Below are 46869 nucleotides of genomic sequence, written 5' to 3' on the forward strand. Positions count from 1 at the left end.
CGGCTACGTCACCCCGCTCGAGACCCGGGCCCTGACAGCACAAGTTCTCGCCCCCGCAGCGTAACCACCCGCTGTCCACGCTCAAGGGGGAACTTCAGCGCCGCCCAGGTTGGCGGTGGTGCGGTTCTCGGGCGCGCAGTTTGCGTCGGCCGGTGTCCAGGCTTCGGTCAGGCGCTGGTGACCGTCATAGGTGAAGCACTGGGTGTCGGCTTTGCCGGTGCCTGCGAGGGTGGTGGTGTCGGAGATCTGGGTGACGTTGCCGGCGTCGTCGTAGGTGTAGTGCAGGTTCAGTGCGTCGTAGGCGTGGGACTGGGCGTGGACCTGGGTTTGCAGGAGCCGGTGGGTGCCGTCCTCGTAGCCGTTCTGTACGTCGATCTTCTTTGTGCCGGTTGCTTCGGAGACGCCGAGTTGGAAGGTGGAGACCTGGGCGAGGTCGGTGTAGGTGGTGTTCAGGACGATGCCCTTGCTGCCGCCCGTGAGGGTGGTGGGCAGGCCCTGGCTGGAGTAGCCGTAGGACACTTTCTCCGCAGCGAGCCCGCCGGCCGCGGGTTCCTCGGTGTACTGCAGGGTGCCGTCGATGTTGTAGTAGCTGGAGAATTTCAGTGTGCTCGAGGCGAGGGCCTTGGAGGTCACCAGCGGGTCGTCGGACGGGAGTGTGAGGCTGGTCCCTGTGACGTTGTAGCGGCTGTCGTAGGCCGTGACGCTCTGGGTGTACGCCTTGCCCGTGGCTCCCCCCAGGTACCGGGTGGAGGAGGCAGGTTGGCCCTTGCCCGCGGAGACGGTGTCGTAGGTGAGGTGGGTGAGTTTGTTGGCGTCCGTCTTCTGTGCGGCGAGTACCGTGGCGTTGGTCAGGTCCGCGTTGGTGGTCGTCGTCCAGGTGTCGGTGAGGCGACCGAGCACGTCGTAGGCGGAGACCACTGCCTGCCCGGTGGACGCTTTGGTCCAGGCCACTTGGTCGAGTGCGGTGTAGCCGGTGGTCGTGGTGCCTGTGTCGGGGTCGCTCGACATGGTCTGTCGGCCGTAGAGGTCGTAGTTGTAGGACCAGGCGGCGCCGTCGGGGCCGGTGATGGTTTTCTGCTGGCCGCCGGGGGTGTAGGTGAAGCGGGTGCTGGTGTAGTTCGCGCCCACGCCGCTGCCGTATTGGGTGTCGGCGGGCGAGGTGCTCGCGTACTGGCGGGTCTCGACGGTGCGACCGAGGGCGTCGGTGATGGTGCGGGCCGCCGAGCCGCCGGACACGCTCGTGGTGGCGGTGGAGTCACCGGTGTAGGTGGTCGTGGTCTGCCACTTCTGTATCCCGCCGACCAGGAACGTCGTCGTTGTCGGTCGTCCGGCCGGGTCGTATCCGGTCTTGGTCAGGCTGGGTGTTTCGCCGTACTCGGCCTGGGTGTACGTGCCGGAAGGGTTGGCGGTGTCGAAGATGTCCGCGTAGGTCTCGTAGGCCAGACCGCGGCTGTCGTAGCGGGTGTCGGTGAGGATCCGGCCGCTTGTGGCGCCCGGCGTCTGGGTCTGGATGGCGCGCAGGAGGGAGTCGTAGAGGGTGTAGGAGGTGGAGTAGGTGTCGCCGTCCGCCTTCAGGGTGCCTGTGGAGGTCCAGGACGGTGCCGTGTTGGAGAGGGAGTAGCCGAAGATGTAGCTGGCACTCTGCTGGCCGGCGTGGCTTCGGTTGGGCAGCCATACGGCCGTGGCGCGACCCAGCGCGTCGTACTGCGTCTCTGTGATGCGGTTGTTCGGGTCTAGGGTTTTGGTGGGCTGGCCGCGCGCCGGGTCGATGTAGGTGTAGGTGCTGTAGTTCTTGGCGTTCTTCGTCTGGGTTCGGGTGACCGGGCCGGTGTCCTCGGGGGTGTAGGTCACCGTGGTGGGATTGTTGTCTGCGTCGGTGGTGGTGCTGGGCCGGCCCAGCGTGTCGTAGGTGGATTTGCCGACGGTCCGCCAGGTGGAGGGATTGCGTTCACCGCCGGAAGCGGTGGCCGGGTAGGCGGAGGCGCGGCCGGTCCAGGTCGCTTCGCCCTTGGTCGGGGTCTGTGCCGTGGTCCATGCGGTGGCGCTCGCGTTGTCGTAGACGGTCGCGGTGTCGGAGATGACGTCGCCGGCGGAGGCTGCGTTGGACGGCAGGGACAGGTCGGCTTCGCCGACCGAGCAGGCCTTGCCCACGGTGCGTTGGCGGGATGCCAGGGAGTTGATGCCGAGGCTGTCGTTGCGAGCGTACCAGGTGCGGGCGCAGGTCTCGTCACCGGTCTTGGCGGTGTCGCCGGTGTTGTCGGCTTTCACTGCCATGCCGTAGTCGTCATAGGTGGTGGTGTTGGCCGCTGAGCGCCAGGACTGTTTCGCGGTCAGGTAGGCGTGGGTGGTCGTCTTGCCGGTGCGGACGTAGTAGGCCTCGGTGTCGGCGTACGACTTGTGCTGTGTGGCGGTCTTCTTCGACCAGGGGTCGTTGACGGTGACCGCGATGGGGGTGCTTCCGTTGTAGGTGATCTGCTGGCGCAGGAAGCCGGTGTAGGGCTCGCTGTCCTTCTGGTCCGGCACGTTCAGGCCGTCGAAGCCGATGCCCGCCACCGTGGCGCTGCGGCGGGCGTCGGGGTCGAGGGTGCCGTCGGCTTTCAGGAGGCGATCGCCGTCCATGCCCTGGAGGTACACGGAGGTCACCTTGGAGAGGTTGGAGCCGGTTCCCTGGGTGGCGGTGACGGTGCGGTAGCCCTGCCAGATCGACCAGGTGCGCTCGTCGGCCGGGGTGAAGGGCGAGTCGTTGTAGTGCCAGGCCGGGGCGGAGTAGGTGTAGTGGCTCTCCATGGTCGCGCCGTGGCCGGTGGGATCGCTGGTGACCACGTCCGTGACCCGGTACTTGTGGAACCAATCGATCGAGGCTTCCTTGGCCCCGTTGATGTGCCAGTACTGCGGGTAGCAGGACTTGGTGTTGTCGTCCTCGGCCGTCGGCATGTTGCTGCCGCGCACACATTCCTGGTCCGTGAGCGTCACGTCGGTGATCGCGCCGGTCTCCGAGGTGACGGTGCGGATGCGCGGCTTGGTCAGCGGCAGGATGTCGTCCCGGTCACCGTCCACGCGGTTGGGCCGCATGTCGTAGGTGAAGGTCACCGGGTCCAGGCTGATCGCGGTGCCGTTCTTGCCGGTGTGCTTCAGGCTCTTCAGCGTCAGGGTCTGGTCGGTGCTGTCACCGATGTCGCCGCCGTCCAGGTACTGCTGGGTGAGTTCCCAGGTGTCCACTGCGGCGAACGCGCTCGTGGCGGCCGACCACACATAGGTGTCGATCTTGGCCAGACGTTTGCGGCTGAAGAACGCGGGGCTGGTCGCATCGCAGTCGGCGTTCGAGGCGCAGATCGCATCGAAGGGGACGTCCGGCCAGTTGGGGGCTGTGGAATCCTTCAGTTCGGAGCAGTCCGAGGCCGTGCAGCGTTCCGCGTAGGAGAACTCGACCTTGCCCGACGTCACACCGGAGAACAGCTTGTCGGCGCGCTGCCCGTAGAGGATTTTGGTGAGGTAGCCGCCCCGGGTGTAGGAAGCGGTGGCGGTGTCCGCGTCGTTCTTGGCGTAGGAGTTGGTCTCCTTGGTGTACCAGTAGGACATGGCGTTGTCGTGCAGGTCCTCGACGTAGTCGAGGTTCCACCGCCATGCCTGGGTCACTGCGCGGTCGGCGAACGTGCTGCCCTGGTCGTAGCCCGGCTCACCGGAGTCGTCACCGAATACCGGAACCGTCCATACCGAGTTGGTGCGCTCGGTGCCGGCTCCGGGTAGTTTGTTCAGCCCGAAGACGTAGCGGCTGCCGTCACCCGTCGTGACGATCCAGTGCTCGCCGTTGTTGTCACCGTTGTCGGCGCCGGTCGACAGCGTCACCGTGGAGGCGTCGTCGTTCTTCAGCCGCCACTTTCCGCTGGTGTCGTCCTTGACGAGTTCGGATGCCTTGCCGTTCAGGACCAGGCTGGCGTTGTCGAACTTCCAGCACAGGTCGAACTTGTCCTCCTGTCCGTCCTTGTTGCACGCTCCGTAAGTGCGCTCGACATACGAGCTCGAGGAGAGGTCGAAACCTTCACCGACCTGCGTGGACTGGTTGTTCGTCGACGCTGTCTTGCCGTCCACCGAGCCCGAGTCATAGCCGAGCGACAGGGACGGGGAGGGGCCGGCGGCCGGGGGGACCGTCATCGGGTAGGACCAGGTGAAGGTGCCCGACGATCCCCCAGCCGCCCATGTGGCCGACGGAGAGAGCTGGGTGGCCGCGTAGGTGCCCGAGCCGGAAGCGGATTCGCCCGAACTGGTCGCGGTCAGCGCCAACACGGTGGGGGCGGTGGCCGACAGGGTGACGGTGCCGGTGACGGCCTGGGCGGAGATGTCGTTGGTCGACGCCACCTCGGTGGTGGTGCGGCACTCGGTCTTCTGCGGTGTGGTCAGGGCGCACTCCGGCAGCCTGACCAGGCCCAGGCGGCCCGACCAGCCACCGCCGTACGCCGAGGCGAAGTCACCGTAGTCCACGCTCACGTCCGCCGCGCCGGCTTGTGACGCCTCGGCCGACAGCACGACACCCTTGATCCCGAGGTCTGTCGCGGCTTGGTGGCCCCATACCCGTATGCGTGCCTCTTTTCCGGGCAAGGACTTCGCAGTTTTCGAAGCCTTGGCGGTGTTCGGGGCGGTGACGGCGACCGGCAGCCCGCCTACCGGCGTGGCCGACGCCTTGCCGGCGGCCATCACGGTCACATGGCCTTCGCCGCCTCGGGGCCACGTCACCTTCTGGTCTCGCTTCGCGTCATCCGCCTGGGACGCGTTCTTCTTCCGCGCGGCGGCAACGTTTTCGCGTTGTGCCTTGGCGGCGAGCCCGGTCACCGCCTCCGTCCTGTTGACCTTCCGTTCCCACAGCGGCTTCAGCCGGGACGCCCCTTCCGCGGCCTGAGCCACAGGGGTCAGCCCGCCTCCGGTCACTGCGATCGCTACGATCAGAACCAGCGCCGCTTTGGTCCGATCATGCCAACGTCGTCGACGCGGCATCCGCCTTCCGAACACCAACAACCCCCATCAGGGTTCCGGAACAACTCAGATTGATCAGCGGCTTCCACATATGGGTGCCGCGCCGTGCAAAATGTGGGTGCAGCCGGTGCCCGATGCTGTATTGAGCGTCCGGCACCGGCTGCCGCGCCGGGTCAGCCGGACACGTCGTCGCCCTCGTCGTCCTGTGCTGCGCCGACCAGTGGTCCGACCTGGTTCTCCTCGGCTGCGCCGACCCAGATCCTGATGTCGGTGATCTTGCCCGGCAGGTAGTGGCTCCACGCCTTGTTCACGAAGCCCTTGCCGCCGGCGAACTCACCGGACCCGATCGCCGCGGTGTAGGCCGTGTCCACGCCATTGCGTGTGGAGGCGAGGTAGAGCCGGATCGTTCCTTCCTGGGCGTCGTACACCCCGGTCAGTCGGACCGCGCCGCTGGCTGCCGCCTCGTCGGATTCGACTGCGGTGAAGGATCCGTCGCTGTTGAGGCGGCCGAAGCGCCAGTACCCGACGGGCCTGTTCGACAACTCGCCGCTTTCTTCGTCGATGTACTCCTCGATGCCGGTGCGCTGGTACCACAGCCCCCAGGCCGAGCCGTCCGCGGTCCGCTGGCCCAGGACCTGGGCCGTGTATCCGTCCGGTTTGGTGCCCAGGGCCTTCGTGTCCAGTTCGACCTCGGTGGTCACGGTGAAGGACTCCCGGTCGTCGACGACCGGGCCCGGCGTGGTGACGGAGCTTCCGGCATCGTCCAGCACGATCGCGTCGTCGGTCACCGACGCTCCGCCGCTCAGCTGCAGACTTCTGCCGTAGCCGCTGACGGTGTCGGTGAGGGCGGCGGTTCCGGTGCTGCCCTGGGGCTGCCAGGCCGCCACGAGTTCGACGGCCCGCGCGGTCTCGTCCGCGTTCAACAGCTTGGCCACCTTGGCCACCTCGGCGTCCGGCAGGACCGTCTGGTAGGCGGCGACCTCGTCGACGCGGCCCTTCCAGTAGTTGTTGAAGGCACCGGAGGTGGTGCCGGCACGGCCGATCTGGAACTTGCCGTCGACCGCTGTCGCCCGGCCCGCCTCGGGAACCAGAACCGGATCACCCTGGCGCTTCCCGTTCACGAAGAGGCTCAGGGTGTGCGCCTCACCGTCGTAGACGCCGGCCAGATGGGTCCAGGCCTTCAGGGTGATGCCGGGCGTCGCATCGGCGTTCGCACCGATGTATTTGCGCGTGCCGTTCTCGTACCAGTGCATCAGGAACACCCAGCGGCCGATGCCCGGCGAGTAGTAGAGGGAGATTCCCTTGCTGTCGCTGCCGGTCTGGGAGAGCACCGTGCGAAAGGACCCGTCGTCGGTCGGGTACGCCCAGGCCGAGACGGTGAACGAGGACTGTGTGTTGACCACGGGCCCCGACGCCTCCGCATAGCCGGTCTGCGAGGAGGTGCTGGCGGTGTCGTTCAGCCACAGCGACCGTCCTCCCTCACCGGTTCGGGAGAACGTCGACCAGCCGGCCCCGCTCTCGTGCAGGGTGAGGTTGTGCCGGCTTCCCGGCGCCGTCCCCTTGTCGGCCGCGGTGGTGGACCCGGAATCGGGGGCGGCGTCGTCGAAGTGCCACAGGCCTGAGGGGCCTTCGCCCTCGGCGACGTTGAACCGGATCGCGGTGGTCTCGCCCGACTGGCCGCTTCCCACACTGTCCACCGCGCGCACGTACAGGACCTGCACGCCCGAGAGCGCCGGTTTGATGGACCGGGTGACCGAACTGGTCGCCGACACCTTCGTCCAGGATTTGTCGGTGGCGAGCTTGTACTCGAACGCGACGATGTTGGCGTCGGCGGAGTTCTTGGTGAAGGTGAACTGGCCCGCCGTCCCGGGACCGCCGGTCGCCGCGCCGCAGCCGTCACTGTCAGCGGGACACACCGTGTACACCGCCCCCGCTGGAGCGGTGACCGTCGGCATCTTGGGACGGGTGGAGTCGATCGTGAAGTAGCACCAGCCCTTCGTCGTCACCGTGCTGTTGCTCTCGATCGAGTTCGCACCGCTGTTGTAGTAGGAGCGGGTGAACACCGCCATCCGGTAGGGGGTGTTCTGTGCCAGGGTGATCGGCGAGTCCAGGCTCACCGTGGCGTTGTCCCCGACATAGCCGCTCGACGGGCGGACCGGCTCGGTGGCCACTACCGTCCACCCGCTGGAGGTCTTCTGCTGCACGTAGAAGTGAGCTCGCAGGCTCGCCCCGCTCTCACCACCGGAGGCCGCCTGGACCTTGGCGCTGAACCTGGGCGTCGGATCGGAGACCCAGGCCGGGTCCGACGCATTGGTCTCGCAGGAGGACGCGATGCTCGGGCTGGTCGGCACGGCCGGCAGCCCGACGTAGGTGACGGCGAGGACTGCGTCGTTGCGGAACCGCTTCCATGCCGAGGCGTCGGTCTCGTCCTTGGCCTTGAGCATCAGCGTCAGGCGCGAGAACTTGCCGTCCGCGAAGTTCTTCACGGTCGGGGTGAGGTTCTCGTAGCTTTCGCTCGGGTCGTCGTTGAACTCGATCGGCGCCGCCGGAGTGTCCGGGTCGCAGGACGAACCGCGTCCCGCGGACACGTTCCGGTCACCCACCAGGTCCAGATGCGTCGGGCGCGACGCCCACGTCGTGGACGAGGAGATGTTGTTGGTCCGGTACAGCTGGATCCAGCGCGGACTGCACTGGAACGCCCACGGCTCGGTCACCCGGAACGTGGCGTCCAGGACCCGCTTGCCCTTCAGCTTGTCCGGTGCGAACTCGAAGTAGAGCCGCTGCGTGTACCCCGGACCGCAGTGGTAGCCGCCCCATGTGCCGCACTTGCCGATACCCTTGCCCAGGTCATCGTCGCCGTTGCCCCACCCGTAGGACTCGTACCCGTCCGACCGCAGCAGGGTGCGCTCCGCCTCGCCCCAGGATACGGAAGGGTCGATGTACAACGGGAAGTGCTCGGCTTCGGTGCCGGTGAGCATGTCAGCGTCAGGTTTGACCGTGAGCGAGTCCTGGTCCGCCGACACCTGCATCGCCTTGACCGTGGCCCCGGGCGCCGGCTCACTGCCTGACCCGCCGTCCCCTGCCTCCTGCGCAGATGCGGCTACGGAGGCCGCGGCCCGCGCGGTTTTACCCGACGCCTGAGTGGTGCCACCCGTACCTGTCGAGTCCCACATATGGGCCCTCGGCGCACGGAACACCCAGTTGCCGTCCTCGTCGACAGCGTTGTAACCACCGCTGTTGTTCTCAACGACGCTCAGCCCGGATGCCTTGAGGGAGTACTCGACCTGCTGCAGTTCTGGCTGGGCGGCCGCCTGCGGCGTCTTGACGATCAGCACGTGCTGAAAACCCTCGGTGGAGGCAGTGACCTTCAGGTCCACGTCGTCCAGCACGCCGCGATACAGGGCACTCGTCCCGTCCAGCTCCGGCTCCGGCAACCGACCGGGCCAGCCAAGCGCGAGAGACCTGCCGTCCTTGTCAATCCGCACCAGCGGATCGTCAGAGCCGCCACCGGAGAACTCCATCGCCACAGCGGCCGCCTTGGGCGCCACCCTCCCGTCCGCCTGGCGTACCAGTGTCGCGTCCGGAGTCTGCCAGCCCCCGTCAGCCGTCGCCGCCCGGACCGGAACCGCCGACTGCTCCAGCGTGAACGTGGACCCGTCCGGGTTGGCGTACACGGTCGTGTCCTTCGACTGCTGCCCCACCACCTCGACCCGCTCGCCGGTCTCGCCGGCCTTCTCCAACGCCTGCTCGGCCTCACTGCGATCGGACGATGTTTCTGGCACCTGGGATGTTCCGGCCCATGGAGCTGCCTGCACTGTCACGGGCAGTGGCCCCAGCAGCAACGCGGCAGCCGTCACCACTACCAAACCGCCCGACCCACCACGTCTTCGTGCACGCACGCGCACCAGCCCCACCCCTCTTTACATATCGAGCGCTCATGCCCACCCCGCAAAAGCCGTCACATAAAACACCAAGATTCTGCACACCACAAGAATCACAATGCGCGAAATGGGAAATTTTCCCGGCGGTGCACCAATTACATCCCCACAGCAAATGGCCCTCGCGGCGCAAAAACCATCCACTTAACCAATTGAGAATGAAATAAAGGTGAACTAGTGAATGCCGAACGGCGAACGCGGCTCCCTTTGCCGCAGGGAAGTCCGGCCGCCGACCAGCCCTTATGTCTGCAACTCGTCCTGGGTGAAGGCGTACGGGTGCGCCGCTGGGACCCGTAGACTTCCCCACAGAAGCGCTTCGAGCACCGGCAGACATGCGAGACACACAGCCAAAGAGACGCTCGTAAGCGAGTTTCTGCCAGCCGACAGGAAGTCAGGGTTTCATCCGGTAGGGCCAGGAGGTCACCCATCGGCGCAACCGTGGCACACTCCTTCTTCGATCGCGGGGGATGAGGCCCCTGCGGCCGGGGAGGGGACAATGATGAGCAGGATAAAGTGGGCAGCTGCGGCTACAGCGGTCATCGCGCTCGGGGCCACGGGCTGCGGCACGAGCGGCACCGAGACAGCCCCCGCTGCGGCGCCGGTGTCGCCGCGCCCCCAGGGCACCGGACCGCTCACGAAAGAGGTCGTGCGCACCGACCTCGACGCCTCGACTGCGGACGCGGGCATTCCGGCGAACAGACCGGAATACGCCCGCGGGTACGAGGACGCGCCGGCCGACTCCCAGCGATCGTGCGCCGTCGCCTTCATGGGCATGCACACTGAGACCGACCCGGTCGACGAGACCCACTTCAAGGCGCTGATAGGTGAGCTGCGCGAACGTGACTGGCAGCAGCCCCGGCAGCAGGAAAACAGCTACGCAAACGACGGAGCGCTCGCCTCGGCCCAGGTGGTCCTCAAGCAGCGTGGATGGACCGTGGTCGCGAGGTACCAGCTCGCCTCGGCAGGCGGAGGGATCACCCTGACGGCCCTCGACGAGGCATGCATGAAAAAGCACGACGCCGACGCGGATCCGCTCGCCTGACAGGCCACCCTCGCGCGGCCGACGCCCAGGTCGCGATCGCCTTCGGACGCTCGATGGGTGGAAAGACGTTCATGATGAGCGTCAGCGTGACGGTCGGCACGACGCCGACCCCACTCCCCCCCTCAACATCACATTCCTGCTGCACGCAGCTGAGCTGTTCGACAGTGAGCCGCAGGTCGGTGTCGACGGCTTCGGCCCCTCTGTATGGCTGTGGTCCGGGGCCGTACTTGGGCGCAGGAGTGTGACCCGCCACGGATTGCCGTGTCCCAAGGTCGCCGCCCTGTTGCACATCCTGGCGAAGTTCTCCCGCCTGAAACTCTCAGGCGAGACCTTCGACTGGCGCGCGACCAGGGCATACCTGCTCTCGCTGCGCGTGCCCTGAACTACCGGTACCGCCGCCAAACCGCCCTCCACCCATGAAAATCACGATCTACGGCTGGAGTATTAACCCTTCAGTTGGAGATCGACTGCGCCGCTGCAGTTCGGGGTGGTGGCCGGACGGTGGCGTGGTTGTGGTGTCTGCGGTGGCAGGCGCGGGCTATGGCCTGGTGGCAGCGGCGCCAGTAGGACCGGCCCCGGCCGGAGTGCCGGTGCAGCAGCGGTAGACGGGTTTTGGGTGGGCAGCTGGAACGCCGATGCCGTCCGCGACGATCTGCCACCTGCACCGCAGGACATCGCGTCACCGGCGGCGTCCTCGCCATTGGCGAGACCGGCTTCGTATGGCAGGGCACCGCCTCGACGAACGTGCAATGGCAGTACACCCGCACCGAGGAGCCTGTCCACGAATGGCTGTCAGAGTTGATCTGCGGAGTTGCTCTGCACAGATGTGAGACGAGCTTGCAGTTGCCGGAGTGTGCGTGCAGGTGTGCCGGGTATCGGTGCCGTGACGTCATCCTGTCCGAGGGCGACATCAAGATCTACAAGCCTGCTGTCACCGATTCGGCAGTGACCGTACCGGTAGCCAGCACCAACCAGGGCAGGAAGAAGGCGTTCTACGACGTCAAGCTGAGAGTCACTGGCTCCGGAGGCTTCGATGCTGAACTACGGGTCACTATCAAGGGGGCCGGACTCACCCCATAGGCGTCCTGGCCTACCGAACTTACCGCCACTGATCCGGGTAAGCAGGTCCCCGCAAAGCCAGTCATCACCATTGAGGACATGGATAAGCAGGTTTACGGCGTCAGTTGAGGGGCCGTCAGCTGGCACAGACTTCCCATCCCTGGCAGAACGAGCGAGGCGTCCGGGGCCTCGACGATCGTCACTATGACGGGGCGCGACGGTCAGCGCGCGTCAGCGTTGAACCTGGCGATCTTTCCCGACAGCTCCGCGAGCGACTCGACGCGCATCGTCGTGATCGCGTCCGCTTCCGGATCATGCTGCTGGATCGTGCCCCAGGGACCGCGCCGGATCAGGGCGGTCAAAAGTCCCGCCTGCACGGCCGGGCGGATGTCGTTGTCAAGCCGGTCGCCGACATAGAGAGTCTCGCCCGGCTCGGCAGGCGCCGCCTCGACGACGCGCTCGAAGAACCTCACATCCGGCTTCGACACACCCCAGTCATCACTGGTGGCGATCATGTCGGCAGGAAGATCCAGCCCCCGCAGCAGGCCGCCAGCCCGCACGGTCTGGTTCCCGGCGATGCCCACCCACAGCCCCGCCCCGCGCAGGGCGGCCAGCGTGGGCCGCACGTCCGGGTAGAGGTCGTCCTCGCCGAACCACTCCGGCTGCCCGGCGGCCGCGCGCTTCTCCCGCTCCTCGATCAGGTCGAATCCGGGCCGGAACTCCTGGAACGTCTCGCGGTAGTCACGACCCTGCGCGATGACCGCCCCGAACACCGCCGCGAAGGTGTGCCGTGGTACTCCCAGCCAGTCGGCCCACGTCCCGTACTCCCGGGTCTCGTCAACAAGACACTCGCCCACGTCGAACACCACCGCACGGATCATGCTCCGCAGATTACCGAGGACGTCAGCCAGTCGTCGCCCGATTCGGCACCCGATTATCACAGCTCGCATGGCTTCCATTACAGAACGTCACGCCGCGAAATGCAGGCTGCATTTATCAAAAGCGGTACTCGAAGCGGCGTCTCATGGCGCGGGGCGGTTGCTTGCAGCGGCCCCATACCCACGGGTGAGCACAGGCGCTGAGTTGCGCGATGACGGCACGGGCGGCCCGGTCGACCTCGTCGGAGTCGACGAAGAACTGACCCGCCAGAACGGCCTTTGCCAGGTGACGGAGTAAAACACAGGCTGAAGTCACCAGTCACAAGCGCCACTGCAGCACCCGCCAGCAGAATCCCACATTTCGCCCGACCGTACAGGGTGCGAGCTCAGGGTTTTCGAGTGACAGATGTCAGACGTCGCATGCTGGAGAAACGCGCACCCGGTGAGCAACAAGTCGACATTCGAATTCCGGAAACGACTACTTATGCCCCGAATTGCATAGGCGACCGAGTTCACCGCCCTGGGACGTCGACGGGCTTCTCCGTAATCTTGCGGCCACACGTACGCATGACCGCAGCCGGGAGACAGCGGCCATGTCACACCGTGTCGTAGGGGAGACAACGTGACGCACACACAACGCCGCTCCAATGGGCTGCGCCCGATGACCGCCTCCACCCGGCGTCTGGCCGCCGCGCTGGCCGCCGCGGGCAGCCTGACAGCGCTGGCCAGCTGCAGCGGCGACATGGACACGGATGCCGTGCCGTCCAAGACCAGCTCCAACACAGCAGCCAGCTCCCCCGCTCCCAGCGCCACGGCCGACCCCGAGCATGAGGCCGTCCTAGCCGCCTACACCCGCTCGTGGGAGGAGCAGACGAAGGCCTATGCGCAGGCATCCTCCGACGGCACCGACCTGAAGCAGTACACCAGCCTCAAGGCCCTGGCCCTGGTCGAGAGCGACCTGTCGGCCATGCGCCGGGCCGGGCAGATCGCCACCGGGAAGCCGATGATCCACCCGAAGGTCGCCAAGGTGAGTGACGCCAAAATCCCCAAGGCCACCGTGTCCGACTGCGTCGACAGCACCAAGTGGACGCTGATCGACAAGGACTCCAGGAAGAAAGTGCCGCTGCCCACCGAGCGGCTCACCAAGTACGTCAGCACCGCCACGCTCGAACAATGGGGGTCGAAGTGGATGGTCACGCAACTGACCGCACAAGACCGCACCTGCTGACCCGACGTCTGGCCACGCTCACCGGCGCGCTGATCCTGGCCGCCGCCGGCACTGCCCTTGCCGACGCCGCCCCGGACATCGACGCAGGCCACTGCCAGGCCATCCGGTTCTGCGTCGGTGTCGGGGTCGGAGGCGGCACCGGTCCGCACGGCGGGCAGACCGCCGCTTCCGGCACGGGCGGCGGGGACAGCACGGTGAAGTGCACGCTGACCAAGGTGGATCCGAAGCCGCCAGCCGACCATCCGGCCTGGAACGGCGCCGACCCGGACAAGAGCGATCTGTACTTCCGGGCCTGCACCGACGGCGGCACCGCGAATCCCGACGGGTTCGTCGTGGTGGGCGAGGGCGAGGACGTGCCGCAGGTGAACCCCCGCGAGCTGGCGCAGCGTGCGGTGGACTCCATGACGCTGCTGGGTCCGGACATCGCCAGCCCGCGCCCGGCCGGCCGCTACACGGTCGGGGTGCCGATGTGGCTGTGGGTGAACCAGAGTGCGACGACGTACGGGCCCAACACCGCCTCCGCGTCGGCGGGCGGGGTGACCGTGACGGCGACGGCGAAGGTGTCCAAGATCGTGTGGGAGATGGGCGACGGCGCCACCGTGACCTGCACCGGCCCGGGCACCCCCTACTCGGCTGCTGCCGGGATGAAGGAGTCGCCGACCTGCGGGCGCCGCTACACCGCCTCCTCCGCCGGCGCGACGGGCGGTAAGTACGCGGTGCGTGCGACGTCGACGTGGACGATCGACTGGCAGGGCGGCGGAGCGGCCGGCCAGCTCACCGAGGTCCGCCAGTCCGAAGTGCAAGTGGCCGTCGGTGAGCTGCAGGTCGTCAGGTAAGAGCCGCCGGAAGGACAGAACGTGAGCACAACCAAGGAACAGATCACCATGCCCGGCGCGCACGACGTGGCCGCACAGGCCCGCACGGCGGGCCCGGTGGCGCCGCCGCGGGTGTCCGCGCGCAGGCGCCGGCCCGGGGTGATCGCGCTGTCGCTGGCGCTGATCGCCGCCGGTGGCGCCGGGGTTGCCGTTCTGCTGCTGCAGGTCAGCGACCGCACCCAGGTGGTCACCGTCGTCCGCAACGTGCAGGTGGGCCAGGTCCTCACCGAACAGGATCTGGGCCAGGCCTCCCTGGCGCTGGACCCGGCCGTCAAAGCGGTGCCCGCCGGGGAGCTGGAGACGGTGGTGGGCAAGCGCGCCGCCGTGCAGCTCACGCCGGGCTCCCTGCTGGCGCCCTCCCAGGTGACGAGCAGCTCCCTGGTCAAGGCGGGTGAGCAGCTGGTGCCGATCGGGCTGAAGCCGGAGCAGATCCCCGCCACCGCCCTGGTGCCGGGCCAGAAGGTGCAGCTGGTCCACGTACCCGCACAAGGCCAGAGCGACGCCGGCGCCGGCGCGGAGGCGGGCAGCGGCGAGGCGTCCGGCGACCAGGCGCAGACGATCGCCGGGCGGGTGGTGAAGGCCTCCCCCACCGCTCCGGGCACGGGCGTGGTGGTGGTCGACGTCGCCACCGCGGCCGATGACGGGCCCACGGTGGCGGCGTGGGTGGCGGCCGACACGCTGCGTCTGGTCCTCGATGCTCCGGACGGTTCCTGATGGCGGTGATCGCGCTGGCCGGGTGCAGCGGTGCGCCCGGGGTGACCACGAGCGCGCTGGCGCTGCTGTTGTCGTGGCCGCTGGAGCCGGGGCGGCGGATGATCCTGGCCGAGTGCGACCCGGACGGCGGTGCGGTGCTGCACGGACTGCTGCAGGGCACACTCGGCGACCGCTACGGGCTGCGGAATCTGTCGGTGGCGGCGCGCACGGGCGAGTTCGGCCCGGCGTTCTGGCGGCAGCTGATCGACCTGACCGGCCAGGACGGCACCCCGCAGCCCGCCCGGGACCGGCTGCTGCTACCCGGGATCACCGACTTTGCGCAGGCGGCAAGCCTGGGATCGGTGTGGAAGGGGCTGGCGGTGACGTTCCGCGGCATCGAGGCCGAGCACGGGCACGACGTGCTGGTCGACCTGGGGCGCCGCGGGGCGTTCGGCCCGTCCGGCATCCTGGCCGACCAGGCCAACAGTGTGCTGGTGGTGGTGCGCAACACGCTGCGCAGTCTGCAGGCCGCCCAGAGCCGGGTGAGTGCGCTGGCCGAGCGGGTCGGCGACGTCGGCCTGGTAGTCGTCGACGCCGGCCCGTATCCGGCCGGCGAGGTGCAGCGAGTGCTGCAGGCGCCGGTCGTGGCCACCCTGCCGTATGCCCCGAAGGACGCCGCGGTGCTGTCCGAAGGAGCCGAGCAGCCCAAGCACTTCACCAAGACCCCGCTGATGAAGGCCGCCCGGACCGCCGCGGCCCTGCTGGTACAGCGCACTGCAGTGCGTAAGGCCCGGCTCGATCCGCGCAGCGCACCGGCCACAGGGGCGGGGGTGATCAGCCGTGCGCGGTAGGCCCCTGCACACCGACCCCACCGTGGCTCCGGCCCCGCCGTCGACGCAGCAGGTCCGGCGCGCGGCCGCGCACGCCACACCGGCGGGTGCCGCCTCAAGCGCGCAGGCGCTCGGCGCCACGACGCCACAGGTCACCGTGGACTACAAGGTGGCCCGGCACATCGCTTCCCAGGTCGCCAAGCAGCGCGAGGAACTGCTGAAGACGCACCCGGACATGGACCGGGCCAGTGAGGAGCAGCGCTGCCTGGACTGGATCAACGAGGCCGTCGCGGTGTGGTCCGATGCGCAGGCGATGGCGCCGCAGCAGGACGCGGCACTGCGGCGGGCGGTGTATGACCTGCTCTACCGGGCGGGGCGGCTGCAGCCGTACCTGGACGATGAGCGGGTCGAGGACATCATCATCCAGGGCCCCAACGAGGTATGGCTGGACTACGGCGACGGCCAGCGGCGCCGGGTGGGGCCGATCGCGGACTCCGAGGAAGAGCTGCTGGAACTGCTGCGGGAGCTGGCCCGCTCCTCCGGACACAGCGAGCGCACCATCTCCACCGCCCACCCGACGCTGGCGCTGTCGCTGCCGGACGGCTCCCGGCTGCAGGCCATCACCGGCCTGGGCCCGACAACATATGCGGTCATCCGCCGGCACCGCGTCGTGCACGCCACCCTCGACGACCTGGTACGCCTGGGCACCATCGATCCGGTCCTGCGCGAGTTCCTCGGCGCGTGCGTGCGCGCGGGCAAAAACCTCATGATCGCGGGCAAGCAGAAGGCCGGGAAGACCACCCTTCTGCGGGCGATGCTCAGGGAGTTCGACCCGGCGGAGCGGTTTGCCACCATCCAGAGCGAGGACGAACTTTTCGCCCACGCCAACGGCTACCACCAGCAGGTGGTGTCCCTGATCGGGCGGGAGTCCAACGGCGAGAAGGATGCCACCGGGCGCGGGGCCGGCGAGGTGTCGCTGCTGGACCTGCTGCACCCGGCGCTGCGGATGTCGCTGGAGCGCATCGTGGTCGGCGAGGTGCGCGGGCCGGAGGTGGTGGCGATGCTGCAGGCCCTGACCAACGGCTCGGGCGGCAACCTGTGCACCATCCACGCCCGCCGCCCCGACATCGTCTTCGACCGGATCGCGGAACTGTATGCGCTGGCGCAGGGCAACCTGTCCGAGCATCTGGCCTACCGGCAGATCGCCAACGGCCTGGACTTCATCGTGTACGTCGACATGACCGATGAGACGCAGATCGGCGGCCGCCGCCACCGCTACGTCTCCCACGTACTGGAGCTGACCGGCATCGGCGAGTCCGGCCGCCCCGCCACCAATGAGGTCTTCTCCCCCGGCACCGAGGTCGGCGAACTGCGCGCGGTGCCGCGCATGGACCCGGCCTGCATCGACGACCTGCGCCGCGTCGGCTTCGACTCCAGCCTGCTGCAGTACCCCCACGGCGCCTGGCCGGCCCCGCTGCCGCTGAAGGTGGGGGCGGGCCGGTGACTCTTCTGTGGGCCTTGCTGAGCGGCATGGCCGTGGTCGGCGGCGGAATCGGCATGGTCGTCGGTGTCCGCGGCACCACCGCGCCGCGCCGGGCACCGTTCTGGCAGCGGTGGCAGGTTCCGCACGCGGGCGGAGAGAGGAGTGCGGATGCACGGCTGCGGCGGCGCACCCGGGCCGTCACGGCGCTGCTGGTGTTCACGCTGGTGTGGCTGATCTCGGGGAACTTCGTCGGCGGCGTACTGCTGGGGGCGGCGGTGGTCGGGGGGCCGTGGCTGATCGCTCCGGCGCAGATCGCCCAGGCACGCATCGGACAGCTGGAGGCGCTGAGCGAGTGGACGCAGCGCCTGGCCGGGCTGCTGCGTCTGGGCATGGGTCTGGAGCAGGCCATCATCACCAGCCGCCAAGGCGCACCGGAGGAACTTGGCGTGCAGGTCGGCACTCTGGCGGACCGGTTGCGGCTGGGCTGGCGGCCGCAGGAGGCCCTGCGCGCGTTCGCCGGCGAGCTCGACGACATCACCGCGGACAAGGTGGTGGCCGCGCTGATCCTGTCCGTCAACGACCGCGGCCCCGGACTGGCCCAGGCCCTGGAGGACCTGGCCGGCACGGTGCGCGAGGAGGTTGCCAAGAAGCGCACCATCGAGGCCGACCGGGCCAAGCCGCGCACCACGGTGCGGTGGATGACGATCATCACCATCGCTGTGGTCGTCGCGGGATTCTTCGTGCCCTCCTACACCCGGCCCTACGCCACCCTGCTCGGCCAGCTCGTGCTGGCCTTCTTGACCGCCGGGTTCATCGGCGTGCTGGCCCTGATGCGGCAGCTGGGCAACTTCCGCCGCATCCCCCGCTTCCTGATCACCGATGCGACCAGCACCGTACTCCTGCCCGGCGCGCCCGCCGCCGCTGAGGAGCCGGACCGGAGGCTGGAAGGAGCCGAGTCGTGAACGTGTTCCCCGTGGTGCTGATCGGCGGCACTATCGGCGCCGGTCTCGCGTTGCTCGTGCGCGAACTGCTGCGCCCGCAGCCGGCGCTGGCCGTGGCGCTGCAGCGCACCCGCCCGGGCGCGCTGGCCCTGTCGGAGCAAGAGCCGGAGCTAAACCGTGAGGAGCGGTGGGGTAGATGGCTGCTGGCCCGCCTGGAACGTGTGCCCGGGGTGCGGGTGCCGGCCACGAATTTGACCCTGCTCGGGCAGCAGCCTGGGCAGTTCATGCTGAAGAAGACCGCGCTCGCCGCGCTCGGGCTGCTGTGTCCGGTGCTGGCGACCGTGCCGTGGATCGTCGCCGGCGTTTCCTTGCCGTTCTATGTGCCGGCGGTGGTCGGGCTGGTGGTGGCGGTGCTGCTGTTTGTCACGCCCGATCTCGCCGTGCGCGACCAGGCCACGCGGGCGCGCGAGGAGTTCGCACACGCCTTGTCGGCCTATCTGGACCTGGTCGCGCTCAAGCGCGCCGCCGATGCCGGCCCCGCCGAGGCGCTGGAGAAGGCCGCTGCCGTCGGGCGGGGTTGGCAGTTCGTGTATCTGCAGGGCGCGCTGCGCCGGGCCCGGCTGGAGAAAATCCCGCCCTATCAGGCGCTATCAGAACTGGCTGCGGAGTACGACCTGCCGGTGCTGGACGACGTCGCCGACATCATGCGCGGCTCGGCCACCGACGGCACCGCCGTCTACCAGGCCCTGCGCGCCCGCACCGCCGCCCTCAACACCGAACTGCTCACCGCCCAGGCCGCGGAAGCCAACACCGCCAGCGAGAAGATGACCACCCCCGGCGCCCTCCTCGCCGTGCTGGTCATGCTGCTGATGGCGTTCCCCGCGGTCATCCGCATGCTCACTGTCTGACCACCCGGCGCGGTCTTTCCGCGTTCTCGTATCCCTGCTCCGGAGGCACGACCATGACCTACCTCGCCGCCCGTACCCGCCGCGCCGTGCTCGCGCTGACTATGCGGCTGCACGCTGGCGTCACCGAGGCTACCCGCCGGCCCGACCGCGGCGACATCAGCGTCACCACCGTCATCATCTGGGTCGCCGCCATCACCGGCGCCGTACTGATCGCTGGCACCATCGGCGTGGTGATCGCCAAGTACAACGGCCAGCTCAACGGCCTGTGACAGAGGGCTCATGTCGATGACTGCTCAAGTTCGGTTCGCCCGTTGGAGGCGGTGGCGCCGCTGGCGTGAGGACCGCGGAGAGAGCGCGGTACAGATGGCGATCATCTTCCCGTTTGTGCTGCTCGCCACGATCGCCGTGGTGCAGGGGGCCATGTGGTACTACGCGCGGCAGATCGCGGTGACCGCGGCCCGCGAGGGCGTCAGCGCCGCCCGCTCCTACCAGGCCACCCCCGGTGACGGTGCGGGCCGGGCGCGTGAGGTGCTGGCCCGCACAGCCGGGGACAGCCTGCGCGGCTACCGCGTGTCCACCGCCGGCAGCGACGGCCAGCGGGTGCGGATCCAGGTGAGCGGAACGGCCCAGTCGATGATTCCGGGCCTGCCGGGTCTGAGTGTCAGCCAGTCCGCCTCCGGGCCGGTGGAGCGATGGACCGTTCCAGGAGAGTGAGCCAGGTGCCAGACACAGCTCGGCGGGCGCGCCGGTTGCACGACGATGAAGGCAGTACGGCCGTTGAGGCCGCCGTCATCCTGCCGGTGCTGGTCATGTTCCTGTGTCTGGCCCTGGCCGGGGGCCGCATCGTCACCGCCGGGGCGAAGGCTGACGCGGCCGCCGAGGACGCAGCCCGCGAGGCCTCCATCCACCGCACCGCGGCCGCCGCTCAGGATGCCGCTCATGCGGCCGCCGCCGAGTCCCTCTCCGACCAGGGCATCCAGTGCGCTTCCAGCACCGTGGTCGTGGACACGGATGGGCTGGCGGTGCCGGTGGGCCAGGTCAGCACCGTCACCGTCACCGTGCACTGCACGGTCTCGCTCGCCGATCTTCTGCTGCCGAGCATACCGGGCGCCCGCACCCTGGAATCGAGTGCGACGTCGGTTGTGGATCAGTACCGGCAACGGGAGAGCTGATGCTTTGTCACTGCTGGCGGCAGCGTCGAAGGCGGCTCGGTGACCGGGGCGGTGTCACCGTCTTTGTTGCCGTGTGTGTGGTGGCGCTGCTCGGCATCATCGGCGTGGCCGTGGACGGCGGCGGAAAGCTGCGGGCCACCGAGCGCGCCGACTACCTGGCCGGCGAGGCCGCCCGCGCGGGCGGACAGGCCATCGATCCCGCCCGGGCGGTCACCGGCCAGGCCGTGGTGGCCGACCCGCACGATGCCCAGGCAGCCGCCTATGCCTATCTCGCCTCCGCCAAGGTCTCCGGCACGGTCGTCGTCGCCGGGGACGGCACCACCCTCACGGTCAGCGTCACCGACTCCTACGCCACCCGGTTCCTGTCCGTAGTCGGGATCAGCCGACTCGCGGTGACCGGCCATGGCACGGCAACCCTCCTGCACGGCGTCACCGCTCCCGAAGGAACCTGATGCGCACCTCTTCTGCCACCTCTTCCCCCGCCGCCGCATCTACGGCCATCCGGCTACTGAAAGCGGTGGGCAGTCTGCTGGTGCTGGCCGGCACGGTGGTCGGATTGCCGCTGCTGCTGGCCTGGGCCACCCCCGTCATCTGGGCAAGCAGCCACCAGGACCTGGTGCACCTGCTGGACCGGCAGGACACAGGCAGCGTGTTTCTGCTGCTGCTTGTCGCCGTCGGCTGGCTGGGCTGGGCGCAGTTCACGCTGTGCGCCGTGCGCGAGCTCCTCGCGCAGCTGCGTGGACGTGCCTGGCGGGCCCCGCGCGAGCTGGGAGCCTCCCAGCGCGTCGCGGCCGCGCTCATCGGCAGCATCCTGGTACTGCTGCCCGCCCACCCCGCACTGGCCTCCCCTGCCCACGCAACCCCATCCTTGAGCGCCACAGCAGTACCCGGACAGCAGCCAACCCAGACTAAGCAGCCGCAGCAGGAGACGGCCGCAGCCCCAGCCGCCGACACGGCGCAGGACCGCGGAATTTACACCGTGCGAGAGGTTCGGCCGGCGGAGAGCCTGTGGAGCATCGCCGCCCAGCGGCTGGGCGACGGCGAACGGTGGCGCGAGATCGCCGAGCTGAACGAGAGCCGCACCATGAGCGACGGCGCCAGGTTCCATGCCAGCAGCTTCCTGCAGCCGGGCTGGACGCTACAGATGCCCCAGACGACCGCTGACCCTACGGCGGGAACGGCCCCAGGAGCGCGGCCGCAGCTGGAGAAAGCCACGGCCGCATCCGAAGGCGGCACGCACATGGTCACGGTGAAGACCGGCGACAACCTATCAAAAATCGCCAAAGAGGAACTCGGAGACAGCGGGCAGTGGCCGCAGCTCTTTGCAGCCAGCCGCGACACCCAGCAGCCCGACGGTCTTCCCCGTATCAGCGACCCCGATGTCATCTACGCCGGCCAGCAGGTCACCGTGCCCGGCCCGGCATCCGACAAGGACGATTTTTCGCAAGAGGACAGCCGGGTCCGCAACTCCAAGGGGCAGCCGACTGCGCCCCCGGCTGACGAAGACCCACAGGACGCGCAAGAGCGGCAAGATGGGCAGGGGGACGGCCACGCAGGCGAGCGCGCCCCTGCGCCCGCGCCGAGCCAGTCGACGACGCTTGCTTCGCCGTCGGTCCCGACCAGCGAGCCCAGCAGTATGCCGAGCCAGACATCCCGCAGCGCTACCCCGGACCAGGAGCAGCACGAGGCCCCGCCCGCAGCGCCTGGCGCGGGCACCCGTACGCCGGGGCCGACCGCACCGTCCGCATCCGATACCGCCTCTCCGAACGCTGCGACGTCACAGGCCCCCGGCGAGCAGCCGGCCAGCGACCTGCCGGTGCGTACCGTTCTGGGTGCCGGGGCGCTGCTGGCAGCCGCGATCACCGGGGCGCTCGCGCTGCGCCGCCTGCTGCAGCGCCGCCGCCGCAAGCCCGGCCAGATGATCGCCATCGCGCCGGCGACCGCACCGGCGGAGGCGCAGCTTGCGGCGGCCGCCGACTCTGAAGGAGCGGTTCGTTTGGACTGCGCTTTGCGCACCCTGGCCTACCTGGCCGCGCATGACGGCTGGGACACGGTGCCCGGTTTGCGGGCTGCCCGCATCAGCGCCCGCACACTGCAGGTGCTGCCGGAGGAGGCCGCACAGGAGCCCTGGCCGCCGTTCACGGCGGGCGAGGACGGATGGTGGCTGCTGCCCGCCGACGCCGACCTGCTGCCCGAGGATCAGGCGCGCGAGGTGCCGACGCCATATCCGGGGCTCGTCACCCTGGGCAGCACCACGACCGGCGACCTGCTGCTGGCCGACCTCGCACAGGTGCCCGCGCTGCTGTTGGACGGCGACCCGGCGCACATCAGCGAGGTGTGCACCTCGCTGGCCCTGGAACTGGGGATGAGCCCGTGGGCCCAGGACATGGAAGTGATCACCATGGGGTTCGGTGAGGATCTGCCGCATCTGCTGCCGACCTGCCGCATTGCTCACATGCGGCAGGCCGAGCATGCGCTGCGCGATCTGAGCGAGCGGCTGCTGGAGGCGCAGCAGCTGTCCGACAGCGCCCGTCAGCCGTATCTGCTGCTGTGCGCGGCCAGCCTGGAGGCGGACATCGCCTGGCAGCTCGCCGACGTCATCGACGCAGCCCGCCGGGCCGGCCGCGTGCCCGTCACCCTCATCGCACCCGCCCAGGCGGCTGCGGCCCATTTTCCGGAGGCGGAGGTCCTCGATGCCTCCAGCACCGCACCGCAGCAGGTCGATCTCCTCGGTGCCGAGATCGTCCTGCAGCGGCTGGAGCGGAGCGCGTACCAGCAGATCGCCACGGCCCTGGCGATGTCCGGGCAGCCCGCCGAGGACGCCGAAGGACCCTGGCGCGAGGTACCCGCCGAACTCGCCCATACCGGCCCTGCCGAACCATCTCCGACGCCGGAGAACACGGGCGACACTGACAGCCAGGCTGCGCCGCCAGGAGCCGTGTCCGATAATTCAGTTATCACCGGTCCGACGACGGGCGCAGACCACGAGGGTGATCACGTGTTCCCGGCGCTGCTGGCGGCCTCCGCCGATCCGTCCGCGCTGCGGCTGCTGCCCGCCGAGCCGGACCCCGGCTCGGTCGATGACGCTCCCCGTGCCACCGGCCGGGCCGCGTCTCCAGCCCGCACGGCACCCTGTGCTGTGACCTCGAAGGCTGTGGAAACGAAGCTGGAGCCAGAGCCGGATGCGGACACGGGCGGAGAGGACCAGGCGCACGATTTGCATGCGCCGGAGATTCGGGTGCTGGGGCCCATCGAGGTGGACCGGATCGGTACCGCCGGCCACGGTCCGCGCCTGGCGCAGCTGGCTGCGCTGCTGTATTTCCGTCCCGGGCGCCTGGCCGACCAGGTGTGCGCCGACATGGACCCGCTCAGCCCGTGGTCGGTGGCCACCCTCAACAGCCGTCTGCGCGGCCTGCGCCGCGTCCTGGGCAACGACCCCTCCGGCACCCCCTACGTGCCGCGCCGCCGCAGCCTCGACGACCCCTATCTCCTCTCCCCCGCCGTGCGCTGCGACTGGGACCGCTTCCTGCAGTTGGTCGAGCGTGGTCTGGCACAGGGGCCGGACGGCCTGCCCGATTTGGAGAAGGCCCTGGGACTCGTGCGGGGGCGGCCGTTCGGCACCCAGCCGCTGCCGTGGGCCGAGCCCTACCAGCAGGAGATGATCACCCGCATCGTCGATGTCACCCACACCGTCGCCACCTACCGCCTGCCGCTCGGGCCCCACCACGACCTCAGCCGTGCCCGGCGGGCCGTCGCCACCGGGCTCGAGGTGGACGAGACAGCCGAGGTGCTGTATCGGGCATGGATGCGCATCGAGTGGGTGGCCGGAAACCGGGCCGGGCTGCATGTGGTGATCTCCCACGTACAGCAGGTCAACCAAGCACTCGACTGTGATTTGGAGACCGAAACCGAGCGCCTCATCAACACGCTCCTCAACAGCAACCGCAGGACACAGGTACCTGCGGATTCCACGGGCCATAAGCAACCCCGCAGGCGCGGGGACGACGGAGGGGTGCAGGAGCACACGGCCTTGACGTAGGGACTACCCCCGCAGGCGCGGGGACGACCTCAAGCTCGGCCTGTCCGGGGTTGGGGACACCGGGCTGCCCCCGCAGGCGCGGGGGCGACGAGGCCGCCGTCCTCCTGCCAGCGTTGATCATGGGACTACCCCCGCAAGCGCGGGGACGACCCCGTACGGGCCATCAGACTGGCGAAGTCCTCGGGACTACCCCCGCAGGCGCGGGGACGACGTCTCGTCGGCGGTCACGCGGTTGGCCACCTCGGGACTACCCCCGCAGGCGCGGGGACGACCACCTGCTGGACCGGCAGGACACCGGGGCGGTGGGACTACCCCCGCAGGCGCGGGGACGACTGGGCGACGGACGTGGAAGTGATCACCGTCGGCGGACTACCCCCGCAGGCGCGGGGACGACGCGCAGGCTGCTCTCGACGCCAGGCGCCGCCGGGGACTACCCCCGCAGGCGCGGGGACGACCGCGGCACCTCGTACATCCCGGACAAGAACGGGGGACTACCCCCGCAGGCGCGGGGACGACCTGGTGCAGCTCGCGGACACGTTCATCCCGGCGGGACTACCCCCGCAGGCGCGGGGACGACGCGCCGTGACTGCCGTCGTGACGGCTGGTCCAGGGACTACCCCCGCAGGCGCGGGGACGACCGCTTTTGTGGGGTGTGCGGTAACGGGTCTGCAGGACTACCCCCGCAGGCGCGGGGACGACTCCCCCGGCGTCCCCGACTGATCCCGCACACGCGGACTACCCCCGCAGGCGCGGGGACGACATCGTCGCGCATCTGGCGCTGTCGCGGGCGCGGGGACTACCCCCGCAGGCGCGGGGACGACAAGAGGAACCAGAAGCGGTGACTCACGAGCAACGGACTACCCCCGCAGGCGCGGGGACGACCCGGCCCGGCCCCGGCATCCGTGGGTCCCGCGCGGACTACCCCCGCAGGCGCGGGGACGACTGCGGCCGACCGCGCGCTCAGCACTACCCCCGCAGGCGCGGGGACGACGCCCAGGCCCAGGCCGCCGCCTCGGTGTAGCACGGACTACCCCCGCAGGCGCGGGGACGACCTGATGGCCGCCGACACCCGAATCCTGGAGACCGGACTACCCCCGCAGGCGCGGGGACGACTCGCCTCGGCGGCTGAACAGCTTCTCCAGCTGGGGACTACCCCCGCAGGCGCGGGGACGACCACACCGTGGCCTCTCCGGACAGCCGGGGGGAGGGACTACCCCCGCAGGCGCGGGGACGACCCGCGGCACCGGTGACGCGTGATCAGTACGGAAGGACTACCCCCGCAGGCGCGGGGACGACCGTCCTGATCGACGCCGAACGCGTGCTGAACAGGGACTACCCCCGCAGGCGCGGGGACGACGAACGGGCAGCGGGTCCGGGGTCGGCCATGGCGGGACTACCCCCGCAGGCGCGGGGACGACGCGGCCTGGAGTTGCGGGTTCTTCTTCCGCGCCGGACTACCCCCGCAGGCGCGGGGACGACTCCAGGCCGCGCCGAACAACTCCGCTGACGGGGGGACTACCCCCGCAGGCGCGGGGACGACCACGGGCTCGTCCCGGCGCACGCGCTCGGCCTCGGACTACCCCCGCAGGCGCGGGGACGACAGCACCACGGCGTCCGGGCACTCCGACCAGACCGGACTACCCCCGCAGGCGCGGGGACGACCTCCAGCAGCTCCGGGCGGACGTGCTCACCGAGGGACTACCCCCGCAGGCGCGGGGACGACGTCGGACGACGACACCGAGGGCCGCCTTTTCTAGGACTACCCCCGCAGGCGCGGGGACGACTGACGGCGGGCCCGTCCCGCCGTCGAGGCCCTCGGACTACCCCCGCAGGCGCGGGGACGACCCGGGCGGGGGAAGTCGCATGACCGTCGACAGGGGACTACCCCCGCAGGCGCGGGGACGACTCCCACGGCCAGGGGCAGCGCTCCCCGTTCTCGGGACTACCCCCGCAGGCGCGGGGACGACATGCCGGAGGTGGACCGATGAGCGCGGAGATGCGGACTACCCCCGCAGGCGCGGGGACGACACTTCCTGAGCTGCGGTGATGGAGGCAGGAATGCCTATTTTCCTTCGCCTCGCTTGATCCTCGCAGGGCATTGTCAGTGGTACCGCTTACAGTGCCGCACAACTGACTGCAGGTAGCGGAGTCTATCGGGGGTAAGTGTGGGGGATGAGCGGTCGATCGTCGAGTTGATGCGGTCGATGGGCCTGCCCGACGAGGCCATCACGCGGGTGTCGCAGCTCTGGGGGAAGTCGGCTGCGCGTAACGATGGGCGGACCCACCTTCTGCTGGGGCATCTGCTGGATACGGCCGCTGTGGCTGGGCTGATGTGGGACAGGTACGTGTCGGCCGCGTTCCGGCGGCGGCTGGACGAGATCAGCGGTGGCCGGGGGCGGTTGTGGTTCATGTGGTTATGCGGCATCCACGACTGCGGGAAGGCGTGCCCGGCGTTCCAGGCCATGGATGCGACCGAGGCCGAACCGGTGCTGGCGGCGGGGCTGACGTGGGGGCGGCTGCCGACGGATCGGCGGAATCGGTGGCGTCATGATGTGGCCGGTGCCGTACTGCTGATGCCTCGGTTGATCGCCGAGTGGGGTGACGAGGAGGCTGCCGGGTGGGTGTGGCCGTTGGTCGCCGGGCACCATGGGACATTCCCGTCGGCCGCTGCTCTCAGGCCGCCGCGGGGGGCTCAGGGGCGGGGTGCCGCTTGGGAGGAGGCTCAGCGGGCGGTCGTGGATGTCTTCACACGTTCCGTCGGCTTCGAGGGCCTGGCGGAGGCGCGGCCGGTGGGCTCCCTGCGCAAGGCAGAGCAGCTGGCATTGTCGGGCTTGATCGTGATGGCCGACTGGATCGCCAGCGACAGCAGCCAGTTTCCCGGGCTGGCGGACGCCGACCTGATCTCCTTCGCCGGGGCGCGGCGCCGTGCGGAGGCGGCCTGGGAGCGGCTGGGCCTGCGCGGCGGCTGGCGGGACCTTCCGCTGCCGGAGAATCCGCTGGATCCGCTGACCGATCGGCTGGACGTGCAGCCGCGGGCGTCGCAGCGGGAGCTGGTGGAGCGGGCGTGGTCGATGCCGGCGCCGGGGTTACTGGTGTCCGAGGCCCCGATGGGTGAGGGGAAGACGAAGGCGGCGCTTGCGGCCGCCGAGGTTTTGGCGGCGAGGTTCGGTCTCGACGGGGTGTTCGTGGCGATGCCGACCCAAGCGACGAGCGACCCGATGTACGAGCAGGTGCTGCAGTGGGTGCGCACCTTCGACCCGGAGCTCGAGTCGCAGGTCGCGCTCCTGCACGGCCGGCGACGGTTCAACGCCTGGTGGCGGGCCATCTGGGACGGGAAGCAGCGCCCGGACGGTGACGGGTGCGGATGTGAGGAAGAGGGTCGCCATAGCGCCGGGGACATGGCCGGTGACGACTTCGGCGCGATCGATGAGGACGCTGATTACGGCATGGCGTCCGCCCAGCCTTCGACAGACCGGGCCGCCGGCCCCGGACCGGACGGTCCGGCGTATTGGTTTCTGGGTGACAAGCGCGGCCTGCTCACTGCGTTCGCGGTTGGCACGGTCGACCACCTGCTGCATGCGGCGACCCGCACCCGGCACGTCATGCTCCGGTTCGCCGGGCTGGCCGGGAAGGTCGTTGTCGTGGACGAGGTGCACGCTGCGGACGTCTACATGCGGCAGTTCCTCGTCGAGGCGTTGCGCTGGCTGGGGCAGGCGGGGGTTCCTGTAGTGCTGCTGTCGGCGACTTTGCCGCCTGCTCAGCGGCAGCAGTGCGTCGACGCCTACCTGTCCGGCGTACTCGGCAGGGCGGATGTGCACCAGCCCGTTCCGGAGCCGGCTGGATATCCGTGCGTCACGGTGGCCTACGGTGTCGGCGGCCGGGCGGTCGCCGAGACGTCCCGGGAGGCGGTAGCGCCCTGGCGGGAGTCGGCGCCCGTGCGGCTGGCGTGGCTGGCCGATACGGATCCTGCGGGGGCGCGGGTCGCCGCGGCTGTGCGGGATGCCGTCGCCGGTGGAGGTGTCGCCTTGGTGGTGGTCAATCAGGTCGACCGGGCTCAGGCGATCTACCGCGATCTGCGGGACAAAGGGTTCGACGGTGTCTTGCGCCTCCTGCATGCACGGCTGTGCGCCGCTCACCGTGCGGATCGGACGGCGGAGTGTCTGCGTCTGATGGGGCCGCGGGCCGCCGAGAACCGGCCGGAGCGCATGGTGGTGATCGCTACTCAGCTCGCCGAGCAGTCCTTCGATGTGGACGCCGACGTGCTGATCACCGACCTGGCGCCCACCGATCTTCTCCTGCAGCGCATCGGCCGGCTGCACCGCCACGATGGCACCCGCCGCGTGGCTGCGCATCGAGTGCCCCGGGTGCTGGTCACTGGTGTGGCGCCCGGCAGGGACGAGACGCCTCGATTTTTGCGTGCCTCGGAGCGGATCTACGGCACGTGGTCGCTGCTGCGGGCGGCGGCTCTGGTCACGGAGGCCGCGGGAGCGCTGACAGCCGTGGACGCGAGCGAGCCGGCAGCATCGGGATGGAGGATCCCCTCCGACGTGCCGGCTCTGGTGGCGCGGGCCTACGGCAGTTCCGAGATCTGCCCGGCAGGCTGGAACGAGGCCGGTGCATGGGAGCAGTGGCAGGCGAAGGAGCAGCAGCGGGAGAAGAACGCCGAGGAGTATCTGCTGTGTCGTCGGCGGGAGTGGTCCTTTCCGACCCTGGAAGGACTTCATTACGCCGGCAGCCGGGCTGCCTCGGAGGAGCAACTCGATGCCGTGGTCCGCGACGGCGATCCTTCCGTCGAAGTGGTCGTCGTCCGGCGGGCTGCTGATGGCTACCGGGCGCTGGACGGGACCTGGCTTGGAGTGCACGGCGAGGTGGACGACGACGAGGTGACCGACCGGCTGGTGGGCGGCACCGTCCGCCTTCCCCCGCGTCTGACGGATGCCGCCCAAGCTGGGCTGAGTCCGCTTCCGGGATGGGCGGGTCGGCCCTGGCTTCGGTACCGCTTGGCGCTCGTGCTGGAGGAGGACGGCACGAGGCTGCTGGGTGCGGACCGGGTGTCGTACCACGACGTACTCGGCCTGGTCATTAAGCGGGAGACGAGATGAATCGGCTGCGGAGCCGGGCCGAGACCGCCTCACCCCGCGATTGCGGGGACAGCTTCTCGTGCTGACCGAAACACCAAGCGGGAACACCCCCGTCCTCGGGGAGGGCTCCGGCTCCACGAGCCGTGCGCAGAGTACCCGCTCCCCGCTGGGAACGCTGTGGCTGGTCGGTCGCGCGTCTCCGAGTTCGCCCATTCCGCTTGAAACAACAAGCGTTTCCGTGCCACGCTTCCAGCAGCCGCCTGGAACCAACTCCCTGCGAAACAGGCGAAGTTGGCGCCTTCGGCCGACGCGTCCGGGGGAACGCGGGAAGTTCAGTCCATAGAGGGGGGAACCGCCATGACCGACGAGGGAGACCTCGTTCACGGCGTATGGCTCAGTGCCGTCGCCGGTGACGGCATCCAGCAGTCCGTCGGCCTGTTGGAGGCACTGTTAGAGGCGCATACCATCCGGCGTCTGGAACTGCCGGTGCACACGATGCTGCCAGCCGTGCTCCGGCAGCTGCTGCTGCCCGTAGTAATCGACGCCCTCGGGGTGCCCCGCACCCGGCAGGAGTGGGGTGAACGGTTCCACCGCGGCCGTTTCTCGCAGGACGAACAGGACCGCCTCGCCCACTACCTGGGCCCCCGTTACGGAGATCGGTTCCGCCTGTTCGACGCGGAGCGTCCGTTCGCCCAGGTGCCGGGCCTGGAATCGTTGAACGGGGAGACGAAGACGGCTGCCCAGCTGGTGCCGTCCGTGGCCTCCGGCAACAACGTGCCCCTGTTCAGCGCGCTCAGCGAGGCCGACGAGCTGCTGCTGTCGCCGGGGGAGGCGGCACTGTGGCTGCTGCACGTGCACTGCTGGGACACTGCGTCGATCAAGACCGGTGCTGTGGGAGATCCGCAGGCGAAGAGCGGGAAGACGACCGGCAACCCGACCGGGCCGCTCGGTCAGCTCGGAGTGGTCGTCCCCACCGGGGAGACGCTGTATGAGACGCTGCTGCTGAACATGCCGATCCTGCCCGACGGGCTGGAGTCGGCAGACCGTCCGCAGTGGGCGTGGGATGAGCGCCCCGCCGGCCTGGGCTGCAAGTCGCCGGCCGAGGCCGCTTGGTCCGAGCGCCCGGCGACTGGTCTGCTGGACCTGTTGACTTTCCAGGCCCGCCGGGTCCGTCTGATCGTCTGCGAGACGCCGCAGGGGCTGCGGGTGCACCGGGCGATCGTGTCGGCCGGTGACCGGTTGGTGCAGACTCCTGAGTTCGAGCCGCACACGGCGTGGCAGCACACCGCCAAGCCGAAGAAGGGGCAGCCCCATCGGCGGCCGCGTCGGCATGCCTCGGGTCGTGCTGCGTGGCAGGGGCTGGCAACGCTTTTGGCGATGACGCTGCCCGTGCAGGGGGATGGCCCCTATACCTCGTTGCTGCTGCGGCAGATCGGAGATCTGCAGGGCGGCGGGGTGCTGTCCGGGCGGTATCGGCTGGGTGTGGAAACTTCGGGTCTTGAGTACGGCACGCAGTCGGCCGTGGTGGAGAACGCCATCGGTGACGACCTGCCTCTGCCGGTGAAGGCCTTGCTTGCTCAGGACGACTGGCTGCGGGAGGCCTTGCTGGAGTGCGTGGCGCAAGCCGACCAGGTCGCCCGGGCTCTGGATGGCCTCAACAATGACCTGCGGCGTGCCGCTGGCGGTGATCCGCTGCCTCGTGACAAGGGCAGCCGGCCGTCCGCGCAGTTTCTGCATTCCCTCGATGGGACCATGCGCCGCCTGCTCGCCGGTCTGCGGACCGTTGAGGAGGATGACGAGGAGCTCCTGGAGCGTGCCCAGCTCGCGTGGGAGCAGTGCGTGCAGATTGCCGCCGACCGGGAGGCCAGCTCCGTGCTCGCGGCGGCCCCGCCGCGAGCCGTGGTGGGCCGGACGGTGAGGAGCGGGGACAAGGAGTTCGTCTACCGCAGCGGCAAGGCCCTCGGCATTTTCCGTAGCAGGCTCGCCGATGTCTTGACGCGGGTCGCCGAGGAACGCCGTGTTCAGCGCGAGGAGGCGGCCACGGTATGACGACCACCGACAACACTCCCGACGTTCGCCCCGTGGCGGGCCGGACCCGGCTGTTCTTCTGGGAGGAGGCGGTCCAGGACTGGCGGTCGGCGCGTAAAGACGGTCGGCGCCCGCAGTTCTCCGAGTATGTCGCGCGCAGCCTGCGGGCTCTGCGCGAGGGCGTCGGCCGGGAGGCTGCCACTGACCCGTCCACACGGTCCGTGCACCGCGTCCCCCTGCAGGACGATGGCTCCGGTCGCCTTTCGGACCGCTACGTCGCAGAGCACCACGCGCTCATCCTGTTTGGGCTGCATCAGCACGCCGCGTCCGAGCCCGTGCACCGGCCGGGTGTCGGCCTGGGCACCGCCTGCCTGCTGCTGCGCCGCAGCGAGGCACTGTCGGAGGCTGCGGTGGAGCGGCGGCTGATCGCGGCTGCGACCGCGCAGGACCTTCACGAGCTGGTGCAGCACCTGCAGCGGCTCGTACCGCTGCTGCGGCAGGCGGATATCGGCTTGGACTACACCCGCCTGTTGCGCGAGCTGACTGCGTGGGACGCAGGAGACCGCAACCGGGTGCTGCGGTCTTGGGGCATGCAGTACACCGATCCCGGCACACCGGCTCCGACAGACGGGGAGGTTGCCGGTCAGGAGCGGGCGCCGTACTGGGCAACCTTCGACTCCGGTAGTCCCGATGCCGCAGCGGAACTGGCCGCGTTGCGCTCGGGTATCGGCCGTGAGCCGGGCACGGTCGCTGCGATGTGGCCGTTCTACCGCACCCGGATGGCGTCCGAATGGCGGGACAAGGGCTCCCTCACCCGGGATCTGGCGGCCGAGCACATCGTGCTCACTCTTTTCGCCCGTCACCAGCAGACGCATGCCCGTCGGATGCATGTCGCGGGCGACAGCCCAGGCACCGCGGCCGGCCGGCTCGCCCGGAAGGCTGCCGCGGACAGCGAAGGCAAGGCCGCTACTGCGGCGCTGGAGCGGCGCTTCGGCACTCTGCTCACCTCCGCCGACGCCGACGAACTCGCCATGCACCTGCGGTCTTTCGTCCCGCTGCTGAACCGGGCCGGGATCGGACTCGACTACGACCTGCTCCGTACCGCTTTGCGGACCTGGGACGACCCCCGCCGCCCGGACGCCGCCGCCGACTTCCGACAGCGATGGGACCGCGACTTCCACATCGCCGTCTCCTCCTGACGCCCCCGGGCAAACCCGCCGGCCACAGCATCGGGCTCCCGGTCCGGCATCCCTGATCACCTCGATCCGTTTTCATCCGCGCCCTCGTCCGAGGCGCCCCCTTTGCCTTCAAGGAGTCATGCCATGAGCCAGCCCGCCCTTTTCATCGAGGTTCACATCCTGCAGAGCCTGCCGCCGTCCAACGTGAACCGGGACGACTCCGGCACCCCCAAGCAGGCCGTCTACGGCGGTGCCCGCCGCGCCCGCGTCTCCTCGCAGGCGTGGAAGCGGGCCACCCGCACCGAGTACGCCAAGCACGTGCCGGAAGCCGACCGGGCCACCCGCACCAAGCGGATCGCCACCCTGCTCGCCCAGCGCCTCGCCCGCCCCGCTACCGAGGGCGGTGCCGACCTCACCGGCGAGCAGGCCGACCGCCTGGCGGCCGCCCTGCTGGAGCCGCTCGGCATCACCAAGTCCACCAAGAAGGATGACCAGTCCGCCTACCTGCTGTTCTTCGGTAAAAAGCAGCTCGATGCCCTGGTCGGGCTGCTCAACGGCCGGGCCGCCGAGCTCGTCGCCCTGTCCGACGACGACCTCAAGGTCGAAGTGAAGAAGCTCTCCGTCGTCCAGACGCTGTCCACCGGGCATCCGGCCGAGGTCGCCCTGTTCGGCCGGATGGTCGCCGACCTGCCCGCGCTGAACGTGGACGCCTCCGTCCAGGTCGCGCACGCCCTGTCCACCCACGCCGTGCGCACCGAGTTCGACTACTACACCGCGGTCGACGACGAGAACACCGACGACCACGGCGCCGGCATGATCGGCACCATCGAGTTCAACTCCTCCACCCTGTACCGCTACGCCGTCCTCGGCGTGCACCAGCTGCGTGACAACCTCAGCAACGTCGAGGAGACCCGTAAGACGGCGGTCCGGTTCGTCGACGCGTTCGCCCGGTCCATGCCGACCGGGCACCAGAACTCCTTCGCCCACCGCACCCTGCCCCACCTGGTGCTGCTGACCGTCCGTGCCGACCAGCCCGTGAACCTGGTCTCCGCCTACGAGGAGCCCGTCACCGGCGTCACCGGACTGGCCTCGGAATCCGTCGTGCGGCTCGCCGACGAACTCAAGGCGGTCGGCGAGACCTGGGGCGACAAGCCGCTGCGGACCCTGGCCACCTACACCGCCGAGGGCGACAAGATCACCGAGGTCTTCGGCTCCTCCCTGCCCTTCCCCGCCCTGCTCGACTCCGTCGACACCCTGGTCGGGCAGTGGCTCGCCGACGGTGAGATCACGTTTGCCGAGACCGCGGAGGCCGGCGCCCGATGACCGGTACCGACCACGCCGTCCTCGTGCTGCGGCTGGCCGCACCACTGCAGTCCTGGGGCGGCCCGTCCCGCTACAACCGGCGCGAAACCCGGCCCCAGCCCACCAAATCGGGCGTCCTCGGTCTCCTCGCTGCCGCCGAGGGCCGCGACCGTGAGGCCTCCCTCACCGACCTGGTCGGCCTGCAACTCGGCGTCCGAGTAGACCAGCCCGGCACCTTGCTACGGGACTACCACACCTACAGCGACTACCGCGGGCTGCCGCTGCTGTCGGCCAAGACCAACGCCAAGGGACAGCAGACCAGGACCAGCCCGGCCAAGTACACCGGCGTCACCCAGCGTTTCTACCTTCAAGACGCCGTCTTCCTCGCCGCCCTGCGCGGCCCGAAAACCCTGGTGGCGAGCTTAGAGGAAGCGGTCCGCAATCCCGTTTTCCCGCTCTCACTCGGCCGTCGCTCCTGCCCGCCCACCGGCCCCGTCAGCCTCGGACTGCGCTCCGACACCCGGCTGGAAGACGCCTTGGGGGAAGTGCCGTGGCAGGCGGGCAGCCACCGCCGCCGACAGGTCCAGGGCGCCGCCGTGTCCTTGGAGGCCACCGTCGAGGACCCGGCCGGCGACCAGCTCGCCGTCGACGTCCCCGACACCTACGACCTCAAGACCGGAACCCGCTTCGCCCGGCGCGCCGTGCGCCACCTCTGGGTCACCGTGCCCACCGGCCGCACCCAGCCGAACCACCCCGCAACGGACACCGCCCCCGCCGGGCAGTCCGACCACGACCCGTTCGCCCTCCTGGGCTGGTGACCACATGCCCTACCTGTCGAAGATCGCCCTCAACCCACGCCGCCGTGCCGCAGTGGCCCTGCTCTCCAACCCGCACCGCCTGCACGCCGCCATCCTGTCCGGACTGGCCATACAGCCCGTCACCGAACGCGTCCTGTGGCGCCTGGACAGCAACACCCAGCACCGGGCCGAGGTCCTCGTCCTCACCGAGAGCCGCCCCTCCTGGGCCCATCTCATCGACGACGCAGGCTGGCCCGGAGCCGACGGCGGCGCCCCACTCATCGCCGACTACACCACCCTCCTGGACCGCCTCGTGCGAGGCCGCGAGTTCGGCTTCCGCCTCACCGCCAACCCCATCCAGAACGTCTCCCGGCCCACCCGGCCGAGCGAGCAACAGGCCGCCCGCATCAAGGAAGGAGCCGACAACGGCAAGCGGCACCGCGGATTCCGTGTCGCCCACCGCACCGCCGCCCAGCAGCTCGAATGGTTCCTCAAAAAGTGCGAACGCCACGGCTTCACCATCCCCGAAGCCACCGCCACACCGCCCGCCCCCGGCTTGCAAAATGAGGACCAGGATATGTCCGCCGGACCTGCGGTGACCATTGTCAGCCGCGACATCCTCCGCTTCCGCAAGGGGCCTGACGGTCCTCGCGTAACGCTGTCCACCGCCACCTTCGAAGGACGCCTGCGCGTCACCGACCCCGACGCACTGCGCGCCTGCCTCCTCGGCGGCATCGGCCCCGCCAAGGGCTACGGACAGGGCCTGCTCACCCTCGCCCCGCTGCGCACCACCGAGACGCACCATGGCTGAACCGTGGTGGCGGACCGGACCGCAGGACATCCACCGGCTCGAGGACCGCATCACCAGCCTCTATGCCGAGCGCTGCCACATCGACCGGGACGACAACGCCATCGTCCTGGTCAACAAGGTTCGCACCGTCCACGTTCCGGCCGCCTGGCTCGCCGTCCTCCTCATCGGGCCCGGCAGCCGGATCACCCATCCCGCTATCACCCTGCTCGCCGACTCCGGCACCGCCGTGTGCTGGGTCGGCGAGCAGGGCGTACGCCTCTACGCCACCGGTACCAGCACCGCGCGCGGCTCCCAGCTCCAGCTCCGCCAGGCCTGGCTGGTCACCCGTCCCAAGGAACGCGTCGCCGTGGCCCGCCGTATGTACGACATGCGCTTCCCCGGCGAGGACACCACCGGTCTGACCCTCCAGCAGCTCCGCGGCCGCGAGGGCACCCGCATCCGCCGGCTCTACGCCCAGCACTCCGAACGGACCGGGGTCCCCTGGACCAAACGCGACTACAAGCCGGGGGACGCCTTCGCCGCCGGCGACGACGTCAACCGGCTCCTGTCCGCCGCCAACTCGGCCCTCTACGGCATCTGCCACGCAGCCGTCACCGGACTGGGCGCCAGTCCCGCCCTGGGCTTCGTTCACACCGGCAACGCCCTCTCCTTCGTTCTGGACATCGCCGACCTCTACAAGGCCGAGTTCACCATCCCCCTCGCCTTCGACCTCGCCGCCCAAGGCCTCACCTCGGAACGGGACGCACGTACCGCTCTACGGGACGCCGCTGTGCGGGGCAAACTCCTCCCCCGCATCGTCGCCGACATCAAGCAACTACTCGTTCCCGATAGCGGTGACCTGCCGGACGAGGACCTCAGCGCCCTCTGGGACGACGGCGACACTGTCGTCAGCGGCGGCCGCAACTGGAGCGCCGCGCACCATCTCGACGTCATTCCGGAACCCATTGACCTCACCTCGGCGAGGACGGCTCCGTGAGCGCCGGAACAACCGTGGTCGTGCTCGTCGCGGCTCCACCCGGCCTCCGGGGACACCTCACCCGCTGGTTCGTCGAAGTGGCCGCCGGAGTCTACGTCGGCAACCCCAATCCCCGAATCCGTGAACGCCTCTGGAACGTCCTCGCCGAACGCATCCACGACGGCCAGGCCGTCATGATCGAACCAGCGGCCACGGAGCAGGGCTGGTCCGTCCGCACCGCCGGCCGTGGCCGCTGGACCCCCCTCGACTTCGACGGCCTGACCCTCATGGCCCGCCCACGCCAAAGCGGACAGGCCTGGCGACCCACGAACGAGGTAAAGCAAAATGACACGATCCCCTGACAACACTCCAGGTCACGAAGTGTCGTCCCCGCGCCCGCGGGGGTAGCTCTGGACAGGATCGGCTCTTTGATTCGATGGTTCAGTCGTCCCCGCGCCCGCGGGGGTAGCTCTTGATCGGACATCGAATCCACCGGTGAATAGCGGTCGTCCCCGCGCCCGCGGGGGTAGCTCGGACACGGCGATCAGCTCAGCTCGATGCTGAGGGTCGTCCCCGCGCCCGCGGGGGTAGCTCCTGTCTGGTGTCGGAGATGTTGCCGGCGCCGATGTCGTCCCCGCGCCCGCGGGGGTAGCTCGCTTGCTCAGGCTCAGCGTGATCCTTCGATCATGTCGTCCCCGCGCCCGCGGGGGTAGCTCCTCGCGGCGGAGGTTGCCCTGGCCGTTCGCGTCGTCGTCCCCGCGCCCGCGGGGGTAGCTCCCCCTGCTCGGCCGCGGGCAGACGCGCCGTAGCGTCGTCCCCGCGCCCGCGGGGGTAGCTCCCACACGTCGGCCAGGCCCGCGTTCAGCCAGAAGTCGTCCCCGCGCCCGCGGGGGTAGCTCTGCACAGAGCCGTTCTTGTAGTCGAGGACCGACGTCGTCCCCGCGCCCGCGGGGGTAGCTCCAGCGCCCAGTGGGCGGTCATCGTCCGCGACACGTCGTCCCCGCGCCCGCGGGGGTAGCTCCCTGCCCGACGAGATCGACTCTGTTCCGGGCCTGTCGTCCCCGCGCCCGCGGGGGTAGCTCCCCGGAGTTCCAGGCCGGGCCGGACAGCCGCAAGTCGTCCCCGCGCCCGCGGGGGTAGCTCGCCGATCCGCAACAAGGAAGGCGACATCGTCGGGTCGTCCCCGCGCCCGCGGGGGTAGCTCTGCGGGGGCGGACGACCAGGAGCAGCAGGACGGGTCGTCCCCGCGCCCTCGGGGGTAGCTCCATCCTCGGGATGTCGTCCTTGATGGTGTTGTAGTCGTCCCCGCGCCCGCGGGGGTAGCTCCTCTCATGGTCACTTTCCTCCGTATGCCTTGGTGTCGTCCCCGCGCCCGCGGGGGTAGCTCCGCGGGCTGGTACTGCGGCGGGACGTCCTTGTGGTCGTCCCCGCGCCCGCGGGGGTAGCTCCGTCACCTTCCACCTGTCCGAGCAGGCCCACCTGTCGTCCCCGCGCCCGCGGGGGTAGCTCCACGGCGGCCGCCCGCACGTCCCTGGACGAGCTGTCGTCCCCGCGCCCGCGGGGGTAGCTCGTCGAGGCCGCGCAGCGCCTCCAAGAGCTGCTGGTCGTCCCCGCGCCCGCGGGGGTAGCTCCCCCACCGGGTTCGCCGCCCTTCCCCATGCCCTGTCGTCCCCGCGCCCGCGGGGGTAGCTCCTCGATCGCCGCGTCCCCGATCGACCACAGGTAGTCGTCCCCGCGCCCGCGGGGGTAGCTCGGCAGACTCACCCGCCACCACGTCCCGAAGCGGGTCGTCCCCGCGCCCGCGGGGGTAGCTCGCGTGACGGCGTCCAATACGTCATCTCCCTGCCGTCGTCCCCGCGCCCGCGGGGGTAGCTCCCGCATGATCGGCTTGTCTCTCGTTTTGGCGTCGTCCCCGCGCCCGCGGGGGTAGCTCCTTCGAGTCCATTACGACTCCTCGGTGCTGTCGGTCGTCCCCGCGCCCGCGGGGGTAGCTCCGGCCAGCCCTTCACCCCCGGAGACGGCGCCACGTCGTCCCCGTGCCCGCGGGGGTAGCTCGACGGTGAGACCGACGCGAGCCATACGGAGATGGTCGTCCCCGCGCCCGCGGGGTAGCTCCTCAGTCGAGCCGGTGGGCCCCGCCTCTGGCGCGTCGTCCCCGCGCCCGCGGGGTAGCTCCGCGGACGCCGCCGTGACGGTCGCGGACCTGTGGTCGTCCCCGCGCCCGCGGGGGTAGCTCCGAGACGCTGGGTCTCGACCGTCCACGTAGCTAGTCGTCCCCGCGCCCGCGGGGGTAGCTCTCGAATAGCCCGTAAAGCGGGCAACCCCGGCAAGTCGTCCCCGCGCCCGCGGGGGTAGCTCCCAGGAGCGTCTTGCCGCGGCCTGGCGGGGCCTGTCGTCCCCGCGCCCGCGGGGGTAGCTCGCACCCGGAGCTGCGCCAGCGCCTGGTCTGGGTGTCGTCCCCGCGCCCGCGGGGGTAGCTCCCCGATCCACTGGGCGTCCGCGCGAGTGGCCGCGTCGTCCCCGCGCCCGCGGGGGTAGCTCCTCCTGATCGCCGCACCGCACGGCAAGTCCGTCGTCGTCCCCGCGCCCGCGGGGGTAGCTCGACCACGGGGCCGGTGCTCGCCATGGGAGCGATGTCGTCCCCGCGCCCGCGGGGGTAGCTCCCCGTGGCTGACAGAGCTGGGCGAGTCGGCCACGTCGTCCCCGCGCCCGCGGGGATGGCCCCAACCCGGACCCGCTCGAGTACGTCGTCATCGACTGCTCCCCGCACCCGCGGGGATGGCCCCGGACGTCCACGGGTCGCGTGCGCACTGGTTCCCTGCTCCCCGCACCCGCGGAGATGGCCCCGACACCACCATCCGCCGCCAGCAGCAGCCGTGCTGCTCCCCGCACCCGCGGGGATGGCCCCGCGAGCGCGTCCAGTTCCTTGGCGGAGCCGTTCTGCTCCCCGCACCCGCGGGGATGGCCCCTCGGTGGGCCACAGATTCTTGTAGGCGGGCAGCTGCTCCCCGCACCCGCGGGGATGGTCCCAGCTGCAGTGGCTGCCCGGTCTGCAAGCCGGCCTGCTCCCCGCAGCCGCGGGGATGGTCCCAGCGGTTGTCCACGCTTTGTCTTGTGCAGCATCTGCTCCCCGCACCCGCGGGGATGGCCCCACCCCCGGCCCGCTGGCCCGGCTCCGCCTGCGCTGCTCCCCGCACCCGCGGGGATGGTCCCCCGCCAGGGCCGACGCAGGCGGCGCCGATGATCTGCTCCCCGCACCCGCGGGGATGGCCCCATCAACTCCGACAAGCAACTGATTGAGGCTTTCTGCTCCCCGCACCCACGGGGACGGCCCCTGCACGGCCACCGCTTCCTGCAGGACGCGCAGTTGCTCCCCGCACCCGCGGGGATGGCCCCAGGAACAGCGCCCACACCGACCCCACCGCGAGCTGCTCCCCGCACCCGCGGGGATGGCCCCGTCCAGCCCGCCTTGACGACGAGGTTGTACGGCTGCTCCCCGCACCCGCGGGGATGGTCCCTTCTTCGGGTCGCGGTACAGGACGTACTGGTCCTGCTCCCCGCACCCGCGGGGGTGGTCGCCCGTCGCCTACGGTCCGCCGTTCAACCGCGTCCTGCTCCCCGCACCCGCGGGGATGGTCCCAGGACCGGCACCACCGCGCGCGCCGGCGGCCTGCTCCCCGCACCCGCGGACGAACCTCTCGTCCGCGTGGGACCATCCCCGCGGGTGCGGGGAGCAGGGACGCCATTGAGCGCTGGCCCGAGGAGGAGGGGGACCATCCCCGCGGGTGCGGGGAGCAGCACGGCCAGCTCCCCCGGGCCGGGGTTGAGCAGGGGACCATCCCCGCGGGTGCGGGGAGCAGTTTGGTCACGGCTGGATCAATTCCCTTGCAGCGGGACCATCCCCGCGGGTGCGGGGAGCAGATGACGCCGGCCACGCGGCAGACCGCGCTGGCGGGACCATCCCCGCGGGTGCGGGGAGCAGGCCCTGCCCGGCCAGGCGTACAGACAGATTCCAGGACCATCCCCGCGGGTGCGGGGAGCAGGTGTGTACGGCCTCGGGGTAGGCACTGGCCCGGGGACCATCCCCGCGGGTGCGGGGAGCAGGTCATGCGGCGCCGGTAGAACTGCACCCGCCCGGGACCATCCCCGCGGGTGCGGGGAGCAGAGCATGGTCGCCGGGCGGGTCTGCGGGTCGAGGGGACCATCCCCGCGGGTGCGGGGAGCAGGCAGGCCGCGTCGTCTGGACGTTCCCCGAGATGGGACCATCCCCGCGGGTGCGGGGAGCAGGACGTCGAGACCGGCGACGAGGTGCTGATGCCGGGACCATCCCCGCGGGTGCGGGGAGCAGCGGCTCGGCTCATACCATCGGACCGGTTGGCCGGGACCATCCCCGCGGGTGCGGGGAGCAGTCGTCCTTGGCCGGGCTGGGGCCGGTGGTCAGGGGACCATCCCCGCGGGTGCGGGGAGCAGGCGGTCGCCCCGTACATCGGCAGCAGCTCGTGGGGACCATCCCCGCGGGTGCGGGGAGCAGATCAGCCCGCGGTGCTTGGCCGTGGAGCGGGCGGGACCATCCCCGCGGGTGCGGGGAGCAGCAGTTCATCGCCGGGCTGTTGGCGCATGGGCAGGGACCATCCCCGCGGGTGCGGGGAGCAGGGCGACTTCGGCGCCGGTCTGGACGGTGGTGGGGGACCATCCCCGCGGGTGCGGGGAGCAGGCCCTCGCGGCCGCGGGCGCGTCCACGACGGCGGGACCATCCCCGCGGGTGCGGGGAGCAGCACCATGCTGGGCGGCGCGATCAGTACGCCCGGGGACCATCCCCGCGGGTGCGGGGAGCAGTTCTTGTTCTTGCCGAGCGCGCTGGTGATGCCGGGACCATCCCCGCGGGTGCGGGGAGCAGCCCCTACACACACAAGGAGTTTCCTCATGACCGGGACCATCCCCGCGGGTGCGGGGAGCAGAAACGCCGAACCGCCCGGTGCGGCGCCGGGCGGGGACCATCCCCGCGGGTGCGGGGACCATCCCCGCGGGTGCGGGGAGCAGAAACGCTAGCAGGCAGCGGAGCTTCCCTCCGGGGGACCATCCCCGCGGGTGCGGGGAGCAGCACACATTCCCCTCTCAGACGGCCTGTACGGCGGGACCATCCCCGCGGGTGCGGGGAGCAGACTTGCTGACCTGCGGGTTTATCTCAGACTGAGCGCGGTTTCGGCAACGTTTACAAATTCCGGCAAACGACACATATACCCCCAGCTCCGTTTTGAGTACGCCGGACCACGCTACAGCCCTCGGCGGGCCAGCCTCGCTCCTTCGCTCGCCTTCGTGGGCTGTACGACATGCAGGAACGTCTCTCACCGGACGGCCCTGTCCCACGTCCTGGGCAGGGCCGTCGCGATGCCGTCGACGGCGCACGGCTGCGGGTCCGGTCTCTGCAGGAGGTGGTGACCATTGCGCTCGCCCCCACACAGGATCTCGCATGGTCGAATCGCGACCCGACGCGTTGCCAGTGGCACACGCGACACTGGGATCCTCTCGAGAAAGCGGGAGGATCCAATGGCGTTCAGGGCCGTGCATGCGCAGTGGGGGACGGTTTTCGCGCACCTGCCGGATCTCGGCTGCGGGCGCTCGTGGGGCGAGATGTGGAAGACGAGGCCGCCCGTGCGGTTGACCTGTGACGAGTGCGGTCACAACATGTACGCCAAGACCTCCCGCACCGGCTTACGGTTCTTCGCCCACGCCCCGGGCGCTCCCGCCTGCGCGCTCAACCTGGAGTCCGTCGCCCACCACCTGCTGAAGCTGGAATTGGCGAACGCCGCCCGTGACGCCGGCGCACATGCTGAACTCGAGGCCCGCGGGCCCGACGGCATGTGGCGGGCGGACGTGCTGGCCTCCGACCCTGCGGGGACATGGATGACAGCGCTGGAGGCCCAGCTCGCTCCGATCACCGACGCCGACATCAGCGCCCGCGCCGACAGGATGAAGGCCGACGGTGTCACCTCGATCTGGTTCAGTGACCGGCCCCGCCCATCCTGGTTGGGCGCCGTACCCTCCGTACGCGTGGCCCGACCGGACGGCGAGAGGCATCTGACCGTCGCCGAGGGCTTGGTGAAGTTCAACGGGTGCGGCTGGAGTCCGGTCAGGACCACTCTGTCCCAGTTCCTTGCCTGGGCGTTCACCCGCCACGTCGTTCCGCACACCCCCCGGGCCCTGCTGCGGTACTCGCGGCGGCCGCTCGCCACGGTGTGGACGGCCCCGCAGTACGTCACAGCCGAGACCTCGTACCTGGAGGAAGAGGAGCGACGACGGAGGGCCCGCGAAGCCCAGTTGGCCGCACTGCGGCAACAGGAGGAGAAGAAACGAGAAGGAATCCGCGCCCGGAACGCGGTCACCCGGACCAAGGCCTTGACCGAGGCAACCGCCGCCGAGCAGGCCGCCCGTACACAGCCGCCCGGCAGACTCCGGCAGGTGGCGCGCCTCTACCGCCGTGGCATCGACCAGGCACTGGCCAAACTTGCCGAGGAGCACGGCGTCACCGCGACCGTCGGATACAGCACCGGCGATCCCCGGTACGCCGGCGGCGTTCCCCTCGTCGACGAGCGCGGCGTCCCGGTCGCGGTCTTCGACCCGAATCCCCATCGCGTGCGCGGAGAGGCGTTCCTGCTCCTGGCCGGCCTTCCGCTGATCTTTCCGAGCAGGACCGAGCAGCGCCGGTTCGAGAACGCGGCGAACATCAAGAAGAAGCACCAGCCGGTCGACGGCTACCGCACCGACTTCGTCGAGGTGCCCGCGGACGGATCTACCTGCCCCTGCACCTGCCGCACCACAGCTCGTTGCAAAGATCCAGAACGCGGAGTACCCAGCCGAACCGAGCGAGCGGATGGGCCCGGCCGCCGCTCTCTTCCGCGTGGAGTGCCGTGCGTGTGGCAACCGGTACGCCAGGCCGTGGCGCCGGACCAGCAGTTCGCCCACTCCCCCGGCATAGGCACCGGGCGTGAACCGGGGAGACCGCCACCCAGCAGGTTCTGGATCTATGGCTCAGTCGGCGGTGAGGGTGCGTCACACCGGGGCGGTGGCGGCGCGGCTCCAGGCCAGCGCGCACCGCAGGGCGGCCTCCTCGCGCGTCGTCTACGTACCGCTGACCGCGAAGGAATCGGCGAGGCGGTAGTTCCAGCCGTTGCGCCCGGTACGGCCGGTGCCACCGTACGACGGCTCCAGGTGACCCAGCACCGTGCCGTCCCCGGCAATCAGATTCATCGGTGGTGTCGCGGTGGTCCGCGCCCTTAATCAGGTGGGCACTGTCCGCGACAGCGCGGGTCGCCTTCTGCGACAGCCGCTTGCGCCGGGCCGGTGTCGCCTTCTCCGGTGCGCCAGCAGGCTTCGGGGAAGGCGGCGCCGAATCGTGACGTGATGATTCCAACGACGGTGACTGCGCTTCAGGACACGATGTTGGCGCGGCGGCGACCGGGGCGGTGACGGTACTGGTCAGGTCCTCGGAGCTGTGGTCCGGGACACCGCGCCGGGCATGCGCGGCTGAAGCGGCCTGCCGCGCGCGGGCCGCCAGGACGGCAGGAATCCGCGCCACGATGTCGAGGTCGGAACCGTCGGCGGGCAGCCCGGCGTCCAACACATCGGCCAGGCGCCGGGGAGCGGCGGCCAAGCTATCGGCGAACTCCGTCGCCGACACCTCCGTGTACCCCTCCAGCAACTCCCGCACCTCGCCGGGGTCCATTCGGCGTGCCTGGTCCCGCCGTTGACGAGCACGGTACGCCTTGGCCTGGCAGGCGCGTGAGCAGTAGCGGCGGGTGCGAGGACCGCGTTGCGCGGGCAGCACACCGGGTATGTCCCCATGAGCTTTCCTCTGCCAATCGTCACGTGACGCTTACGCGAACACGGTACCGGCATCCCGTTCAATCATCACGTGACGATTGAGGTAGTAGGTGGTCAGGCACCGGTCTATGCGCGGGCCTTGGCCCGGGCCGCGGGCAGGGGGTTGTCCGTCTTCCCTCGGGCGGGCTCGATGTAGTGCTTGCGGATCGTGAGGGAGCCGGGTTTCCACCGGCCCTGCGAGGTCGGGTCCCCCTCCTGCTTCGGAGATCTCCTGCGCCGGCCCCCGGCGCAGGCCGTGCGCGGTCACCGCGCGGCCGCCGGGAGCCTTGACGCCGGCGAGCAGGGCTCGGCTCTTGACAATGTTCCCGATCGCGTCGGGGCTGAGGAAGTTGCCGCGCGGCCCAGAGCGCGGGCGGATGGTGCCACCGCGGGTGATGTGCCGGAACAGCGGGCCGGACGTGATGCCGTGGCGACGCAGTTCCTCCAGCCACGCGCGGACGCGGACGACGGGGCAGAGGGCCGGGTCATCAGGGTCGGCCGGCACGAACGTGTCCTCGCCGTGGAGCGGCCTGGTCGGTCTTGGAGAACGCCACACGCACGCTCACACCGTCGTCCTCTACGACCAGGTGCTCGATCAGGAGGTTCGTAAGCTCACTGCGGCGGGACAGCATCCCCACCCAAGGGTGAGCAGCGCGGCGTCCCGCAGGGTCTTCGGCCGTTCGCGGCCGTTGTCGGCCGCGGTGCAGGTGGACACCATGGCGGCCAGGGCCGGAGTACGGATCGGCAGCGCCTTCCTGGGTGCGCGGCGCCGCGCCCAGTCCCGGGCGCGCTTGCGGAGGATCTGCCGTGCCTCCTTGGTGCCGGGTTGCTGCCCGTCCGGATGGGCGGGGCGGATCGCCGACATGTGGACCTGGACGGACGAGGGCGCCAGGTCCCTCTGCACCGGGTGCCCGACGTACTCTACGAACGTCGCCGTGATGCACGGCATCGCCACCCGACCGTTCTCCGCGCATCAAGTCCTGAATTGTCCCAGGGCCGAGTTGTACGTACGGGAGGTGTTGGCGGGCGGCGCCCCGTCGATCAGGTCAGCCGTCTCCTGCGAGATCCGGAAGTCGGCTTCGGTGTACGTGGGCCGTGGTCGGGACCGGGGCACTCGGCCGGAGCAGGGTGTGCCGGTCGACAAGCGGCCGGGGTGTCGGTGTTTCTGGGGGAGCGGGCAGCGCACGGTCCTCGTTCTCGCTCTCGTCGACCAGCTCGGCGTCGACCACTTCCACGGCGCTGGAGTCGGCCACTCACCCCTCCGTCAGATTAGCCTCGTATAAGGGTAGACACACCAGCAGGACCTCCGTCGGTTCGCGTACAGCGTCTGGAAGCAGGCAGCAAGGGCAAGACTTTGGCTTGCTCCCCGTACCCGTGAGGATGACCCGGCCCGTGGACAGCCGACCTCGCACCGGGCCCCGCCCACTACCTATGATCAACACCCTCAGCGGCCATACCTCTTGGAAAACCCATAGAGTTGAACGCTCAGACAAACCGGCTTCCGACACGAACAAAAGGAAATAGCAAAATATACCAATTGCCGGAATCTGCGAAAGTCAGCAAAACCTCGTGCCCGCTGCAGTAAACCCGCAGGTCACGCAGTCTGCTCCCCGCACCCGCGGGGATGGTCCCAGCGGCGGTCCGGGAGTTGGCCGAGGAAACGGCTGCTCCCCGCACCCGCGGGGATGGTCCCATCCTCACCATTGTGGCCCTGCACGGCAGCAGCTGCTCCCCGCACCCGCGGGGATGGTCCCTGATGAGGAGTCCCTGTGATCGACAGCATGACCTGCTCCCCGCACCCGCGGGGATGGTCCCCTTCGGCGGCGCGTACGTGAGCGTAGGTGTGGCTGCTCCCCGCACCCGCGGGGATGGTCCCAGGGTCGCCGCCGAGGCTCGAATCGTCCTCGTCTGCTCCCCGCACCCGCGGGGATGGTCCCGCCCGGCTGCGCGCGGAGAACGACCGGCTGCGCTGCTCCCCGCACCCGCGGGGATGGTCCCGGCCGCCGACCCGGCCGCCCCGGCACGCACCTCTGCTCCCCGCACCCGCGGGGATGGTCCCACCCCCGGCTTCGGCCCGTGGTGGCTGGACGGCTGCTCCCCGCACCCGCGGGGATGGTCCCCGGCTCGGCCTCTTCGGCGCCGCAGCCATCACCTGCTCCCCGCACCCGCGGGGATGGTCCCACCCCCACCAGCGCCACCGTGAATTTCCCGGCCTGCTCCCCGCACCCGCGGGGATGGTCCCGCCGCCGGGCAGGTCATGAAGACCGGACTGGCCTGCTCCCCGCACCCGCGGGGATGGTACCCATCCCAATCTTCTCGGAGCCGTTCAAGTTGGCTGCTCCCCGCACTCGCGGGGATGGTCCCGTACGACTCGGGCTTGGCTAAGGCGGCGAGTCCTGCTCCCCGCACCCGCGGGGATGGTCCCTGGTGCCCGATACCGCGCGAGCATCCCAGCATCTGCTCCCCGCATCCGCGGGGATGGTCCCTGCCCGCGCGATAGAGCGCGTTGATCATTTCTCTGCTCCCCGCACCCGCGGGGATACCTCCGGCTCAGGGCACCTAATCCGGAGCGGCCAGCCGTGTTCCGAGTAGTGCCTGGTCAGGACGATGTTCTCAGGTGGGTGGCCGCGGTGTGGTGTCGCGCGGCATACTCGTTGCATGGCTGGCATCGAGATCGACGACATCACCGCGGACGCGCTGCAGGCTCTGGCCGACGCGGCGGGGCTGCCACTGGACGCCTACCTCGCGCAGGTGGCCGAGGAGAAGCGGCGCGAGCGTGCGCTGGCCGACGGCGCGGAGATCT

At 70.0% G+C, this 46869-nt stretch carries 31 protein-coding genes and 3 CRISPR repeat arrays; of the genes, 23 read left to right on the forward strand and 8 right to left on the reverse strand.

Features of this window, described 5'->3' with window-relative positions; translation table 11 throughout:
- Positions 1 to 81: 81 nt before the first annotated feature.
- Both IE271_RS32630 and IE271_RS32635 read right to left on the reverse strand, forming a co-directional pair.
- A complete protein-coding gene (locus IE271_RS32630; RefSeq protein WP_190194098.1) occupies positions 82 to 4989 on the reverse strand; it encodes an RHS repeat domain-containing protein in 4908 nt (1635 codons plus the stop codon).
- A gap of 152 nt (positions 4990 to 5141) precedes the next feature.
- The gene (locus IE271_RS32635; protein WP_229919703.1) at positions 5142 to 8750 is read right to left on the reverse strand and encodes a LamG-like jellyroll fold domain-containing protein; all 3609 of its coding nucleotides are present in this window, start codon (positions 8748 to 8750) and stop codon (positions 5142 to 5144) included.
- Positions 8751 to 9552: 802 nt separating this feature from the next.
- Between IE271_RS32635 and IE271_RS32640 the strand changes: the two genes are divergently transcribed.
- From IE271_RS32640 to IE271_RS32645, 3 genes are all read left to right on the forward strand, one after another.
- Positions 9553 to 9948, forward strand: coding sequence for a hypothetical protein (locus IE271_RS32640; protein WP_190194099.1), 396 nt, complete (start codon positions 9553 to 9555; stop codon positions 9946 to 9948).
- 256 nt (positions 9949 to 10204) lie between these two features.
- Positions 10205 to 10330, forward strand: a complete 126-nt coding sequence (locus IE271_RS43435) for a hypothetical protein (protein ID WP_268256247.1) — start codon at positions 10205 to 10207, stop codon at positions 10328 to 10330.
- A gap of 230 nt (positions 10331 to 10560) precedes the next feature.
- The gene (locus tag IE271_RS32645) at positions 10561 to 11028 is read left to right on the forward strand and encodes a hypothetical protein (RefSeq protein ID WP_190194100.1); all 468 of its coding nucleotides are present in this window, start codon (positions 10561 to 10563) and stop codon (positions 11026 to 11028) included.
- A gap of 200 nt (positions 11029 to 11228) precedes the next feature.
- Here IE271_RS32645 and IE271_RS32650 read toward each other — a convergent pair whose 3' ends face one another.
- On the reverse strand, positions 11229 to 11888 hold the full coding sequence (locus IE271_RS32650) for an HAD family hydrolase (protein ID WP_190194101.1): 660 nt from the start codon (positions 11886 to 11888) through the stop codon (positions 11229 to 11231).
- Between the two features lie 619 nt (positions 11889 to 12507).
- On the opposite strand from IE271_RS32650, the gene IE271_RS32655 reads away from it, so the two are divergent.
- Genes IE271_RS32655 through IE271_RS32705 form a run of 11 tightly spaced genes read left to right on the forward strand, consistent with a single transcriptional unit; the run spans position 12508 to position 20467 of the window.
- Positions 12508 to 13113: a hypothetical protein gene (locus tag IE271_RS32655; RefSeq protein ID WP_190194102.1), complete on the forward strand. Its 606-nt coding sequence runs from the start codon at positions 12508 to 12510 to the stop codon at positions 13111 to 13113.
- A complete protein-coding gene (locus tag IE271_RS32660; protein WP_229919704.1) occupies positions 13059 to 13949 on the forward strand; it encodes an ATP/GTP-binding protein in 891 nt (296 codons plus the stop codon). The genes IE271_RS32655 and IE271_RS32660 overlap by 55 nt, the downstream gene beginning before the upstream one ends.
- A gap of 21 nt (positions 13950 to 13970) precedes the next feature.
- Positions 13971 to 14702, forward strand: a complete 732-nt coding sequence (locus tag IE271_RS32665; protein WP_229919705.1) for an SAF domain-containing protein — start codon at positions 13971 to 13973, stop codon at positions 14700 to 14702.
- Positions 14702 to 15532 carry a CpaE/TadZ family protein gene (locus tag IE271_RS32670; protein WP_190194103.1) on the forward strand — a complete coding sequence of 277 codons (831 nt, stop codon included), beginning with the start codon at positions 14702 to 14704 and terminating at the stop codon, positions 15530 to 15532. The genes IE271_RS32665 and IE271_RS32670 overlap by 1 nt, the downstream gene beginning before the upstream one ends.
- A complete protein-coding gene (locus tag IE271_RS32675) occupies positions 15522 to 17015 on the forward strand; it encodes a TadA family conjugal transfer-associated ATPase (RefSeq protein ID WP_190194104.1) in 1494 nt (497 codons plus the stop codon). The genes IE271_RS32670 and IE271_RS32675 overlap by 11 nt, the downstream gene beginning before the upstream one ends.
- On the forward strand, positions 17012 to 17956 hold the full coding sequence (locus IE271_RS32680; protein ID WP_190194105.1) for a type II secretion system F family protein: 945 nt from the start codon (positions 17012 to 17014) through the stop codon (positions 17954 to 17956). Before IE271_RS32675 ends, IE271_RS32680 begins: the two co-directional genes overlap by 4 nt.
- Positions 17953 to 18843: a type II secretion system F family protein gene (locus tag IE271_RS32685; protein WP_190194106.1), complete on the forward strand. Its 891-nt coding sequence runs from the start codon at positions 17953 to 17955 to the stop codon at positions 18841 to 18843. The genes IE271_RS32680 and IE271_RS32685 overlap by 4 nt, the downstream gene beginning before the upstream one ends.
- Positions 18844 to 18896: 53 nt before the next feature.
- Positions 18897 to 19112, forward strand: coding sequence for a hypothetical protein (locus IE271_RS32690; RefSeq protein ID WP_190194107.1), 216 nt, complete (start codon positions 18897 to 18899; stop codon positions 19110 to 19112).
- A gap of 16 nt (positions 19113 to 19128) precedes the next feature.
- The gene (locus tag IE271_RS32695; RefSeq protein ID WP_190194108.1) at positions 19129 to 19557 is read left to right on the forward strand and encodes a TadE family protein; all 429 of its coding nucleotides are present in this window, start codon (positions 19129 to 19131) and stop codon (positions 19555 to 19557) included.
- The gene (locus tag IE271_RS32700) at positions 19536 to 20015 is read left to right on the forward strand and encodes a TadE family protein (protein ID WP_190194109.1); all 480 of its coding nucleotides are present in this window, start codon (positions 19536 to 19538) and stop codon (positions 20013 to 20015) included. Before IE271_RS32695 ends, IE271_RS32700 begins: the two co-directional genes overlap by 22 nt.
- A complete protein-coding gene (locus IE271_RS32705) occupies positions 20015 to 20467 on the forward strand; it encodes a pilus assembly protein TadG-related protein (RefSeq protein WP_190194110.1) in 453 nt (150 codons plus the stop codon). The genes IE271_RS32700 and IE271_RS32705 overlap by 1 nt, the downstream gene beginning before the upstream one ends.
- A gap of 53 nt (positions 20468 to 20520) precedes the next feature.
- Here the strand turns inward: IE271_RS32705 and IE271_RS43645 are convergent, their stop codons facing one another.
- The 3 genes from IE271_RS43645 to IE271_RS43660 form a co-directional block, all read right to left on the reverse strand.
- Positions 20521 to 20847 carry a hypothetical protein gene (locus tag IE271_RS43645; protein WP_308435228.1) on the reverse strand — a complete coding sequence of 109 codons (327 nt, stop codon included), beginning with the start codon at positions 20845 to 20847 and terminating at the stop codon, positions 20521 to 20523.
- Between the two features lie 945 nt (positions 20848 to 21792).
- Positions 21793 to 22878 (reverse strand): hypothetical protein, encoded by a 1086-nt coding sequence (locus IE271_RS43655; RefSeq protein ID WP_308435229.1) that lies wholly within the window; start codon positions 22876 to 22878, stop codon positions 21793 to 21795.
- Positions 22879 to 22965: 87 nt separating this feature from the next.
- Complete coding sequence (locus IE271_RS43660) at positions 22966 to 23895, reverse strand: hypothetical protein (protein WP_308435230.1); 930 nt, start codon at positions 23893 to 23895, stop codon at positions 22966 to 22968.
- A gap of 98 nt (positions 23896 to 23993) precedes the next feature.
- Positions 23994 to 26082: a CRISPR direct-repeat array (repeat unit 28 nt; unit sequence GGACTACCCCCGCAGGCGCGGGGACGAC).
- 137 nt (positions 26083 to 26219) lie between these two features.
- On the opposite strand from IE271_RS43660, the gene cas3 reads away from it, so the two are divergent.
- The 9 genes from cas3 (at position 26220) to IE271_RS32755 (ending at position 43484) form a co-directional block, all read left to right on the forward strand.
- Positions 26220 to 29156: a CRISPR-associated helicase Cas3' gene (gene cas3 / locus IE271_RS32715; RefSeq protein WP_190194111.1), complete on the forward strand. Its 2937-nt coding sequence runs from the start codon at positions 26220 to 26222 to the stop codon at positions 29154 to 29156.
- A 336-nt stretch (positions 29157 to 29492) separates the two neighbouring features.
- Positions 29493 to 31184, forward strand: a complete 1692-nt coding sequence (gene casA, locus IE271_RS32720; protein ID WP_190194112.1) for a type I-E CRISPR-associated protein Cse1/CasA — start codon at positions 29493 to 29495, stop codon at positions 31182 to 31184.
- Positions 31181 to 32362 (forward strand): type I-E CRISPR-associated protein Cse2/CasB, encoded by a 1182-nt coding sequence (gene casB / locus IE271_RS32725; protein ID WP_190194113.1) that lies wholly within the window; start codon positions 31181 to 31183, stop codon positions 32360 to 32362. The genes casA and casB overlap by 4 nt, the downstream gene beginning before the upstream one ends.
- Before the next feature lie 123 nt (positions 32363 to 32485).
- Entirely contained in the window at positions 32486 to 33664 is a 1179-nt protein-coding gene (gene cas7e / locus IE271_RS32730) for a type I-E CRISPR-associated protein Cas7/Cse4/CasC (protein ID WP_190194114.1), read from the forward strand.
- Complete coding sequence (cas5e, locus tag IE271_RS32735) at positions 33661 to 34461, forward strand: type I-E CRISPR-associated protein Cas5/CasD (RefSeq protein ID WP_190194115.1); 801 nt, start codon at positions 33661 to 33663, stop codon at positions 34459 to 34461. The genes cas7e and cas5e overlap by 4 nt, the downstream gene beginning before the upstream one ends.
- A gap of 4 nt (positions 34462 to 34465) precedes the next feature.
- Positions 34466 to 35251 carry a type I-E CRISPR-associated protein Cas6/Cse3/CasE gene (cas6e, locus tag IE271_RS32740; protein WP_190194116.1) on the forward strand — a complete coding sequence of 262 codons (786 nt, stop codon included), beginning with the start codon at positions 34466 to 34468 and terminating at the stop codon, positions 35249 to 35251.
- Complete coding sequence (cas1e, locus tag IE271_RS32745; protein WP_190194117.1) at positions 35244 to 36227, forward strand: type I-E CRISPR-associated endonuclease Cas1e; 984 nt, start codon at positions 35244 to 35246, stop codon at positions 36225 to 36227. Before cas6e ends, cas1e begins: the two co-directional genes overlap by 8 nt.
- Positions 36224 to 36568 carry a type I-E CRISPR-associated endoribonuclease Cas2e gene (gene cas2e, locus IE271_RS32750; protein ID WP_190194118.1) on the forward strand — a complete coding sequence of 115 codons (345 nt, stop codon included), beginning with the start codon at positions 36224 to 36226 and terminating at the stop codon, positions 36566 to 36568. Before cas1e ends, cas2e begins: the two co-directional genes overlap by 4 nt.
- 3346 nt (positions 36569 to 39914) lie before the next feature.
- Positions 39915 to 41368: a CRISPR direct-repeat array (repeat unit 29 nt; unit sequence GGGACCATCCCCGCGGGTGCGGGGAGCAG).
- A gap of 490 nt (positions 41369 to 41858) precedes the next feature.
- A complete protein-coding gene (locus IE271_RS32755) occupies positions 41859 to 43484 on the forward strand; it encodes a competence protein CoiA family protein (protein ID WP_190194119.1) in 1626 nt (541 codons plus the stop codon).
- 595 nt (positions 43485 to 44079) lie between these two features.
- Here the strand turns inward: IE271_RS32755 and IE271_RS32760 are convergent.
- Together IE271_RS32760 and IE271_RS32765 are read right to left on the reverse strand one after the other, a co-directional pair.
- Positions 44080 to 44571, reverse strand: coding sequence for a site-specific integrase (locus tag IE271_RS32760; RefSeq protein ID WP_190194120.1), 492 nt, complete (start codon positions 44569 to 44571; stop codon positions 44080 to 44082).
- A gap of 90 nt (positions 44572 to 44661) precedes the next feature.
- Positions 44662 to 44970, reverse strand: coding sequence for a hypothetical protein (locus tag IE271_RS32765; RefSeq protein ID WP_190194121.1), 309 nt, complete (start codon positions 44968 to 44970; stop codon positions 44662 to 44664).
- A gap of 699 nt (positions 44971 to 45669) precedes the next feature.
- Positions 45670 to 46613: a CRISPR direct-repeat array (repeat unit 29 nt; unit sequence CTGCTCCCCGCACCCGCGGGGATGGTCCC).
- The last annotated feature ends 256 nt before the right edge of the window (positions 46614 to 46869 follow it).

The sequence above is a fragment of the Streptomyces minutiscleroticus genome (assembly GCF_014650875.1).
GTDB lineage: Bacteria > Actinomycetota > Actinomycetes > Streptomycetales > Streptomycetaceae > Streptomyces > Streptomyces minutiscleroticus.

Coding starts and splice junctions, on each gene's coding strand:
- IE271_RS32630 (WP_190194098.1), bottom strand. CDS start 4,989: ATGCCGCGTCGACGACGTTGGCATGATCGGACCAAAGCGGCGCTGGTT.
- IE271_RS32650 (WP_190194101.1), bottom strand. CDS start 11,888: ATGATCCGTGCGGTGGTGTTCGACGTGGGCGAGTGTCTTGTTGACGAG.
- IE271_RS32660 (WP_229919704.1), top strand. CDS start 13,059: ATGGGGGTCGAAGTGGATGGTCACGCAACTGACCGCACAAGACCGCAC.
- IE271_RS32670 (WP_190194103.1), top strand. CDS start 14,702: ATGGCGGTGATCGCGCTGGCCGGGTGCAGCGGTGCGCCCGGGGTGACC.
- IE271_RS32690 (WP_190194107.1), top strand. CDS start 18,897: ATGACCTACCTCGCCGCCCGTACCCGCCGCGCCGTGCTCGCGCTGACT.
- IE271_RS32695 (WP_190194108.1), top strand. CDS start 19,129: ATGACTGCTCAAGTTCGGTTCGCCCGTTGGAGGCGGTGGCGCCGCTGG.
- IE271_RS32700 (WP_190194109.1), top strand. CDS start 19,536: ATGGACCGTTCCAGGAGAGTGAGCCAGGTGCCAGACACAGCTCGGCGG.
- IE271_RS32705 (WP_190194110.1), top strand. CDS start 20,015: ATGCTTTGTCACTGCTGGCGGCAGCGTCGAAGGCGGCTCGGTGACCGG.
- IE271_RS43655 (WP_308435229.1), bottom strand. CDS start 22,878: ATGGGCGAGTTCGGCGGGTACCTCGCGCCAGGGTCCTTCGGCGTCCTC.
- casA (WP_190194112.1), top strand. CDS start 29,493: ATGACCGACGAGGGAGACCTCGTTCACGGCGTATGGCTCAGTGCCGTC.
- casB (WP_190194113.1), top strand. CDS start 31,181: ATGACGACCACCGACAACACTCCCGACGTTCGCCCCGTGGCGGGCCGG.
- cas7e (WP_190194114.1), top strand. CDS start 32,486: ATGAGCCAGCCCGCCCTTTTCATCGAGGTTCACATCCTGCAGAGCCTG.
- cas5e (WP_190194115.1), top strand. CDS start 33,661: ATGACCGGTACCGACCACGCCGTCCTCGTGCTGCGGCTGGCCGCACCA.
- cas6e (WP_190194116.1), top strand. CDS start 34,466: ATGCCCTACCTGTCGAAGATCGCCCTCAACCCACGCCGCCGTGCCGCA.
- cas1e (WP_190194117.1), top strand. CDS start 35,244: ATGGCTGAACCGTGGTGGCGGACCGGACCGCAGGACATCCACCGGCTC.